This is a genomic window from Actinoplanes utahensis (genome assembly GCF_016862455.1).
Classification (GTDB): domain Bacteria; phylum Actinomycetota; class Actinomycetes; order Mycobacteriales; family Micromonosporaceae; genus Actinoplanes; species Actinoplanes utahensis.
The window spans coordinates 57672-115342 of record NZ_BOMZ01000027.1; the positions used below are offsets into that span (position 1 = coordinate 57672).

At 70.6% G+C, this 57671-nt stretch carries 45 protein-coding genes (2 of these 45 cut by a window edge); 14 read left to right on the forward strand and 31 right to left on the reverse strand.

The annotated features are described in order from the left end of the window. The 5 genes from Aut01nite_RS08925 to Aut01nite_RS08945 form a co-directional block, all read right to left on the reverse strand. Positions 1-317: the 5' portion of a hypothetical protein gene (locus Aut01nite_RS08925; RefSeq protein WP_152629162.1), read on the reverse strand. Its footprint begins 76 nt before the window's first position; 317 of the gene's 393 nt are visible here — the first part of the coding sequence; it begins with the start codon at positions 315-317; the stop codon falls past the left edge of the window. A 148-nt stretch (positions 318-465) separates the two neighbouring features. After that, positions 466-861, reverse strand: coding sequence for a peptidase inhibitor family I36 protein (locus Aut01nite_RS08930; protein WP_084000246.1), 396 nt, complete (start codon positions 859-861; stop codon positions 466-468). Between the two features lie 177 nt (positions 862-1038). Continuing rightward, complete coding sequence (locus Aut01nite_RS08935; RefSeq protein ID WP_043533852.1) at positions 1039-1926, reverse strand: aldo/keto reductase; 888 nt, start codon at positions 1924-1926, stop codon at positions 1039-1041. Positions 1927-2115: 189 nt separating this feature from the next. Continuing rightward, positions 2116-3018, reverse strand: coding sequence for an isocitrate lyase/PEP mutase family protein (locus tag Aut01nite_RS08940; RefSeq protein ID WP_043533853.1), 903 nt, complete (start codon positions 3016-3018; stop codon positions 2116-2118). A gap of 263 nt (positions 3019-3281) precedes the next feature. Continuing rightward, the gene (locus Aut01nite_RS08945; protein WP_204037479.1) at positions 3282-4244 is read right to left on the reverse strand and encodes a ParB/RepB/Spo0J family partition protein; all 963 of its coding nucleotides are present in this window, start codon (positions 4242-4244) and stop codon (positions 3282-3284) included. Between the two features lie 303 nt (positions 4245-4547). Here Aut01nite_RS08945 and Aut01nite_RS08950 point away from each other — a divergent pair, with 303 nt between their 5' ends. Then, positions 4548-5516 (forward strand): transglutaminase-like domain-containing protein, encoded by a 969-nt coding sequence (locus tag Aut01nite_RS08950; RefSeq protein WP_152629163.1) that lies wholly within the window; start codon positions 4548-4550, stop codon positions 5514-5516. Between the two features lie 79 nt (positions 5517-5595). Here the strand turns inward: Aut01nite_RS08950 and Aut01nite_RS08955 are convergent, their stop codons facing one another. From Aut01nite_RS08955 to Aut01nite_RS08970, 4 genes are all read right to left on the reverse strand, one after another. Continuing rightward, positions 5596-6399, reverse strand: a complete 804-nt coding sequence (locus tag Aut01nite_RS08955; protein WP_043533856.1) for an ABC transporter permease — start codon at positions 6397-6399, stop codon at positions 5596-5598. After that, a complete protein-coding gene (locus tag Aut01nite_RS08960; protein ID WP_236643235.1) occupies positions 6392-7180 on the reverse strand; it encodes an ABC transporter permease in 789 nt (262 codons plus the stop codon). The genes Aut01nite_RS08955 and Aut01nite_RS08960 overlap by 8 nt, the downstream gene beginning before the upstream one ends. A gap of 68 nt (positions 7181-7248) precedes the next feature. Beyond that, a complete protein-coding gene (locus Aut01nite_RS08965; protein WP_043533857.1) occupies positions 7249-8922 on the reverse strand; it encodes an ADP-ribosylglycohydrolase family protein in 1674 nt (557 codons plus the stop codon). Next, the gene (locus Aut01nite_RS08970; protein ID WP_043533858.1) at positions 8919-9197 is read right to left on the reverse strand and encodes a phosphopantetheine-binding protein; all 279 of its coding nucleotides are present in this window, start codon (positions 9195-9197) and stop codon (positions 8919-8921) included. The genes Aut01nite_RS08965 and Aut01nite_RS08970 overlap by 4 nt, the downstream gene beginning before the upstream one ends. 214 nt (positions 9198-9411) lie before the next feature. Here Aut01nite_RS08970 and Aut01nite_RS08975 point away from each other — a divergent pair, with 214 nt between their 5' ends. Further along, positions 9412-10056 (forward strand): histidine phosphatase family protein, encoded by a 645-nt coding sequence (locus Aut01nite_RS08975; protein WP_052164690.1) that lies wholly within the window; start codon positions 9412-9414, stop codon positions 10054-10056. A gap of 69 nt (positions 10057-10125) precedes the next feature. Then, positions 10126-11118 carry an ABC transporter ATP-binding protein gene (locus tag Aut01nite_RS08980; RefSeq protein WP_043533859.1) on the forward strand — a complete coding sequence of 331 codons (993 nt, stop codon included), beginning with the start codon at positions 10126-10128 and terminating at the stop codon, positions 11116-11118. 33 nt (positions 11119-11151) lie between these two features. Here the strand turns inward: Aut01nite_RS08980 and Aut01nite_RS08985 are convergent, their stop codons facing one another. From Aut01nite_RS08985 to Aut01nite_RS09030, 10 genes are all read right to left on the reverse strand, one after another. After that, on the reverse strand, positions 11152-12678 hold the full coding sequence (locus Aut01nite_RS08985) for a hypothetical protein (protein ID WP_043533860.1): 1527 nt from the start codon (positions 12676-12678) through the stop codon (positions 11152-11154). 194 nt (positions 12679-12872) lie between these two features. After that, positions 12873-13757 carry a hypothetical protein gene (locus tag Aut01nite_RS08990; RefSeq protein WP_152629164.1) on the reverse strand — a complete coding sequence of 295 codons (885 nt, stop codon included), beginning with the start codon at positions 13755-13757 and terminating at the stop codon, positions 12873-12875. Next, positions 13714-14397 (reverse strand): formyltransferase family protein, encoded by a 684-nt coding sequence (locus Aut01nite_RS08995; RefSeq protein WP_043533862.1) that lies wholly within the window; start codon positions 14395-14397, stop codon positions 13714-13716. The genes Aut01nite_RS08990 and Aut01nite_RS08995 overlap by 44 nt, the downstream gene beginning before the upstream one ends. Next, positions 14394-14951 carry a nucleoside/nucleotide kinase family protein gene (locus tag Aut01nite_RS09000; protein ID WP_043533863.1) on the reverse strand — a complete coding sequence of 186 codons (558 nt, stop codon included), beginning with the start codon at positions 14949-14951 and terminating at the stop codon, positions 14394-14396. Before Aut01nite_RS09000 ends, Aut01nite_RS08995 begins: the two co-directional genes overlap by 4 nt. After that, a complete protein-coding gene (locus tag Aut01nite_RS09005; protein WP_052164691.1) occupies positions 14948-16126 on the reverse strand; it encodes a hypothetical protein in 1179 nt (392 codons plus the stop codon). Before Aut01nite_RS09005 ends, Aut01nite_RS09000 begins: the two co-directional genes overlap by 4 nt. After that, the gene (locus Aut01nite_RS09010; RefSeq protein ID WP_043533865.1) at positions 16123-17199 is read right to left on the reverse strand and encodes an amidohydrolase family protein; all 1077 of its coding nucleotides are present in this window, start codon (positions 17197-17199) and stop codon (positions 16123-16125) included. Before Aut01nite_RS09010 ends, Aut01nite_RS09005 begins: the two co-directional genes overlap by 4 nt. Then, the gene (locus Aut01nite_RS09015) at positions 17196-18182 is read right to left on the reverse strand and encodes an NAD(P)-dependent oxidoreductase (protein ID WP_043533866.1); all 987 of its coding nucleotides are present in this window, start codon (positions 18180-18182) and stop codon (positions 17196-17198) included. Before Aut01nite_RS09015 ends, Aut01nite_RS09010 begins: the two co-directional genes overlap by 4 nt. Further along, positions 18175-18963 (reverse strand): hypothetical protein, encoded by a 789-nt coding sequence (locus tag Aut01nite_RS09020; protein ID WP_043533867.1) that lies wholly within the window; start codon positions 18961-18963, stop codon positions 18175-18177. The genes Aut01nite_RS09015 and Aut01nite_RS09020 overlap by 8 nt, the downstream gene beginning before the upstream one ends. Next, complete coding sequence (locus tag Aut01nite_RS09025; RefSeq protein WP_043533868.1) at positions 18954-19739, reverse strand: NAD(P)-binding domain-containing protein; 786 nt, start codon at positions 19737-19739, stop codon at positions 18954-18956. The genes Aut01nite_RS09020 and Aut01nite_RS09025 overlap by 10 nt, the downstream gene beginning before the upstream one ends. A 26-nt stretch (positions 19740-19765) precedes the next feature. Then, on the reverse strand, positions 19766-20965 hold the full coding sequence (locus tag Aut01nite_RS09030; RefSeq protein ID WP_084000252.1) for a nucleotidyltransferase family protein: 1200 nt from the start codon (positions 20963-20965) through the stop codon (positions 19766-19768). A gap of 178 nt (positions 20966-21143) precedes the next feature. Between Aut01nite_RS09030 and Aut01nite_RS09035 the strand changes: the two genes are divergently transcribed. Next, complete coding sequence (locus tag Aut01nite_RS09035; RefSeq protein ID WP_052164692.1) at positions 21144-21851, forward strand: HAD family hydrolase; 708 nt, start codon at positions 21144-21146, stop codon at positions 21849-21851. A gap of 50 nt (positions 21852-21901) precedes the next feature. Here Aut01nite_RS09035 and Aut01nite_RS09040 read toward each other — a convergent pair whose 3' ends face one another. Together Aut01nite_RS09040 and Aut01nite_RS09045 are read right to left on the reverse strand one after the other, a co-directional pair. Then, on the reverse strand, positions 21902-22936 hold the full coding sequence (locus Aut01nite_RS09040) for an NAD-dependent epimerase/dehydratase family protein (RefSeq protein ID WP_043533870.1): 1035 nt from the start codon (positions 22934-22936) through the stop codon (positions 21902-21904). A 31-nt stretch (positions 22937-22967) separates the two neighbouring features. Next, a complete protein-coding gene (locus Aut01nite_RS09045; RefSeq protein WP_043533871.1) occupies positions 22968-23768 on the reverse strand; it encodes a sugar phosphate nucleotidyltransferase in 801 nt (266 codons plus the stop codon). Between the two features lie 173 nt (positions 23769-23941). Between Aut01nite_RS09045 and rfbC the strand changes: the two genes are divergently transcribed. Together rfbC and Aut01nite_RS09055 are read left to right on the forward strand one after the other, a co-directional pair. Beyond that, positions 23942-24508, forward strand: coding sequence for a dTDP-4-dehydrorhamnose 3,5-epimerase (rfbC, locus tag Aut01nite_RS09050; protein WP_043533883.1), 567 nt, complete (start codon positions 23942-23944; stop codon positions 24506-24508). Then, positions 24498-25553 carry an NAD-dependent epimerase/dehydratase family protein gene (locus Aut01nite_RS09055; RefSeq protein WP_052164695.1) on the forward strand — a complete coding sequence of 352 codons (1056 nt, stop codon included), beginning with the start codon at positions 24498-24500 and terminating at the stop codon, positions 25551-25553. The genes rfbC and Aut01nite_RS09055 overlap by 11 nt, the downstream gene beginning before the upstream one ends. Before the next feature lie 147 nt (positions 25554-25700). On the opposite strand, the gene Aut01nite_RS09060 is transcribed toward Aut01nite_RS09055, so the two are convergent. Continuing rightward, positions 25701-26882, reverse strand: a complete 1182-nt coding sequence (locus tag Aut01nite_RS09060; protein ID WP_084000258.1) for a nucleotidyltransferase family protein — start codon at positions 26880-26882, stop codon at positions 25701-25703. Between the two features lie 214 nt (positions 26883-27096). On the opposite strand from Aut01nite_RS09060, the gene Aut01nite_RS09065 reads away from it, so the two are divergent. The 4 genes from Aut01nite_RS09065 to Aut01nite_RS09080 are packed head-to-tail and all read left to right on the forward strand — an operon-like array spanning position 27097 to position 32546. Then, complete coding sequence (locus tag Aut01nite_RS09065) at positions 27097-28215, forward strand: nucleotidyltransferase domain-containing protein (RefSeq protein ID WP_043533873.1); 1119 nt, start codon at positions 27097-27099, stop codon at positions 28213-28215. A 19-nt stretch (positions 28216-28234) separates the two neighbouring features. Next, a complete protein-coding gene (locus Aut01nite_RS09070) occupies positions 28235-29782 on the forward strand; it encodes a glycosyltransferase family protein (RefSeq protein ID WP_043533874.1) in 1548 nt (515 codons plus the stop codon). Continuing rightward, on the forward strand, positions 29782-31881 hold the full coding sequence (locus tag Aut01nite_RS09075) for a HelD family protein (protein ID WP_043533875.1): 2100 nt from the start codon (positions 29782-29784) through the stop codon (positions 31879-31881). The genes Aut01nite_RS09070 and Aut01nite_RS09075 overlap by 1 nt, the downstream gene beginning before the upstream one ends. Positions 31882-31886: 5 nt before the next feature. Next, positions 31887-32546 carry a hypothetical protein gene (locus tag Aut01nite_RS09080; RefSeq protein ID WP_152629166.1) on the forward strand — a complete coding sequence of 220 codons (660 nt, stop codon included), beginning with the start codon at positions 31887-31889 and terminating at the stop codon, positions 32544-32546. A gap of 7 nt (positions 32547-32553) precedes the next feature. Here the strand turns inward: Aut01nite_RS09080 and Aut01nite_RS09085 are convergent, their stop codons facing one another. Both Aut01nite_RS09085 and Aut01nite_RS09090 read right to left on the reverse strand, forming a co-directional pair. Continuing rightward, positions 32554-33726, reverse strand: coding sequence for an acyl-CoA dehydrogenase family protein (locus Aut01nite_RS09085; protein ID WP_043533886.1), 1173 nt, complete (start codon positions 33724-33726; stop codon positions 32554-32556). Next, positions 33723-35006: a type III PLP-dependent enzyme domain-containing protein gene (locus Aut01nite_RS09090; RefSeq protein ID WP_236643236.1), complete on the reverse strand. Its 1284-nt coding sequence runs from the start codon at positions 35004-35006 to the stop codon at positions 33723-33725. Before Aut01nite_RS09090 ends, Aut01nite_RS09085 begins: the two co-directional genes overlap by 4 nt. Before the next feature lie 136 nt (positions 35007-35142). Here Aut01nite_RS09090 and Aut01nite_RS09095 point away from each other — a divergent pair, with 136 nt between their 5' ends. Further along, entirely contained in the window at positions 35143-35979 is an 837-nt protein-coding gene (locus Aut01nite_RS09095) for a metallophosphoesterase family protein (RefSeq protein WP_043533876.1), read from the forward strand. Positions 35980-36005: 26 nt separating this feature from the next. On the opposite strand, the gene Aut01nite_RS09100 is transcribed toward Aut01nite_RS09095, so the two are convergent. Next, positions 36006-36566, reverse strand: coding sequence for a helix-turn-helix transcriptional regulator (locus tag Aut01nite_RS09100; protein ID WP_052164698.1), 561 nt, complete (start codon positions 36564-36566; stop codon positions 36006-36008). Positions 36567-36718: 152 nt separating this feature from the next. On the opposite strand from Aut01nite_RS09100, the gene Aut01nite_RS09105 reads away from it, so the two are divergent. Together Aut01nite_RS09105 and Aut01nite_RS09110 are read left to right on the forward strand one after the other, a co-directional pair. Further along, the gene (locus tag Aut01nite_RS09105; protein WP_204037481.1) at positions 36719-39781 is read left to right on the forward strand and encodes a BTAD domain-containing putative transcriptional regulator; all 3063 of its coding nucleotides are present in this window, start codon (positions 36719-36721) and stop codon (positions 39779-39781) included. Between the two features lie 125 nt (positions 39782-39906). Beyond that, positions 39907-40953: a MupA/Atu3671 family FMN-dependent luciferase-like monooxygenase gene (locus Aut01nite_RS09110; protein WP_043522912.1), complete on the forward strand. Its 1047-nt coding sequence runs from the start codon at positions 39907-39909 to the stop codon at positions 40951-40953. Position 40954: 1 nt separating this feature from the next. On the opposite strand, the gene Aut01nite_RS09115 is transcribed toward Aut01nite_RS09110, so the two are convergent. The 6 genes from Aut01nite_RS09115 to Aut01nite_RS09140 are packed head-to-tail and all read right to left on the reverse strand — an operon-like array spanning position 40955 to position 54434. Continuing rightward, complete coding sequence (locus tag Aut01nite_RS09115) at positions 40955-41755, reverse strand: thioesterase domain-containing protein (protein WP_052163252.1); 801 nt, start codon at positions 41753-41755, stop codon at positions 40955-40957. Then, entirely contained in the window at positions 41752-47121 is a 5370-nt protein-coding gene (locus Aut01nite_RS09120; RefSeq protein ID WP_043522913.1) for a type I polyketide synthase, read from the reverse strand. The genes Aut01nite_RS09115 and Aut01nite_RS09120 overlap by 4 nt, the downstream gene beginning before the upstream one ends. Then, on the reverse strand, positions 47121-47483 hold the full coding sequence (locus Aut01nite_RS09125) for an acyl carrier protein (protein ID WP_043522914.1): 363 nt from the start codon (positions 47481-47483) through the stop codon (positions 47121-47123). Before Aut01nite_RS09125 ends, Aut01nite_RS09120 begins: the two co-directional genes overlap by 1 nt. After that, positions 47480-50602, reverse strand: a complete 3123-nt coding sequence (locus Aut01nite_RS09130; RefSeq protein WP_083998519.1) for a non-ribosomal peptide synthetase — start codon at positions 50600-50602, stop codon at positions 47480-47482. Before Aut01nite_RS09130 ends, Aut01nite_RS09125 begins: the two co-directional genes overlap by 4 nt. Then, a complete protein-coding gene (locus tag Aut01nite_RS09135) occupies positions 50599-51363 on the reverse strand; it encodes a thioesterase II family protein (protein WP_052163253.1) in 765 nt (254 codons plus the stop codon). The genes Aut01nite_RS09130 and Aut01nite_RS09135 overlap by 4 nt, the downstream gene beginning before the upstream one ends. Further along, positions 51360-54434 (reverse strand): non-ribosomal peptide synthetase, encoded by a 3075-nt coding sequence (locus Aut01nite_RS09140; RefSeq protein ID WP_043522916.1) that lies wholly within the window; start codon positions 54432-54434, stop codon positions 51360-51362. The genes Aut01nite_RS09135 and Aut01nite_RS09140 overlap by 4 nt, the downstream gene beginning before the upstream one ends. A 210-nt stretch (positions 54435-54644) precedes the next feature. On the opposite strand from Aut01nite_RS09140, the gene Aut01nite_RS09145 reads away from it, so the two are divergent. After that, a protein-coding gene (locus Aut01nite_RS09145) for a type I polyketide synthase (protein ID WP_043522917.1) crosses the window boundary here: on the forward strand, positions 54645-57671 show its 5' portion. 2487 nt of this gene lie beyond the right edge of the window; only the first 3027 of its 5514 coding nucleotides appear in the window; the start codon lies at positions 54645-54647; the stop codon falls past the right edge of the window.

A 57671-nucleotide genomic window follows, 5' to 3' on the forward strand; every position in this document is an offset into this window, starting at 1 on the left:
AGACCGGTCAGCCGAGCAGGCCGTCGGTCACGACGGCGGCGACTGCGGGGGCGCCGTGGTCGGCCTCGGCGCACCACCTCCGGCACGCAGCGGACCAGCGTGGCGGTGCGGACCTCGTCGGAGCGCACGTCGTCGCCGATGCTCAGGTGCACCCGCGGCGAGGGCAGGCCGGCGACGATCCGCTCCAGCGTCTCGCGCAGATCGGGGGCTCGTTCGCGGGCGCCGGTGACGACGACGGCCGCCCGGGACCGGTCACCGAGGCCGGCAGCCGCCATGGCGACGGCCGTGTTGCCGGCGGCAAAGGTTTGCCTGGCCAAGCGGCGGTGGGTGGCCGAGCACACCCTGAGCCGGCTGATGCAGCACCGCCGCCTGGTCCGCGACTACCTCATCGAGGAGACCACCCCATCCTGGCGAGACACCTGAAACGGCATGACTCACCGATCACGGGAGACAGACGCCCCTGATTCAGGGAACCCAGATACTCCGCACAGAGGAGCTGTTGAGAGTCGGCGTGCCGCCCGGCTGGAGTTGGTTCGGTCCACCCAGGCAATCGTCGTTCATGAACAGCGCGGCGCTCGTCAGATTGGTGTTGTACGCGGAGTGGGCGCGGTTGGCCCAGCCGTGCTCCACCAGGCTGATACAAGCGCCGGAGCCGGCCGGCCACGAACTGAGGGTGAGCCGGGCGCCGGTGTAGTTGGCGCCCTCGAACAGGCAGACCGTTTTGGTGAAGGAACAGTCAGGAGCGGCGGCCCGGGCGGCATCGGCCGCGGCCGGAGTCACCGCGCCGAGCACGACTGTCGCCGTGAGCACGGTGCCGAGCAAGACGGACCGGCCCAGGGACATGGCTGTCTTGGCACGCATGTGTACCTCCTTGTTTCGCAGAGTTGGAATGGATTTCGCAGAGTGACGTGATCTCCGTAAGGAACGGCATGTGATTCGGTGACGTTCGCCGACAAGCCACCGAGTTTCACGGCCGGCATACTCGTTCCCGCCGTCGGGCCTCAGAAGGCACGGGCAACGGGCAACGGAGAGGGCGGATCAGTCCCTGGGGATCGGCCGGCCGAAATTCTCGAGGGTGATGGCGGCGGGTTCAGGCCCACCGCGCTTGCCGGTCTCCAGACCGTCGATCGCCGCCAGTTGCTCGGCGGTCAGTTCGAAGTCGAACACGTCGATGTTCGCCGCGATCCGGTCCGGCTTCGTACTCTTCGGGATCGCGGAGCGGCCCTGCTGCAGGTGCCAGCGGAGCATCACCTGCGCCGCGCTCTTGCCATGCGCCTTCGCGATCTCGCCGATAACCGGGTCCAGCAGGGTGTTGGCGTGCCCACTGTCGCGGTAGAAGGTGATGCCGCCGATCGGCGACCACGCTTGGGAGAGGATGCCGTGCCGCGCGTTGAAGGTCTGCACCTCGCGCTGGGCGAAGTACGGGTGGACCTCTATCTGGTTGACCGCGGGCACCACGGTCGCGGAGTTCAGCAGAGCGATCAGGTGGTCGACCATGAAGTTGCTGACGCCGATCGCCCGAACCCTGCCGTCGGCCAGCAGCGTCTCCAGAGCGCGGTAGGCCTCCAGGGTCTTGCCGAAATCCGACGGAAGCGCCTGGTGCAGGATCAACAGGTCGATCTGGTCGACGCCGAGCTTGCCGGCGCTCTTCTCGAAGCCGTGCAGCGTCTGGTCGTACCCATAGTCACTGATCCAGATCTTGGTCTCCAGGAACACCTCGGAGCGGTCGACGCCGGACTCGGCGACCGCCTCGCCGACCTGGCGTTCGTTGCCGTAGATGGCGGCGGTGTCGATGTGCCGGTAACCCGCCGACAGCGCCGCCTCGACCGCGGAGCGGGTCTCGGCCGGCGGCGTCTGGAAGACACCCACGCCAAGAACGGGCATGTGCACGCCGTTGTTGAGCTTCAGGTTCGGGATGGTGGACATCGGGACGTTTCCTCTCAGTTGGCGGGGAGCAGGCCGAGGGCGGCCTTTCGGAGCCGCCCACCGCCTATGGGATCCCCGCGCCTCGGGCCCTCACCGGACCTGCCGCAGTGGGCGTGGCACTCACGGTGGGGTCCACGCGACGGCTGCTACTCACCGCTCCCACCCACAGTCCGCAACGGCCGGGCGCTGCTACGACCGCGGCACCAGGATGTCCGTGCGCACGATGGAGTCGAGGTCGGCCAGACTCGCCACACCTTCCAGGGCGGCTGCCTGGTGGCCCATCTTCAGCACACTCTCGAGACCTCGCTCGATCGCGCTCATCGCCGCACGGACGGCCACATTGGCGGCCACGTAGACATCAAAACCGGCTGCCGACACGGTTTCGAACGTCACCGGCGGGGCGGCGGTCGGAATGATGACCAGTTTGACATCCGCCGTCGCGGCCTTGCGCGCCACCTCGAGCGCGTCCTCCACATCCCTGCGGAAGTGGACCACAACGTACTCGCATCCGGTGCTCGCATACCGATGAACTCGCTCCACCGTCTCATCGATGCTCAAACCTTCGATGAGCGCCTCGGTACGCGCCATCATGATCCCCCCGTGGCGCTGGGCGACCTCGACCAGCCGGTGCAGCCGCTGGGTCATGTCGTCGATGGTTGCCAGATCGCGCCGGGTGCCCGTCCACAGACTGTTGCGCTTGGCGCCGACCGAGTCCTCCATGCACAGAGCGCGGCTGCCGGCAACGAAGAACCGGTCGGCCAAGTCGGCGAGGTCGGAACCCTGCAGGCCGTAGCCGTTCTCGAAGTCGACGTGGATCGGCGTGTCGGTGACCCGCCCGATCTCCTCGATCGCCGTGATGACCGTCGCCGGCTGGAGAAAGCCCGCGTCGGGCAGGCCGAGCCGCCCGGTGGACAGGCCGAGGCTGCTCAGCCACAAGCCGTCGTACCCCAGGCGTTGCGCCTGAAGCGCGGTGAGTGAGTCGTAGATGCCTGCCCAGACCTCGATCGACGCCCGGCCAACGGCGGCGTCGATGGCGCGGGAAGCACATGCTCCGGTTTCGGGTTCGTGGTCCGCGTCCGATGGAATGCGCACAGGTCACCCTCGACAATCGAGAATCGTTGTTGTGAAGGACAACGGCGGTGTGCCATCCGTCCAGTGCCGTATCCACCGACGTCGGCCGGGGCGTTGCCGGCGTCCGTCTCTGGTGCAGCCACCTCGCCGACCCGGCAGATGTGGTGGACGAATGCGCTGGCCACTCGCTGTTGGCAGAAGACTACGGTTCCCGGAGAGCCGTGGACACGTCCCGGAAAGGCGCGACACCGGCATCTCGAGGGGCCGTGACGCCGTCCACCGGACTACGCCGAGGCACGCAGTCGATGCTGCAGCTGGTCCGCGAACTCCGCCCAGGAATCGGCGCAGCCCCGCGCCACCTCAGCCACGATGTACGCACTGTGCGGGGGGATCGCGTCGATGACCTGCTCCCACCCATCGGGCGCCCTGGCGTGGGTGAACAGCCACCGCAGCAGGGCGCGCCCGGAGTCGGCGAAGCGCAGCGACGGGTCACGGTTCAGGCTGTGCAGCATGCTCTCCCAGTCGTGCCCCCTGCCGGTGGCGGCACGGTCGCCGCCTGTCCCGGGCCGGACCTCGGTGACCGGTTCCCGCACCGCCCGCGCGTCCCGCCGCTCGACCGGCGCCAGAGATGCGGTCGCTCTGCTCCGGCCGTCGCGCAAGCGCTGGGGCAGCGGGTCCTCACCGCGCCGCAGCCGCTCGCGTACGTCCCTCGCCGTCGCCGGAGAGATGCCGGCCTCCCGGGCTATCTCGCGCAGCGACGCCTCCGGTCGCCGGGCGATCACTTCGGAGGCCAGGCGCCGGCCGTCGCCACCGTCGAGCGGACGGACGCGGCCGTCGCGGCCGACCCGCAGCGGCGCCAGCAGGCCAGCATCACCGGCGCGCCGGCGGATCACCCCGACAGTGCGCGCGGACAGCCCCGTGATGTCGGCGATGGCACGGTCGGAACACTGGGGCCGGCGGCTGATGAGCCGTGTCGCCGCGGCCTCGCGCTCGGCGAAGGTCAGCGGAAGCCCGTGCGCGCGGTTGGCCTTGACCGCTACGACGAAGGCCTCCTCGTCGCTACCGTCGAAGAAGCGGGCCTCGATCGTGTCGGCGCCCCGCAGCCGCGCGGCCCGGACCCGATGCATGCCGTCGATGACCCGCATACTGCCGCGGTGCACCAGGATCGGCGGCAGGGCGGTGCCCGACTCGGCCAGCAACCGTACGTGTGCGGGGTCCTGGCCGGAGAGCCTCGGTGACCCGCTCATCCTCAACGAGTTCAACGAGAGCCGCACCGAGCCGTCCATCAGTACCCCCGTATGTACAGATATCACCGGCAGCGATCCCGCCGGCGAGCAGATACGGCTTCAGGGTCCACTGGTCCCGGACGAGGTTGCACGTCGCCGGTTTCCGCGACGGTGCCGGTATTCCGGCCCGTGCTCGCCGCGCTGTCGCGGCCGGTGTCACCCGATCTCGGGACGTGCTCGGCCGGAGACTGATGGAACAGGCTGCGGAGACGCACGAGCGCCGGCCGACCGACGTTCCCGCGCCAGGAAGGGAAGGGAGAACGGGTGCCACCCGATTCACTGCCCGACGGGATAACCAGCGAGCAGGTTGCCATGCTCGTCGAGAAGCTGCGCCGGATCCCGGACGCGGCCCGGCAGTTCATCGTCACCCCGGACGAGACGTGGCAACTCTTCCGTCTGGCGCCGGCGTTGCTGGCGGAACTACGCCACCATGGCCTGCCGACCCGAGGCACCGGAGAGTCCCTCCGCTACGACCTGACCGACCTCCGCAACGTTGCGATGCGCATGGGCGGCTCCGCCCGGGCGGCACGCCGCTTCTGGGCCGCGGGAATGAACCGTCGCAGCGACGAAGGATCCGCGTCCTACGAGATCCAGTACAAGGTGGGCTGCCCGTCCCCGGGCCACAGCGGCGACTGCCGCTATGCGTTCCTGCTGCCCGACCAGCAGATCCTGCAGCGGGAGGTCTCCGCCGGCGATCCGGCCCCGGCGCCTGCCACACGGGTCGTCCTGCGACCGGACTGGCCGGCACTGCCGGACGACGCTCGGGAGTTGATGGACTCCCTGTCGGACATCGAGTTCATGCGCCTGCCTGCCTCGTTGCGTGAGGACACGGACTTCATCCGGCAGGTCCGACTGGGCGACTGCCTCGGCACCACGCGATACCTCGTCGCCGAAGGCCGCCGACGGGGTCTGCCCATCCGGTCACGCTACGGCGTCATGGTCGTCCTTCCCTACTCCAACCGCCACAACTGGGCCGAGATCTCGGTCGACGGCCGCTGGGTACCGATCGACCCCGTGATGCTCCGGTGGATGATCGAGTGGGGTGTGGTGGAATCACCGGCCTGGGACGCGTACCGGTCACCGGGAGCCATCCTCGTCGGCATCACCGAGACCAAGGTGCCCCTCGCGACCCACAACGGTGACGAGATCGTCCTGGGGCTGGCCACCCGTCGGATCCGTGAGTCCCCGGAGGCGAGCGGTACTACCGCCGCCACAGGACCGGATGGCCACTGAGGCCGGCCGAGGGAGCCGTCCACCGGGCTCTCCGCTCGCTGTCACGCGTCCGGTGACAACCCGGCCGGGTCAGGCACGGTCAGGAACCGGTGCCGGTGTAGTGGCGCAGCCCTGCCCGCCAGGCTCCCATCGCCACCACCCACACCAGCACTGCCATCACCGGCGTGCACCACCCGAGCCACTGCGGCAACCCGGCCGGCCCCGGCAAGTCCAGCAGGACGAGCACCGGCAGGTACGAGACGAACGCCGCCGGCAGGACGAACGAGAAGAACACCCTCACCATCGGGTGAAAGACGCTCGCCGGGTACTGCGCCGCATAGCTGCCGCCATAAGTGACGGCCGAGGCGAACTCTCCGCCTTCGACCAGCCAGAACTGCACCGCCGCACCGCACACCATGAGGCCGGCGAAGATGGCGGCGCCGGCCACCACGGTGATGACGATGAGCATCACCTTGGCCGGATCCCAGACGATGCCGCTGAGCGGCACGGCCACCGCCAGGATGACGAGCCCGGTCGCGGTGCGGCCGAGCCTCCGCAGGGTGACGTCGGCCGTGGCGAGTTGGCCGAACACCGACAGCGGGCGCAGCAGGAAGGCGTCGAGGGTGCCGGTGCGGATGTACGTCGGCAGGTTGCCGACATGCCCGACGACCAGATCGGCGATGGTGAACGAGACGTGGGAGAGGGCGAACAGCATGGCGGCGCCGGCGAAGTCGAGGCCGCCAAGCGTCGTGATGTTAGTGAAGATCACGTAGATCTCGGCGAATCCGATCGTGGTGCCGCCGACACTGACCGCGAGGTCGATGGCGAACGATCGCCGGTACGCCGTCTGCGAACGCACCCGCGACCCGATGATGACCCGGTAGGGCCGCAGCGCATCAGCCACCTTGCACCACCAATCGCCGCGCGCCGCGGCGGTAGACGACCTGCCCGAGCAGAAGAAGCGCCGCCGCCCACGCCGATTGGACGACGATGACCGACAGCGCCTGGGTCCCTTCGGCTCGGGCGGTGAACACGTCGATGGGGGTCTGGAGCATCGACGGGAACGGTGTCCAGGCAGCCAGCGTCTGCAGCCAGGCGGGAAACCACGAGACCGGCACGATGAGGCCGTTGAGGACGCTCACCGCGACCAGGTACGTCGCCATCGGACCGCGGAGATCCAGCAACCAGAACCCGGCCAGGTTCACCAGCCACCGGCAGGCGAACGAGATCACCACGGCCAGCACGAGACTGACCACCCCGAGCAGGTACGGCAGCGGGCTCGCGGGCAGCACCAGACCGGTCACCAGTGCTCCGACCAGGAGCGGCAGCGCGCCACGGGGGATGAGGTCGAACGCGGCCCGGCCCAGGTCAGCAGCGAGGTAGGCGATCTGCGGATCCACCGGCCGGCCCAGGTCGATGGCGATGTCCCCGCTGCGTATGCGCATCGCCAGATCGGTCCACTGGAAGATGTAGATGGAACCCAGCAAAGCCTGGCCCACCCACACGTATGTGGCCACTTCCCGAGCGTCGTATCCGGCCACCACGCCACCGGCGACGCCGACCACGGCGACCGTCACGTTGGCGCGGATGAGGCCGAACACCGTGTTGGCGAAGGCGCCGGCAAGAGCCGCCAGCCGGTAGGTGGACCACCGGCGGAAGCCCATGACGACGAGAGCGCCGAACACCGCGGTATGGGCGCGTAGCCGGCTCCGCGATGCGGCTTCGGCCGATGTCCCAGAAGCCGAGGCGTCGATCATGCTGGGTGGCGTCCTCGCAGTTCGGCCAGGGAGCGGGACATCTCCGCGAAGTCACGCCCGCAGTGCTGGGCGATCCTGGTCACCCACGCGCCGGGTATCTCCTGCGGCTGGAAGGCGCCGGCGAGCGCACCGTAGATCGCACCGGTGGAATCGAGATCCCAATGCGCCTGCCGCCGCATCAGGGCCGCCATCACGTCAGGGAACGGGAAGCCCGACAGCCCCAGGCATATTCCCGCGACGGCCGACGAACGCGCCGCCATCGCCATCCCCACGCTGTTCTCCAGCATGTCGACATAGTAGGCGGCGGACTCAGCCCGATCGGCCTGCGCCGCGCCGGACCGGACCAGCTCGGACACCACCTCGCCGCCTCCCGCGAGCCGGACGAGGGAGCTGTGCAGGGCAGGGAGCCGCTCACGCACCGACCGCGCCGACTCACCGTCGAGCGCGCGGGACAGGACCACGCCGAACAACAGCGACGCGGCCACCGCCTCCGCTCCGCCGTGCGTCAGCGTGACCACCTTCAGCATGTCGTAACAGAGGTCACCGAGAGCGCTCGCGGGGACGGTGTACGCGACGGCGGCACACCGCGGCACGCAGCCATTGGTGTTGCCGTCACCCGCCACGTGCAGGTCCGAGGAGTCGCCACGCAACTTGTAGATCTGGCGGCCGCTGCGCGGATTCAAGGAGCGCAGCACCCGCTCGTACGAGTCGCGGTGCACCCGGCCGTCGGCGAGGACGCGATCAGCGAGCGCGAGGAGCAGGACCGTGTCGTCGGTGACGCAGCCGGTGAACACGGTCGCCGGTGGCGGCTCGGTCCCACTGCGCAGGGAAGTGAGCAGCTCGGCGGTGTCCGTTTCCAGCTGGCTCGCGGTGCGCTTGTTGACCACCTTCCCCACCGCGTCACCCAAGGCCAGCCCGCCGAGACTGGCAGCGATCCGCCCGGCGACGACGGCTTCGTCCGGCCCCTGCCGCGGACCGGCCACCGTCAGGCCGGACAGTGCCCCCGGCAGGTCGACCCAAGGTGGCTCAGCGACTACCATGCCGTCCTCCGTCGTGAACAGGTGAGTAGAGACCCGGTGCGGCGAAACCACACAGCGCAGACCCACGGCGCGCGCCGCGCGGACGCCGGGCGGCGCGTCCTCGACCGCCACCAGCGCCGTGGCGGGCAAGCCGGTCTGCTCGGCGAGTCTCCGGTAGCCGTCGCCGACGGTGGTGCCGGCGAAGCTGAACCGCATGTCGAAACGGTCGCTCAGGCGTAACCGGACCAGCTCGGCGTCCAGTTGCGATGGTGGACGATCGGAGGCGACGACCAATCGCAAGCCGAGTTCCGCCGCGTCGTCCAACCAGCGGGAGACTCCGGGCCGCAGCGGCTGGGCCCCCTCCAGCCGCTGACGCCGGCGCCGTACCCGATCCACCACCGCAGCCGGGTCGGGCAGCGGCTCCGGCGAGCGCTCGCGCAACAACGCGACGACCCGGTCGTCGCACCGGTGCACCGGGTACGACGCCAGCAGGTCTCCCCAGTAGTCGATCGGCAGGTGCAGCCCGCGCCGGAAGAATTCGCTGTGCCAGGCGGCATAGCTGGCATGCGCGCTGTCCACGAGGACACCGTCGAGCCGGAACACGACGGCGCGGACCCCGGCTGGTGCCCGCTTCTCACGCCCGCGGGTCATCCGCGACCGGACCTGTCGCCCGACAGCGCGATCAGCCCGTCCAGAGTGGCCCACAGCGCAGCCGGCGTCGAGACGGTGCTCGCCTTGAGCATCTCGTCGGGGAAGGTGATGTCGAAGGTGTCCTCCAACTCGATCAGCAGGTTGACCGTGGCCAGTGAATCGAGTCCGGCCTGCTGGAGTTTCAGGTCGGGCGCCAGCGGTTCGTCCGCGGGAAGGAGCGGGATCAACGACCTCAGCACCGCCTCGAATCGCTCAGGCCAGCTGGCTTCCGTCATAGTCATCTTCCCCCGACCATCGCCGCATCGCCGCCGCGTCTGGTCGGCCAGCGTAGCCGCGCTCACGGGGCCGTGACGCCCACGCGTGCGTCACGTCTTCTCGGGACGCGCCGCCCTCCGGACGGCGACCCTAGAATCTCCGGGAGGCCGGTTCGTGACGAAGACGATCCCGCTTCGGCGAAGACGGACGGGTCGAGCAACGGAGAGGGCACACGTGGCGTCCGGTGACCGCAGGCCAGGGCCGGCGCCCGGCACCCGGTTGATCCTCATCCGGCACGGTGAGTCGCACGCCAATACGACACGGCGGCTCGTCGGTCACGACACCTGCCTCGGCCTCACCGATACCGGTCGTCAGCAGGCCGCTGCCCTCCGCGACCGCCTGCTGCACGCCGGCGGAATGCCGGCCGACGCCTTGTACACCTCCGAACTGCCCCGTGCGATCGAGACGGCCGCGATCATCTCGCCCGCGGTAGCGGACGGCCGATGCGAGCCGGTACGCCGGTGTGACCTGTGCGAGTTCCACTGGGGTGGCCTGGAAGGGCGCAGCATGGCCGATTTCGGCGGCGTCGACAGCATGTACGACGCGGTGGCGACCGCGGGTGGCGAGAGCTGGGTGCGCTTCATGCTGCGGTCACGGCGCGGCTTGCTCGCGGTGGCGCAACGACACGCCGGGCAGACGGCCGTCATCGTCACCCATGGTGGCGTCATCCGCGCATCGATGCAGCACTTCGCGGGCGTCGACGGGCCCGGCCGTCTCGAACTGGACGTCGACTACACCAGCATGACCGTATGGTCGGGAGGATCCACCGGTGGACGGTGGCGATTGGAGCGGTTCAATGACCACGGGCATCTCGACTGACCGGGCCCGCCCGGCGACACGGCGGACCGGCCGGCCCGCCGCGGCTCTCGCCGCCGGGCCGGTGGCCTCATGACCGACCCGATCATCGAAGTGCGCGATCTACGGCGGGAGTTCCTCGTCCGGGGCACGTCCGGGCGGTGGCTGCGCCGTGCCCGTACGGTCGTCAAAGCTGTCGACGGCCTCACCTTCAGCATCCCGGAAGGCGCCGCCGTCGGGTACCTCGGCGCCAACGGAGCCGGCAAATCGACCACGATCAAGATGTTGAGTGGCATCCTGGTGCCGACCTCCGGCGTGGCCCACACCTGCGGGCTGGAACCGGTACGCGACCGCAGCCGGCTGGCCCGGCAGATCGGCGTCGTCTTCGGCCAGCGCAGTCAACTGTGGTGGGACCTGCCCTTGAGCGAGTCGTTCCGGGTGCTCGGCGCGATCCACCGGCTCTCCCCCGCCGCCCAGGCGCGCCGCACCGACGAGCTGATCGAACGCCTCGATCTCGGCGGCTTCATCTCCACCTCGGTGCGGCAGCTGTCCCTGGGCCAGCGTATCCGCGGTGAGGTGGCGGCGGCCCTGCTGCATTCCCCGCGGCTCCTGATCCTCGACGAACCGACCATCGGACTCGACGTGCTGAGCAAGGAGCGGCTGCGGAACTTCCTCGTCGAGCAACGCCAGCTCCGTGGTACCAGCCTGCTGCTCGCCACTCATGACATGGGCGACGTCCAGCGCCTCACCGAACGGGTCATCGTGGTGGACCACGGAAGATCCGTCTATGACGGCACGCTGCCGGGAATCGCCGAGCTGGTCGGCGCCGAACGCATCATGGTCGTCCAGCTTGCCGCTCCCGTACCGCCGCTGGACCACATCCCCGACACCCGGCTCGTCGGTGTCGAGAGGGAAGGCACGCAGCAACGGTTGTCATTCGTGCCGGCGGAGACCACCGCGGCCAGGATCCTGGAGCTGGTCGGGCAGCACGCGCAGGTCCAGGACCTGACCCTCGAAGAGCCGGACATCGACGACGTCATCCGCAAGCTATACCTGCGCACCGCCGAGGAGTCGGTGCAGAGCTGACCGTCCCGGGCCCGGCAGCCCGCCGGCGGAGGGCTACTTCAGGCCGGCCAACCGTGTGTCGCCGAACACCTCCAGCCGGAGTTCCGCCAGCGTGGGGAACTCGGCCAGCGGACGGTCGTAGTCGACGTAGACCGGCGGGAAATGCGGGTAGTGCGAGCGGAACAGCACCGCCTCGTGACTGAGGATGCGCGATTCGTCGAGTAGCGCGTCGATCTGGTCGTCGATCAGCGCCCGCGCCTCGGCCGCGCAGACGGCCACCGTCTCCGGCTCCGCGGCGGCCTCGATGTCGCGCAGGGCCCTCTCCACGGCGGACAGCACGGTGTCGCTGTCTGCCCGCGGGAGGTCGAACAGCAGCTTCGCCTGGCCGGCGAGGGTGCGGCTGTGCACCATCCGTTCCCGGCACAGCCGATGCCGCGGATTCGTGGTGCGACGGGCCGCGTACACGACGCCGAGGAACTCGTCCTCCACGAAGTCGGCGACCCGGAACTCGTTGCCACTCGCATACCGGCCGACCAGATCGGACGTGGTCGGCAACTCCGGCAGCACGCCGGAGACCCAGTCGGCGTAGGCGACACCTGCCGGTGACGCCAAGGCGCCGACATTAGCGAGGTTCCACGTGTAGTCGCCGGCGAAGAAGCGGCGATATTTGTCGGCGAAGCGCTCCAACGGCGCATCCGGGACGCCGAGGGCGACGAAGCCGTCGAGTTCCCCGGTGAGCGCGAAACGCGCGTTGGCGAACACCAGATCGCGTTCGAGCTCGTACGTCAGCGGGCGGTTCAGGGAGGCGAAGACCGGATAGATGGCCCGCTTCCCGACGTCGTAACCGGCTGCCGTCAGATCCGCCGCGTACACCGCCGCGATGTCGGCGAGGACCAGGGTGATCGATTCCGAGAGCATCCGCGCCGCCACGTACGCCATGCGGTGCGCGGCCGTCGTCCCCGTGACGATGGGGTCGACGAAGAGGAAATGGTGCAGGTCGTGCACCATGAACGTGCCCTCGTGTATCGGGTCCCGCTTGCGGATCAGCGGCAGGCCGCCGTTGAGGGTCGAGTTCCAGTAATTGCGTTCGGCGACCAGCCTCCACGGTTTGAGCACCACCGGCCGATGGTCCAGGACGTAGTGGATCAGCGCCGCATGGTGGGTACCGGCGAGACGGGTGACGAACGGGCTGGCGAAAACCCAGTCATGCGGCTCGTGCGCCAGGTTCAGCGCGCCGCCGGGACTGCGGGCGTCCAGCAGGCGTTCGCAGTCCGGCCGTGAGCTCCACTGCGCCGGGCTCTCGGTGCAGTCGACGTGGAGCAGCAAACGCGAGGCAGCCTCGGCCACCGAACCGGGAGGGTGACCGGGCACCTCGATCTGCACCGGCCGTTGGTCCGCGCGGTGGTACCGCAACCGCACCCCGGCCGGCCCCGCCGCGATGTCGACCACAGGGAGATCCGCGGATCCGGCCGCCGTGCCGGATTCGTTGCCGGCCGGGAGGGTCTGCAAGCCGTTCACGGCAAAGAAGCGCTCAGCGACGAGGGCGATCTCCGGGTCGGCCCTCAGATAGACCTTACGCATTCGTGACCCCCGCTTGATCGCCACCCACCGGCCGAATGGCGCCACAAGGCATCACCGGTGACGGCATCGTGGATTGTTGACAGCGTTGCGCTCGCCTGCCTGCGGCCCGGCTGCCCACGGACATGTTCCGGGGCTCGTGCGGAACCACCGGTCCCGATGCTATCGATCGATCGTTCCCCGTGGTTGTAGCGGCTTTAGGGGGCAGTCGGCGGCCCGCTCACCTCGTCCGGGAGGCGGCACAGGGCGGTGATGTGGGCCGACAGCCGGCTGGCGAGTCCACCGAGCTCGGCTTCCTTGGCCACCCCCGAGGCGGCCACCTTCATCAGGTTGCGCATCGTGCCGGACAGCAGGACCACCGACGCCTTGGCGGCGGGGAACAGAGCGTTGCGGCACTCCAGCTCATCGAGGGAGGCGCCCCCGGCTGCCGGGAGCCGCTGCCGGATCATCCGCATGATCTCGTCAGCCGCAGGGAGGAGTTCCGCATCGGCAATCCGCAACGGCGGGTCGCTCTGCGCCATGGTGCGGTTGACGGTCAGCCGGGACAGATGCACCAGATCACGCTGGGTGGCCAGTTCGTGCTCGACCGCGCTGGTGTGCCCGGCGATCAGCACGGTGGCAGCCGCGGCGTGCAGCACCGACCGATGGCCGAGCCGCAGGGCGGTGTCACCCAGCTCGGCCAGGGAACGGTCACGCGGATTGAGGTAGGTGAAGAACGCGCTGGCGCCGCCGGCGTTGCGCACCGCGCGCCGCAGCGACTCGACCGGCAACGGGCCGGTGAGTTCATGCAGCCGCACCGTGTCGGCGGGGTCGTCCGGCTCCCAGTCGAACAGCAGACCGCCGATGCCGGCCAGCGCCACCACGGGTGCCGCTACGAACCGGTCGTACGGCGATGCGTGGAACCGTACTCCGCATGCCCGTAGCAGCCCGTTCAGACGCTCGCCCGGGGGCAGGCCGGCAACGGCGGCGGCCGCCGCCGGCAACGACACGAAGGACAACCCGTCCACCTTGCGTACCGCGTACTCCATCGTCTTCCCTTTACTCGACGTCACGTAGAGGCAGGTCACCGAGGTGTAGATCACCGGCGGCCAGCATTTCGGCCAGCCGCGGGTACAGACGGTGTTCGCGGCGCAGCCGCAGACGGTCATGGACGGCGGCCGGGTCGTCGCCGGCAACGACCTCGACCGGCCGGGACAAGGCCAGCACCAGGCCCTCGTCGACCGGGTTGCGGACCAGGTGGGCGGAAGCGCGCACCTGCCGGTGGCCCAGGGCGAGACTGTCCGGCACGGCGTTCATCCCGGTAAGTCTCGGGCGCCCGGAGTCGTCGCGGACGGTGAGGTCCGCCGGGTGGACGTTGACCCCCGGCCACTGGTGGCAGATGTCGTCGGGAAGGATCCTCAGGAACCCGCCACAGAAGACCACGTCGGTGCCGGTCCAGGTCAGCCATCGGCGCAGCTGTGGCCACAGCTTTCCGGCCGGCATCCGGTCCGGCGGTTCGAACCAGGGCAGTCCATAACGGCCGGCGAGCGTAGACGCCGCCGAGCCCGGACGGTCCGCGAACAGCGACACGAATCGCAGATTCGGGTACCGGTACCGCGATGAGAGCAGCACCTCGGCGTTCGAACCGCGGCCCGACAGCAGGACGGTGACACGGGCGCCGGCGAGGCACCGCTCCCGCAACGCGCCGAACAGCTCCCGGTCGAGCGCCGTCGCGCCGCTCATCCCGTCCCGCCTGCGGACGCGGGAGTGGCCTGCACGGCCAGCTGATCGGTGACGAACGGGAGGAGTCGCCGGTCCGGCCGGTCGTCGATCACCAGTACCGGCATTCCCGCCACAGCGAATACATCGTGGTACGCCCGGCGCAGTTCACGACGGAACCGCGCATTCCAGAACAGCACTGCGGTGACGTACGCACGTGTCACCACCCGGACCGGATCCAGCATGACGTAGGCGGTCGGCACTTGAGGAGGCGCACCGTAGAGTCGCTCGATCACCTCCTCAGGTCCGGCCGCCCGGCCGGACCAGCGCTCTTCCGCGAGCACGTACGCCGCCGTCGACGGCCAGGCACGGTCGAGGAGCGCCCGGCCGGCGAGCTGCGCCAGCCGGGCCTTCTCCAGGTCGTTGCGGACGAAGAACGCCTCGTCGCCGGGGCTCTCGGGAGGAAGCACCAGCTCGGGCAGGACGCGCACGTCCGGCAGCGCCCGTGCCAGCCGAGTGAGCAGTGTGGTCTTGCCGGCGCCCGGAAGGCCCTCGAGCGCGACCGCCCGCACCGTCATCGCGGTACGCCCACGGGTTCCTGTTCGGCGAGCGGGCCCCCGCACAGGGCGTCGCGCACCGCGACGACCGCCTCCGCCGCCGCATCGCGTCCGGCGTTCCACGTCAACCGGTACAGCGGCAGACCCGCCACCATGTCCCGGAACTCGGCGAAATCGCGGGTGTGCGGCGGTTGCCGGTCCGGCGGCGCGAGCCAGAACGAGACGAGCGCCTCGTCCGGTTCCCGGAACTCCGCGCGTACCAGCGGTTCCACCTCGTCGAGAGTGACCGGCTGGATCCGCATCGGCACGCCGTCCGCAGCGGGCTGCAGGACCACGATCGCATCGACGGGCGCGATGTCCATGGAGCCCGCCTCCAGCAACGCGTCGAGTTCCAGCATCGTGAGTTCCAGCTTGTCCGGCGACCGGAACTGCAGCGCCCGATCGGTGAACGCGCCGTCGGCCAGGGACGGCTGCGGGCGCAGCAACGGTGCGTCCCGGATCGTCATGTCGGCTCCGAGGCCGGTGAGGGTGCCGACTCCCACGCGCGAGATCCACGGGAAACCGATACCCATGACGCCGCCGCCGGGTCGCGCGAGCACCTCGGACTGGTCGCCGCTGACGAGATAGCCGCCGGCACGGGCGAACGCGAGCGCCAGCGTGGTCTTGCCCCCGCCGGTGGGGCCCAGGAACATCACCCCACCGCAGATCGGGTCCGCAGCGATCGACGCGTGCACCGTGAAGGCGCCGTGCCGGGCCAGTTCGGTACGCAGCAGCTCCCGGGCGAACCGGACCGCCGCCTTACCCACCGTGAGCGGGTCGGCGCCGGCGATGAGCCACCCGCCGTCGTTCTGGGCGACGATCACGTGCCGGTCGTGACCCACGTCGGGGGGCACGCCGTGGCACCACGTCTCACCACGCGGCCCGGCCCCCACAGTCCAGAACTCGCCGACATGCCCCTCGATCGTCCGGCACGGCCCGGCGGTCGCCGCCGCCATCAGCTGATCGGTGAGTCTCTCGTCGACGACCGCGGTGAGGTCGACCGGCCGGCTCGGCGTGACCCCGGCTGTGGTCGTCGCCAGCGTGTAGAGGTGGTGGTGGAACCAGGTGAGGACACTGCGCTCGGCGGAGTGGAACCGAAACTCCAGCGGCCACCAGTTGACGGTGCTGTGGGCGGTGATCGGCCGCTCCCCGATCACGACGTCCCCCGAGAGCCGAAGAAGAACTCGTGGGCGTTGGCATAGAGGATCCGGTGCGTCAGCTCGGGGCCGAGCCGGGCGGCCAGCGAATCGATGTCCTCGGGCCGGGCGGCGTCCCAGTGCGGGAAGTCCGAGCCGAACGCGAGCAGGCCGGGACCGAACCGCTCGATGACCGCGTCGACACCCTCGTCACCCGGCTCGACGCTCAGGAGCACCTGCTGCTTCAGCAGCTCCACCACATCGCGATCGACGCTCGGCAGGCCGCCGGTGTGATCGTAGTGCTCCTGCAACCGGCCGGCGAACCACGGGAGCCAGCCGCAGCCCGCCTCGACGACCGCCAGTCGCAGGCCGGCGTCCAGCGCGCCCGAGTGGACGAGGTCCGCGAGCGCGAGCATCTGCTCGAACGGATGCGAGAACACGTGCGTCAGCCGGTAGTCGTCGAACTGATCAGCCATCGGGCTGGCCTGGTGATATCCGGTTGCGCCGTGCAACATGAGCACTGTGCCGCTCTCGACGAGATGGGCCAGCAGTGGGCTCTCGGCCCCTTGACGGTACGGCCGCGGCTCATGCGTGGTCGGCCGGCTGACGACCCCGCGTACCGTCGCCCGGTCCTGCCATCGGCGCAGCTCGGCCAGGGACCATTGCGGATCGTCGGGCAGCACGACCGGCGTGAACTCGATCTCGGGAACCTGGATCGACAGGTGGTGGACCAGCTCGTTGTGTGCCGCGGCGAGCACCGTGCGGGCCCGCGGATTCGGGTGGTCCAGCGCCGCCAGGCCGACGAACCCCGGCAGGAGGAACGAATGCCGGACGCCCATCTTCTGCAGGAACGCGACCCTGTCCTCCACGGTGGCGACGTGGTCGGCGGCACCTACCCCCAGCGGGCTTCCCACCCCCGGGCCGGAAGGCTTGGGCAGCAACATGGAACCGACATCGAGCCGGGTTATCCCGTCGACGCGGACGAGGCGGGGCACGAGGTCGCTGTGGGCCTTCGCGATGAACGGCTGCCAGAGACCCGGGTCGGCGTCGGTGAGGTGAGTGTCGACATCGACTATGGGCTGGTCCTGTATCACGGTACCTCCTGAGACTCGGCGCGTTGAGCGCCGTCGGGGACGAGCCGGTGCCAGTGCGCGGTGAGCGCCTCGATCGCTGCCGCCGCGACCCGGCGGTGGGTTTCCACCGTTGTCGCTCCGAGGTGCGGCAGCAGTTGCACGTTGAGCGGTCCCGGAAGCCCAGGACGTCGGGCGGTGAACCCGGCCGCGGCCTCGACGTGCTCACGGTCGACCGGGTCGACCGCCACCCCGGACAGCTCGCCGGCGGCGAGCGCGGCGATCACGGCGGGCATGTCGAACAGGTCCCAGCGCGAGACGTTGACCAGGTGCGGTCGGGCCGCACGGAACGCGCCGAGCATCGCCGGGCCGACGAACCGCTGGGTATCGGGCCGCAACGGCAGCGCGAACACGTGAACTCGCGCGGTCGCGGCCAGCCGGTCCGGCGTCATGGTGCGCGCCTCCGGCGGCGTACCGCGATGGGTGGCGAAGAACGTCCGCGCCCCCATCCGGGTGAGCAGTTGTTCGGTGGCACGGCCGACCGGTCCGGCGCCCCAGATCCCGACAACCGTGTCGGCGATCTCCTCACCCAGACACTGATCCTTCGCCCACCGCCCGGCGGCCAGCTCCGCAACCGCGACCGGTACCCGGCGCAACAGCGCTACCGCGGAGTGGGCGGCCAGTTCGGCCACCGCCGGCGCCGACGGTCCACCGCCGACGACGGCCAGGGACACCTCGTGCCTGCGCAATTCCTCGACCGGAAGGTTGTCGGTGCCGGATCCGGCCCGGACCACCAGGCGCAACCGCGGCAGCCGGACGATCTGATCGGCCGCCATCCGGACGTTGCTCCGGACCACCAGCACATGCGCGGCCGCGATCGCCGGGTCGTCCGGGTCGATGCTCGCCCGGCCCGGTTCATGATGGACGACGGCGCGCTCCGACAGCCAGTCGAGCAGTAGCGCGTCCACCGGGGACAGGACGGCGACCACCGGCAGCCCCTCAGCCATACGTCAGAGCCCCCTCCCGGTCCCGGTCGAGCGCCCCGGAGTAGCCCCGGTGTGCCCCCGTCCTGGGCCGATCGGCGCAGCGGCGGGCCGGACGGCACAGGACGATCGGGATGCCACGGTCGTGCCCACGGACGAACTCGGCCGCGCAGGCGCACCGCATGCACTCGTACAGGTTCAGGCCCCCGGTGGCGCCGACCGGCGTCGCGCCCAGAGTCAACGTCCCGATGAGCGGAGTCCGCACGTCGATGCCCGTGTCGGTGTCCGAGATGACGACATCGGCCGGCACGTCCGTCCCGGCTCGGATCGCCGCGGCGAGGTCGTACGCGGCCCCGTTGTGGTCGGCACAGCCGAGCGTCGCCATGGCTCCGTGCTCGGGGTGGGTGAACTCGTCGGCGAGCAGCAGATGCAACGGCGTGACCGGGAACCCGCAGTGCCGGCTCCACTTCTCCGCCAGTGCCTCCCGGGTGGCCGCGTCGACCGTCTTGGGATCCGGTGAGGTCAGGATCTCGGCCGGCCCGAGCCGGCCCTGCGCGGCCGCCACCAGCTTCTCCGCGACGACCACGGTGTCACCCGGTTGGACCCGGCCCCGTACCGCATCGGTGATCTGCTGAAGCAGGTCGGTGTAGCCGCGCTCGGTGTCGAGCCGGACGGTGACGGCAATGGCCTCACGGCACACGTGCCCGCTCTGCCCCATGGCGCCGAGCATGCCCTTCAGGGCGGCGTTGACCGCGACGGCGATGTCCCAGCCGGTCGGTTCCTTGGGGTCCCCGTTCACACCCACGGACCGGTGCCCCGATGAGCGAGCCGGCGCGCGAGCCCGTCGGCCTGAACGAAGTCGAACATGGCCCGCTCCTCGTCACTCAGCGTGCCCTGGAAGTAGCACCAGTCCTTGGCGGCGTACTCACCGATGTAGCTCGACGGGTAACCACCCTTGAGGTGCCGGATCGCGGTCAGGTCTCCGAAACGCCGACCGGCCGGCCCGTCGTCGATGGTCTTCTCCAGGTGTTCGCGGGCGATCCCCCGCCGCTGACACAACGCGGCCAGCTGTCGCGCGAGTTCGTTCTCCACCACCAGGAAGGCGTTGTGGCACAGCTTGAGCATTACGGCGTACTCGGCGGAGGCGTACTCGGTCACGTGGCCGATCGCCTGCAGCGCCTGCCACACCGGCTCCTCACAGCGGGGGCCGAGGAGCAGGAAGCTGTCTCCCGCGCGGACCGCGCGTTCGCCGCCGTTGGAACCGCCCGCATGGTACGACCGGCCACCCATGCCGGCCCACAGCTCGGCGTTGGCGGTCGCCGACTCCGGTGACTGGGTCGTCAGGTCCACGACGCACGGTGTCTCCATCGGGTCGATGGCGCGCAGGGCGACCGGCACGTCGGTACCGCGCGGAAGAGCGAGGATCGCGGCCACGGCGGGACCGGTCAGTGGTCCATCGACGCACCGGACCTCATCGCCGGACCGGTCGTGGACGGCGACGGTATAGCCCTGCTGACGCAGACGGTCCGTGTAGGCGCTTCCGGACCTGCCGTTGCCGTAGACGCGGATCAGTGTGGACATGCAACTCCTGTCGAAGTGGGGCGTGGTCACACGACGTGCGGCGGCAACGTGCCGGCCGGACGCGGGCCGAGCCGGTCACGGGCCCGGCGGGTCAGCTCCGCTACGTTCTCGGCGCCGGCGAGGAGCCCTCTGCGCCAGTCGAACCAGTGCCCGCGGTGACGTGCCTGCGGCGGCATCATCGCGAGCGCGCGCACGGCCCGGTCGCTACGCAGGGCGCGGTCCCGGAGGGGGATCGCCCACCGCAGCAGACGCCCGTCGGGGAGTGCCACCATGTCGGCCACGTCGGCCCCCGCGTCGGCGTGACCACCCAGCGAACTGAGCGCCGGCGGCAATTCGCCTCGCACAGCCCGATGTACGGCGAGGCCGACGGCGAGGTGACCGTCGAGGCCGGATCGCGCCGCCATCCCGGCCAGGAGTTCGGTGTCGATCTCACCGGCCCCGCAGAGCAGTTCGGCGTCGAGCGCGCGGATCAGGCGGACGTCGCTGTCGAGGCAGACCTGAATCCAGCTCAGCGCGTGTTTCCCGGTATCCGCAAGCAGTTCCAGCAACGCGTACTCCAGGGACAGCCGACGGCACGCCACCTCACCCAGCGCGGCCGGCACGGCGGCGCCCAGCCACCGGTCGCCGTGGCCCGGCTCCGTGGTGTCGTCGTCCGCCGGCGTGTCGAGGTGGACGTCGAAGGCGACGTACTCCGCGCCGATCTGCGGGTGCTCCGGGCTGCTGACGAACATCGGCCCGTGCTGGCCGGGCTTCTCCCAGAAGTCGAGCGACTCGAACACCTTCCGGACGTCGGCGACCCGGGCGGCCGGGACGATGAGGTCGAAGTCGCGGATCATCCGGTGAGCCGGTGAGCCGTACCGGCTTGCCAGGTCCGCCCCCTTGAAGAAGACCATCTCGGCGACCAGGTCCGGTGCCCGGCGCGCGACGTCGACAAGCGCGGCGTAGCAGGCGCGGTACCGCGTCTCGGCGAGATCGGCACGCCGGCGCAGGGCGGCCAGCACAGAGACGGGCACCTGGTCGGCGCAGCCCGCCAGCTCCAGCGACTCATGCAGCAGGCCCTCCACCCGGTGTTGTGTCGCCAGCAGGCTGACCTCGGCCCAATCGACATCGAGGAATCCCGCCGGCAGATCGCCCCAGGCCCGGACGGTGTCCTCGGCGGTGGTGCAAATGCCGGCGATCACACGCTGCTCGGCCGGCAAACCGGGAACAGTGACCGGCGAATTCATCACGCAATGACTCCCAGGTTACGGAATCCGATAACGGAGACAGGTCGCCAGCATAGGCGCAGGCCTCAATACGGTCGAGAGCCATCAGAACGCGAAATGCACAAACGGTGGCGACGGAATTGTCGAGTCACCGAAATCAAGGACACCGCCGGACCGGGCCGCCGGAACAGAATCAACGGTGCCCCATCATCGTCACGGCCCTGTCTTCTTTGATTTCTTCGGCACACTCGCCGACTATCCCGCCGACGGACGTGAAGACCTCCGCCGAACCCGGGCTCTGCTCGCCGGATGGGGGTCCGCGCTGGACAGCGATGCCTTCCATGCCCGATGGGCCGCCTGCTTCGCGCGTCTCGAGCAGCGGGCCCGAACCAGCCATCGCGAGTACCACCTGCGCGACGTCGTCACCAGCTTCCTCGGTGACGCGCTAGCGCGGGCCCCCCGTGCCGACGAGATCGAGGCGTACATCGACTGCTACATCGGCGAGTGGCGCTCCGCCGTGCATGTGCCCGCCGCTGTCGTCGAACTGGTCCGCGACCTCGGCGCCGACCGTGCTCTGGCGGTGGTGAGCAACACCCACCTGGAAACTCTCGTACCCGACCTCCTCATGGCGGCGGGCATCCTGGACGCCTTCGCCGCCGTCGTCACGTCGGTCGAGGTGGGCTGGCGCAAGCCGCACCCGGCGATCTTCCGGACGGCATGCCGCTCGCTGGGCGTCCCGCCGGATACCGTGGTGTTCGCCGGAGACACCTACGACGCCGACTACGTCGGTCCCACTCGGGCGGGAATGAGAGCCTTCCTCATCGACCCGGCCGGCCGAGCGGCGGTGCCGACGAACCGGCGGCTCGGATCAGTGCTGGACCTGCGGGACCGCCTCCCCGTCCGGTGAGGTGTGCGACTGCGCCGCCTGCACGGTTGAACAGCGCCGGCCCGCACCGTCTACGGACGCCGGCTCCACCGCATGGCTTCGTCGATGAGGCCGGCCCGGCGCAGCTCGTGGATCCTCGCCAGCCGCTGGAACCGGCCGGTGGCCAGGTCGTCTGACGTCAGGCCGAACCGGCGGAACGACTCCGCCAGCTGACTGATCCCCGCACGCAGGGTCCACTGCGGCACGAAGGCCGGCACCTCAGCCTGAATCAGATCGCACGACACCTGGTAATCGCGCCGGTCGTGACCGGCGCCGGCGGCGATGCTCAGCCGGCTCCCGGGCAGCACTTCCGCGACCAGTTCCGCGACATCACGGATGAGGTAGTTCTCCTCGCTGCGCCCGACGTTGTACGCCTTGGCGTGTACGACCTCACGGGGCGCCTCCAGGACCGCGAGGAACGCGGCCGCGATGTCCTCGACGTGGACGAGCGGCCGCCACACGATGCCGTCGGATCGCAGCGGCACCTCACCGGCGATCACCGCATGCGCCGTGAGGTCGTTGACCACCAAGTCCCCACGCAACCGCGGGGAGAAGCCGTAGGCCGTCGCGTTACGCAGACAGGTCGGCGAGAAGTCGTCGTCAGCCAGAGCCCACAGACCCCGCTCGGAGAGCACCTTCGACTCCCCGTACGGCGTGACCGGCTCGAACGCCGCCGTCTCGGTGAGCTTCACACCCGCCGCGCCGGCACCGTAGAGCGAGCATGACGACGCGAACACGAACCGGGTGACACCCGCCGATTTCGCCGCGGCCGCCAACCGCAGCGTCGCACGGTGGTTCACCTCGTCGGTGAGGGCGGGGTCGAGATCGCCGAGGGGATCGTTGCACAGCGCTGCCAGATGGACCACCGCGTCGACACCGGCGCACTGCTCGGGGGTCACGTCGCGCACGTCCCCGCGCAGCGTGTCCACCGGCGGCGGGGCCGGTCCCAGCACCCGGTCGGCGAACAGGCCCGTGTCGAGTCCAACCACCGTGTGCCCGGCCGCCAGCAGGCGGGGGGTGACGACACCGCCCAGGTACCCTTCGTGCCCGGTCACCAGTACGCGCACGTCGGCACCTCTCCGTGTGCGCCGGCCGTGGTCACGAACGCCACGCCTTCCACGGCGGGCTGTCGGACTCCCACTGCCCGCGTAACGCGGCCAGATCCTTGGGTGTGTCCACCGGCTGCCAGTATCCATCGTGGCGGTACGCCATCAGTTCGCCGTCGAGGGCCAGGCGCCGCAACGGGTCCTCCTCGAACATCACGTCACGGTCGACCGGCAGATAGCCGTCGACCACCGCACGTTCGATCACGAAGTAGCCGGCGCTGACCCAGCCCTCGGCGGCGGCGGGCTTCTCAGCGAAGCTGACCACCTGGTTCGCGGCACTGAGTTCGAGATGCCCGAAACGCGACGGTGGGGCAACCGCGGTGACCGTCGCCAGTCGCCCGTGCCGGCGGTGATAGCGCATCAGGTCTCCGAGGTCGACGTCAGCGAGCACGTCGCCGTAGGCCACCACCAGCGGCCAGCGGGGCACGTGCCGGGCGAGCCGGCGCAGCCGGGTGCCGGTGCGGGCGCCCTCGCCCGTGTCCACGCAGGTGACCTGCCAGCGGTCGATGGCCGGTTCGTCGAGGTAACGCACCACCGGCTGAGGGCCGAGTTCGATGGTGAAGTCAGCGAGCGCCGGGTACCGCAGGAAGAAGTCCTTGATGACAGCCCCCCGATGACCGAGAGCCAGCAGGAAGTCACGGCTGCCGTGACGCGCCGCCGCGTGCATGATGTGCCACAGCAACGGCCGCCCGCCCACCTCCAGCATCGACTTCGGGAGGCCGCCGGTGATGTCACCCATTCGTTCACCTGAACCGCCGCACAACAATGCCACGGGTGGCGTGTCGGTCACCATACGACTCCTGTTAATGGCGCGAATAGACCCCAGGGCAGATACGGGGATGACGGCGCCGACGCTAACAGCTGGCTCCGACCAGGTAAAGACGCGCACTGGTGGACTGTTCCTTCTCTCCGACGTATCGTCGCGCCGACGACCGGAGCATTGGAGGGCCGATGCAGCGTTTCAGCATGGAACGGACTGCAATTCCAGGAATGCTGCTACTACGCCCGAAACCCATCGCCGACGACCGCGGCTGGTTCATGCGCAGCTTCGCCGCGGACGAGTTCCGTGACTACGGAATCCCCTGCGACGATCTGGTCGAGGAGAACCACTCCCGCTCCCACCGGCACGTCGTGCGCGGCCTCCACTTCCGGACCGACCTGCGTGAGGGCAAGCTGGTCCGGGTGGCACGCGGCGCGATCTACGACGTGGTCGTCGACCTGCGTCCCTCGTCACCGGCCTTCCTCACCTGGGCCGGCGTCGTCCTCGACGACCGCGATCATCACCAGGTCTGGGTGCCACCCGGCTGCGCCCACGGCTTCCAGGCGCTGGCCGAGTCCGACGTGTGCTACCGCGTCAGCGCCCCCTACTCGCCGGACCTCGACGGCTCGGTCGCGTGGGACGACCGCGACCTCGGCATCGACTGGCCCGACCGGGCTCTCGCGCGGGTGTCGGCCCGCGACGCGTCCTCTCCCGCCCTGGCTGAGGTGCGTGGGCGTCTCGACGGCTGGTTCGGGGCGCCGAATGCCGTCTGACCTCTTCGCCGGCGGCTACACGGGCCGGCGAGTCCTCGTCACCGGGCACACCGGCGCGGTGGGCGGTTGGATGACACGGTGGCTCGTGGCTCTGGGCGCCGAGGTGGTCGGCCTGAGCCGGGGCAGACACGCGCCGGTGATGCCACCGCCGGCGGACGTGCACAGTGTCGCCGGCACCGTCACCGATGCCGAACTCATGCGCCACCTGTTCCGGGAGCACCGGGTAGAGACGGTGTTCCACCTCGCCGGCCAGGCTGTCGTCGCCGATGGATTCACCGAACCGCGCCGCACGTTCACCGACAACGTCCTCGGCACCGTCGCGGTGCTCGACGCGGCGCTGACCGAACCCGCGACGCGCGCCGTGGTCGTGATCGGTACCCCGGCCGGCGGGATACCGGCTGGGGACACCCCACTCGCCCCCTATGCCGGGTCGAAGGCCGCGGCCGAAGCCGTGGTGGCCGGATACGCGCACGAACAGACCCAACGGGCCGCCGGCCGCGCCACACCCCTGGCGGTCGCGGTGGCACGTCCTGGCGTCATGGTGGGCGGCGACTGGACTCCGGGCCGCCTGTTGACCGACGTCGTCGCCGCGATCCGGGCCGGCTCGCCGGTCGTGCTCCGCGGTGGTGACGCAGTACGGCCCTGGCAGCACATGCTCGACGGGGTCAGTGGCCTCCTGACCCTCGGGGCGCGGTTGATGTGCGGGCCGGCACCCCGCCGCAGCTACGCCTTCGGCCGTCCACCGGACGAGGATGACAGGACGAGCGCCGAGGTCGTTCGGGCGTTCCTGCGGGCGTACGGTCATCCGGACTGGGCCCTGCGAGCGGGCGGCGGCACCGGCTTGGACCGCCTGACGCTCGACTGCGCCGTGGCCACCCGGGAACTGGGCTGGAAGCCCGTCTGGAACCTGGATCGCACAGTTGCCGCCGCCTCGCGCTGGTACCACGCGCACGGCCGACCGGCAGCGCTCAGCGAGGCCACCGACGCCATCCTCGACGAGTACATCGATGAGGGCCGACGCGCCGGAGCGGTCTGGACGGCGTGAACCCGTCGCTGGACCCGGTGGGCCGATCCTCACCGCGCACGGTCACCGGGTCACCGGTCTCGTACCGCTGACCGGCGGCCTCGGCGGCGTCAGCCTCCCGGCCGACGTTGCGGCGCCTGGTCGAGCGCTACTGGGGTCCGCACCCTTTCACACCGCCAGCACCGACCGGACTCGTTCCTCGGCTCGGTGGGCGATGGCCGCCACGTCCTCGCTGCCCTCGAGCAGACCTTGACGCCAATGGAACCATTGATCACGGTGTCGCCTGCCGTCCGGCATCATGGCCAGCGCCAGCGCACCTCGATCGGTTCGGAAGGCACGCTCGGCCAGCGGCACCGGCCACGTCTCCAGCCGGCCGTCCGGCAGCGCCACCACGTCGACCAGGTCACGCACCGGCTCGACCAACGGCCGCAGCGGTTCCAGCACCGGCGGCAAGCCGCCCCGGAGAGCCTCGTGCACGGCCAGGCCGAGCGCGAACTCGCCGGTGAGCCCGAGTTCCTGGGCGAGCTTGCCGACACGGCCGGCGTCGACCTGCTCCTGCTCGCAGAGCAGCTCGACGTCGAGGTGGCGGATCATCCGCACGTCGTCGTCGACGCAGACGTGGATCCAGCTCAAGGCATGCTCGGACGAGTGGGAGATCAGTTCGACGATCTCCATCTCCACCGGCAGCCGGCGGCAGGCGATCCCACCGAGCACGGACGGCTCCGTCGACGACAGCCACAACGGGCCCCGGGTGACCTCCGTCCGGTTGTACTTGGGCGGAGCGTCGACGTGGACGTCGAAACACGCCGGCTCCACCCCGGCCTCCGGCAGGTCGGAGGTGTTGCGGAAGTACGTGGGGCCGTTGCGGCCCGGCTTCTCCCAGAAGCCCAGCTCCAGCAGGTGGCGTCGCAGTTCGTCGGCACGGTCCTCGGCCACGATCAGATCGAAGTCGCCCAGCATGCGGTGCGCCCGCGACTCGTATCGGGTGGCGATTCCCGCACCCTTGAAGAAGACCAGCTCGCTGACCAGGTTCGGTGCGCGCCCGGCCAACTCCGCCAACGCGTCGTGACAGGTGCGGTAGCGCGCCTCGGCCCGGGCGGCCTGCCGGCGCAGCATCGACAGCACCGACGCCGGCACCTGATCGGCGCAGCCCGCCTCCGTCAGCGCCGCGCAGAGCAGCCCCTCGACCCTGTGCTGCAGCGCGAGCACACCGATCTCCGGCCAGTTGAGTTCCAGGCATCGCTCCGGAAGGTCGGTCCACTGCCGCGCGCTCCGCCCCGGTGTCGCGGCCAGCTGCGCCACGACGTTCTGCTCGCTGGTGCGCCTCCGCGGTTCTGTCCTTGCGTCCACGTCTCCCCCGTCTGCGCTCCGGCTGCCACGGCTCTACCGGCACCCATCCCGGCGCCGGTAGGGGACGAGATTATCGCCGCCCGCACCCCCGTGACTGTGGCGTATTTGCAGGACACGTACGCGCTGGTGTGACCGGTGGCCCCGGCCGCACCATGTACCGGGGCACGCACCACCGCCCCTGCGCCCGGCATGACGCGTACCCGGAGATGACGAAATGATTGATGAGGTCGACCAACTCATCGTGGACGCCGGACGGCTGTGGCTGGCAGCTGCCGACCAGCGCCGTCTCGTCGAACGGTTCTCGGAGGTGTGCCACAGTCTGCCGTGGCCGGCCTTCCTGGACACCGTGGCCAGGATGAGGATCGCCGGCACAGTGTGGTGGAACTTGCGCGGTGCGGCGTACGAGATGGATCCGCACGCCCGCCAGTACCTGGAGTCGCTGTTCCTCTATCACCGTCAGCGCAACGCCGTGCTGCGCGACGAGATCAGCGCCATAGCGGCGGCGTTCGCCGACGACAACGTGCCGGTGGCGTTCCGCAAGGGCGCCTTCCTCGCCTTCCACCGGTATCCGGACACCGGCATGCGGGTGATGAACGACATCGACGTCCTGGTCGACCCGGACCACGCCAAGCGCGCGGCCGAAACGCTCCGGCGACTCGGGTATGGCACCGGCCGGCTCGACGCCGCCGACCGGGTCCTGACTCCCGAGTCGAGGGCCCGCACCGCGTTCTTCCATCTGCACACCAACAATCTTCCGCCGATGAAACGGCCGACCGGCAGCCCCTACGCGACCCACATCCGTGTCGACCCGGTGATCAACCTCTTCCTGCCCGGATCCGGTTACTCGGTGAACGTGGCCGACCTGCTCGCACGGGCGGTGACGGTGCCGCTGGGCGGCGTACCGGCACCCGTGCTGGCGCCTGAGGACTTCCTGCTGGATCTGTGCGCGCACACGTTCAAGGACTGCACCACGATCCGCAGCCTGCACCGGGGCGGCCACCGCCGGATCGCACAGCACTGCGACATCCAGGCACTGGTGGGTTATCCGGGCACGAGCTTCGACTGGGCGGTGTTCGTGGCCACGTCGATCCGGTACGACGTCGCCGCCCCTTGCTACTTCACGCTGGCTCACACCGCCGCCCTCTTCCCCGGCGTGGTCCCGGACCCGGTGATCACCGAACTGGCCGAGGCCGCCGGCCGCGGCCCGGACTTCCTCGACGAGTACGGCCACGTCGATCTGCCGGAACCCCGCCGATGGGAGCAGGACATCCGTACCCGGCTCTTCTCCGGCAGGCTGCCGGGCGACCTGCCGTCCTCGCGGTCGCTGGTGTGAGCCGGACGGGAGCGATGAAATGAACGCCGGCCCCGGTCTCGTCCTCGGCTTCGGCACACTGGTCGCGGGCTTTCTGCTCTATCGAGCGGCCGAACTCGCGATCGGCGGTGCCCGCACCGTGGCGGCGATGCGCCATGCGGCAGCCCGTCCGCGTCCTCCCGTCCCGGCCGGCGAGCAGCCGTCCGTGATCCTGCTACTGCCGATGCTGCGCGAGGACCGGCGGGTCGCCGCCGCCTGCCGGCACATGCTGCCGGTCGTGCGGGCCGGGCGACGGGTCAGCGTGGTGGTGGTGACCGGCGACCGTGAGCGCCACGAGCGGGAGGGGGCACGGCGAGCGCTGCTCGACATGGACTCCGCCGCGCGCCCGGCCGACCGGCTCGCCGGGGCGGCCCGGGCGGTCACCGCGGAGGCGCTGCCCGCCCTGCGGACCGCTGTGCTCGCCGATGACCGGCAGACCGTGAAGCAACTGCTCACGGAGCACTGCCGCCCGACCACCGGTGAACTCGCGGCCCCACTGGTGGAAGCTCTCAACAGAGAGGCCGGCTGGGCGGGATTCCATCATGTCGGCCTCACCGACGAGGGCAGCACCAAGGTCGCCAAACTGAACCGCGCACTCCAGCAGTGGCTGGAGACCTCCGGTGCCGGCCGCCCACCCGACTACGTCGGCGTGTACGACGCCGACTCGCTGCCTGATCTGTCGGTGTTCGACCAGCTCGACACGGTGGTGGCCGAACACCGACAGCGAGGCGCCGCACCACCCGACGTCGTCCAGCAGGTGGCCTGCTACTGCGCCAACCTGCGGTCGCTCACCGGCCGCGGCAGCCTGCTCAGCCTCGCGGACGCGATGACACAGACCAGTTGGGCGCTCGGCTTCGAGTACCCCCTCTACCGCCGTTACGCGGCCGCGGTCGACCGGCGAAGGACTCGGCCCCTGGTGTACTGCGTCGGCCACGGCTGCTTCGTCTCCCACGACTTTCTCCAGCACATCGGCGGATTCCCCGAGGTCAGCCCCACCGACGACCTCGCCCTGGGCTTCATCGCGTCGGTTGTCGGCGCACGGGTGGTACCGGTTCCCGCCCTGGACTACTGCGACATCGCGCCCCATCCGGTTCAGTCCATGCGCCAGGCAGCCTTCTGGTTCTCCGGAGCGGCCGGCTTTCGGCACGTCCTGCGGTACGCGCGAGATCGTTTCGGGCCGGCGACGACCCGGCGGCAGTGGGTTTCGCTGCACCTGGCCGGCATGGTGCGCACCACGGCCTGGGCAGGGCAAGCCGTGGCATGGATGGCGGCACTGGCCCTGGCCGTCGTGAGCGGGCAGTGGGTACTCGCCGCTGTATTGCTGCTCGCCCACGTCGCCTACGTTCAGGTCGCCTACATACAGACGGTGTGGGCGCTGTACCGGCTCCCCGGTGCGCGGGCGGCCACCGGGATCGGCACGGTGCCACGCTGGCGGCTGGTGGCCGGCTCGGTGGCCGCATCCGGCACGTTCCTGATCCGTAGCCTCGGCCCGTTGGCCAGCGTTCTCACGGGCGGACGCACGCTGCCCACCTGGAAGCAGGAGCGGTAGTGCGCGAGGCGGACACCGCTCCGGCAACGGAGATCGACACGGAGGCCCGGTATCTCGCGCAAGCGCGTGCCGCCCTGCGGGCGATGCGGGCGGACGTGCTCGCGACCGAAACCCCCGAATCCGTCGCCGCCGACTCCGACGATGTCTGGCAGAACACGATGTACCGGATGGCGCGGGCCAAGCGCGGCCGTGACCTCGTGGATCTGCCGGACGTGCCGCTCTTCTTCGGCCGGCTCGACTACGAGCCCGGCCTGGTCTACGAGGATGCTGCGGACGACCAGCCCGACCGCGTCTATGTCGGGCGTCGGCACGTGCGTGACGACGAGGGCCGCCCGTTGGTCGTCGACTGGCGGGCGCCGATCTCGGTGCCCTTCTACCAGGCCACCCGGCAAGATCGGCGGGGTGTGCGACTACGTCGCCGCTTCGGCTTCTCCGACATCGCGGAGCTGACGGCCTACGAGGACGAACCCCTGGCCGGCCCCGCCGCCGCCCAGGGCGGCGGCGCCCTCCTGGCGGCCGAGATCGATCGGCCGCGCGCCGGGCCGATGCGCGACATCGTCGCCACCATCCAGCCCGAACAGGATGATCTGGTACGGGCCCCGCTGCAGCCGAGCCTTTGTGTGCAGGGTGCGCCGGGCACCGGCAAGACCGCTGTCGGACTGCACCGGCTGGCGTACCTTCTTTACACGGAGGCCGACCGCCTGACGAATGGCGTGGTGGTCGTCGGGCCGAACCGGTCGTTCCTCGCCTACATCCGGCACGTCCTGCCGGCGCTCGGCGAGGTCGCGGTGCGCCAGCGGACCGTGGAGGAACTCGTCGGTCGCACCGTGACCAGCACCGACACAGCCGAAGTCGCCCGGCTCAAGGGCGATCCGCGGATGGCCGAGATGCTGCGCCGGGCATTGTGGCGCCACGTCGGCGAACCGTCCGACGACCTCGTCTACGCCCAGGGGGCCACCCGGTACCGGGTGGCGCAAGCGCGATTGGCCGAACTGGTCTTCCAGCAGAAGGGCAGCGCTCGCTACGGCACGGGCCGGGCCGGTCTCGCGCAACGCGTGGCCAACCTGGTGCTCATGCAGATGGAACGGCGTGGGGCGACACCCGACGACCGCGATCTCGCCGTGGTGAGCCGCTCGAAACCAGTGCGGGCGCTGCTCGACGCGATCTGGCCGAAACTGACTCCCGAGCAGGTGCTGTTCCGGCTTCTCGCCGACGCGGACGTGCTCGCAGAGGCGGCCGAGGACCTGTTCACCGCCGAGGAGCAGGCGGCGCTGCGGTGGTCCAGACCATACCGGTCGGCGCGCTCGGCCAAGTGGTCGGCTCCCGATGCGGTTCTGCTGGACGAACTGAGCGACCTCATCGACCGTGTGCCGTCGCTGAGCCACCTCATGATCGACGAGGCGCAGGACCTGAGCCCGATGCAATGCCGGGCCCTCGGCAGGCGGTGCCTCACCGGGTCGGTGACGGTGCTCGGTGACATCGCCCAGGGAACCGGGGCGTGGCCTGTCGACGACTGGCCGACGCTCCTCGGTCACCTCGGCAAACCGGAGGCACGACTGGCGTTTCTCGACCGTGGCTTCCGGGTGCCGGAGCAGATCATCCGGTACGCGGCCCGCCTGCTGCCGCACATCTCCCCCGGCCTGCCCGCGCCGACCTCTGTGCGCAGCAGCACGGGCGCTCTGCGGATCACCGCCACGAGCGCCGTCGACCTGCCGGACGCGGTGGTACGAGCCTGCCGGGAATTCCTCGGCCAACCCGGTTCGACCGGGTTGATCTGCGCCGACCAAGACATCGACGTGGTCTCCTGCCGGCTTCGGGCCGACGGGCTCGAAGCGTCCCTGCTCGGTGAGGACGAGGACGCGCTCGAGAGCAACCGGCTCATCTGCGTCCCGGCGAGTCAGAGCAAGGGCCTGGAGTTCGACGCGGTGATCGTCATGGAGCCGGCACACATCGTCGCCGCCGAGCCTCGTGGGCTGCGCCGGCTGTACGTCGTCCTCACCCGGGCGGTGAGCGCCCTGCACATCGTCCATGCCGAGCCCTTGCCCGAGGCCCTGACGGCCCGGCTGGAGCCACGGCCACCGAACGGCACCGGGAGCTGAAGAAGATGGATCGTGTCCTGAACGGATTGTCCCGCCTGGACTGGGAGTCGATGGAACACGCGGAGAAGAGGTGCAGGGGCGCGGTGGAGGAGCTGAGCCGCCCGGGCGCCCTGCGCGAGCTGCTGGCGGGGGTGCTCTCCGACCGGCGGCTGCTGGGCCTCTCGGAACGGCACGCCTGGGGTGACCGGCTCGTGCTCTTCGACGATCCGGTGAATCACTGGCGGGTACGGTTGCACCGCTTCGAGGACCAGGTGGACGACCCGCACAGTCACCAATGGCCGTTCCATACCCGCATCCTGCACGGCTCGTACCGCCATCTGTTGTACGGCACCGAACGCTCGGTCCGGCTGGCGATGGAGAGCAACGGCGGCGTGTTGCCGCCGCCGTCGCTGGTGCGCACCGAGGCAGTCGGCAGTTCGTACGCCATCGACGACCAGATGGTGCACGTCGTGGATACGGAACTGGACACCGTCTCCATCGTCATCCAGGGGCCGCGGCTGAAGAACCGGGCGTTCCGGATCCGCAACGGCGGCATCGTCTCGCAGGAGGGCGGCACGAGACCGTCCCTCGCCTCGATCCGTGCGGTCCGGACCAGCTCCGATCGGGTCGGCGAGGTCGCGGAGCTGGCCCACCGGCTGGGTCTCATCGACTCCCTCCGGATCTGAGCCGGAGCTACTGGCCGGCGAGCCGGACACCACGATCGAGCAAGGACAGCGCGCCCGTCGCGACCAGCAGTCTGTCGTCGGCGTTGTTCAGGCTCGCCGACCGTAGGTCGCGGAAGACCCGTTCCAGCGGGAGGCTCGACGTCCGCATGTAGCCCGTCGACATGCCCACCAACTGCACCAGCCGGTTGACGGCGCCGAACGTCAGTTCCGCAGCGGCCACCTTGACCACGTTGAGGTGGATCTGTGTCGTCGGCTCGTCCAGCGACGTGCCGGCCGCGCGGTGCTCCATCACCTCGGCGGCCGCTCGCTCGACGTACGCGCTCACCAACTCCAGGTCCAGACGCACCCGGGCCAGCCGCTCCCTCACCAGATCCGAGGCCGGGTCGAGGCTGCCCGGCCGCCGCCGGGAACCGATCAACCGGACCACGTCACGCAGGGCTCCCTGCGCGGCACCCAGCCAGCACGCCGCCCAGCCCAGGTGGCCCACCGGGATCATGCTGTCCACGGCCACGTCGCGAAACTCTCCCGGCACTCCCACGACATGGTGCCGCGGCACCGATGCCGTGAGTGTCATCGCGACGCTCTGCGTGCCGCGCATACCGAGCGGATCCCAAGTGCCGGCGGTCTCGTAATCGAGCTGATCACGGTCGACGTAGACCAGGCTCACGCTCTGCCGGCTCGCCTCCTCGCCGGCCCGCATCGTCACCAGGTAGCCGTCCGCGTGCAGCCCACCGGTCACGATGGGCGCTTCCCGCCGCAGATCCAGCAGCTCCCCCGTCTCGTGCAAGGCGGCCGCCGCCGTCAGCAGACGCCCTCCCGTGGCCGCTTCCGTAGTCACCGACGCCAGGTACACCTCGCCGGACGCGATTCGCGGCAGCAGTTCGGTGTGCAGTCGTGGAGTGGCGTGACGCACGAGCGCGTCGACCTGCTGGCAGTGCATCGCCCAGATCATCGCGGTGGAGGAACATGCCGAGGCGAGGGTGCGCCCGACGGTGAGCAGGTCGGACAAGCCGCCGCCCATCCCGCCGTGCTCGGCCGGGACCAGCAGCCCCAGCAGGCCGCTGGCGCGGAGGGCCTGCATCCCCTCCTCCGGGAACCGGGCGGCCGCGTCCACCGCAGCGGCGTGCTCCGTCAGCACCGGCAGCACGGACTCGGCGGCCCGCGACGGTGTCACGGTCATCCGTCGGCCATCCTCGCTCCGGGAGTGACCCGGGCCGTGTGGCGGGTGGGCTCGCGGTGGTGTGCGAGCCTGGAGGCCGACACCACGCCGCCGCCACGCAGCACCACCTCTACCGGGGCTGGGCGGCTGAGGAATCCGGTGAGGCTGGCGGTCATCCCGTACGCCCCGACATTCGGGAAGGTCAACAAGTCACCGGGGACCGGCCGGGACATTCTGACGGCGCGAGCGAGCACATCAGCCGGAGTGCAGAGCGGGCCGGTGATGGTCACCTCGGCGGGGTCGTCACCGGAACTCGCCCGGACGGCCACGGGGACGGGGACCGCGGAGGGCAGCATCCGGCCGATTCCGGACAGCCCGCCCAGGTGGTTGATCCCACTGTCGAGCACGACGAAGGTGCGATCCGCGCGGCGCTTCACGTCCACGACCGAGCAGACCAGCCGGCCGGAGGCGCCGACGATGCGGCGACCCGACTCGAAGGCGACGACCGGGTCGCCGGCGCGCCAGCCGGGCAGGTGGTCGTCCAGCGCCCGCTCGACCGTGCTGCGCACTCCAGGGTAGGCGGGCGCGGCCCCGGGCTGGGCGTAGGGCGCGGCGAACCCGCCCCCGAGATCCACGTAGGACATCCTCAGCCCCGCCTCGTCGCGGAGGCGCGCCGCGAGGCTTATGCTGGCGATGAACTCCGCCGTCAGCCCCTGCTCGTCGCGAGCGTTGCTGATCGGAAAGAAGTGCCCGCCGATCACCCGGGCACCGTCGAGGTCACGAAAACGTGACGGCTCGGCGAAGACCTCCGCCGCCTCCACACCGAACTGGGTCGCGCCGCCGGTCATCCGGAGAGCGGACGCCGCGCTGGCGGACCCCGCTATCCGGATCAGACAGTCGACGGTACGCCCGGCCGCGGCCGCGAGCGCCGCAGTGCGGCGCAGGTCCGCGGCCGACTCGACGGAGAACAGCGACACGCCGGCCGCGAGTGCGGCGTCGACTTCCACCGGCGACTTGGCCGGACCGGTGTAAAGGCACTCGTGACCAGGGAAGCCCGCACCGAGCGCGGCCGCCAGCTCACCCTCCGAACTCACCTCCGCACGGCAGCCACTCTCGCGGGCCTGCCGGGCGAGGTCCGGGTGCGGATTGGCCTTGAGGGAGTAGTAGACGGTGGCGGGGGCGGGGAGGGTCGCCCGCAACTCCCGTACGGCATCGGAGACCTGCTCGAGTTCATAGACATAGAGCGGGCTGCCGAACCGCTCGACGAGCGCGGCGTCCCCGGTCATGGCTCGCATTCTCATGTCCTCCATCCCCTGCGCCCATGCCGACGATGTCGGCACCACGGTCGCGGGGACAGTCCCCCATTGCGGTTACCCGCCGATCAAGAGCCATAGCCCGGGCTGTCGGGTTTCCGCGGCGGCTGGCAGGATCGACACGATGTCACCCTCACTGTTCGCGGTCAGCGACCTGCATGTGAGATACATCGAGAATCGTCACGTGGCCGACCGGATCGAGCCCGAGACCGACGAGGACTGGCTCATCGTCGCGGGCGACGTGGGCGAGATCTTCAGTGAGATCGAACGAACGCTGCGCCGACTCCGCGGCCGGTTCCGTGAGGTGATCTGGGCACCCGGCAATCATGAACTCTGGACGCCCGCCGGCGATCCGGTCCGGCTGCGGGGAGAACAGCGGTATCAGGAACTCGTACGGATGTGCCGGGACAACGGCGTGCTGACCCCGGAGGACGAGTACGCCGTGTGGCGGGGGGCGGGCGGCCCGGTGACGGTGGCCCCTCTCTTCCTGCTCTACGACTACTCGTTCCGGCCGGTGGGGGCCGACACCCGGGAGGAGGCTCTGCGCCAGGCCTACCGGAGCGGGGTGGTCTGCACCGACGAGATGCTGCTGCACTCGGACCCGTACCCGGATCGGGGGTCATGGTGCCATGCCCGGGTCACCGCCACCGAGAAGCGGCTCAGCGCGGCTGATCCGAGGATGCCGACCGTCCTGATCAACCATTGGCCGCTGGTACGGCAGCCGACCGAGGTGCTGTGGTACCCGGAGTTCGCGCAGTGGTGCGGGACGGAGCGAACCGCGGATTGGCACCTGCGATTCGGCGCGGTCGCGGTGGTCTACGGGCACTTGCACATCCCGCGGACCACGTACTACGACGGCGTACGGTTCGAGGAGGTCTCCCTCGGCTACCCCAGGGAGTGGCAACGGCGTGGCCCGGTGGCGCCGAACCCGCTACGCCGGATCCTTCCGGCGCCGTCGTGATCCATGCGACCGGGCCGGCGCCGTCCTCATTCGGTGGCTTGGCCCAGCAACGCGGCGCGGGTCAGTTCGGCCTTGTTCCCCACACCGAGCTTCGTCCTGATCCGCTTGACGTACGTGTCCACCGTGTGCGGGCTGATCCCCAGCCGGGTGGCGACCTGGCCGTGCGTCAGTCCGTGTGCGATCTGCCGTAACACCTGCTTCTCCCGCGGGGACAGCCCGACATCTGGCGGGGACGACTCGGCCTCGACCCGGCCGATGACCGGCTCCGGGGGGTCCGTCTCGGTGCTCGTCGCGACCGAGCCGGCGGCGACCGCTTGAACCACCCTGACCAGCCGGCCCGGAGAGTGGCTCCGCCCGATCACCGCCGACGCGCCGAGCCTCAGATAGGTGTCGTCCTCCGACATGGGCTTGTCGGACAAGATCAGGATCGCGGTGGACTGTGCCGCTGAGGCGATGAAGGCGGGCCGGCTCTCGGACGGCACGGCACCGGGGTCGAGGAGCAGCGCGTCGGCGAGCCAGCAGGGTTCCTGCCCGGGCGCCGGAGCTGCCCTGAGAACCTTGATCCCGGCGTCGGACAGCACCTGCATGAGCCCGACGGTGAATATCGGCGAGCGATGGACGATTTCTACACGAATCATATTATCTCCCCGTAGCACTCCGGGTCCGAATATGGCACACGGGAGGCAATATCCACTCACGACTTTGAATCCCGTACTTCTCCCGTACTACGGTTGCGCGAATGGATCACGGGGGATCTTCACGTAGTACGCCAAGTTCATTCGGGGACCGCTTACGGGTCCAGCGCCGCGCAGCCGGGCTGAGCCAGCGCGACCTCGCCAACCGGGCCGGCCTGAGCGTCGCCACGATCCGCGACATCGAGCAGGGCCGCACCACCCGGCCGCACGGACGTTCGATCCGCATGCTGGCGGACGCCGTCGGCATGCGGATCGACAGCGAGGCCCCCGCACCGGCCCGGGTGCCGCCGGCCCAACCGACGGGCGGCCGCGGACCCCTGCGGGTCTCACTGCTCGGCCCGCTGACCGTCTACCGGGGCGACCTCGAGGCCCGGATCGGATACGGGAAGAGCCGCACCATACTCGGCCGGATGGCCTTGGAAGCCGGTCGGCCGGTTGCGGTCTCGGAGCTGGTGAGCTTGCTATGGGACGTGCCACCGCCCTCGGCGGCCGGCGTGGTCCAGGCATGCGTGTCCCGGTTGCGCAGCGCGCTCGGGGGCCACCACAGGGAGCGGGACAGCGTCCTGCGGCGCACCCTGGCGGGCTATCGGCTGGACCTGAGCGACGATCAGCTCGATGTCGCGGTGTTCCGGCAGCGCGTGGCCGACGCTCGGCACGCCGCGGCTCCACAGCAGGCCATGGAGCTGCTGGAGAAGGCACTCGGACAGTGGCGGGGACGGCCGTTGGCCGACATCCCCCAACTGGAGGTGCATCCGGCGGTGACCGCCCTGGCCGAGGAACGGATCGCCGCCACCATGCTGCACGCCGAACTCGCTGAGTTCACCGGCAGCCCGCAACGGGCGTTGGTGTGGTTGCGGCCGCTGACCAGCCAGCATCCGCTCTACGAGCCGCTGCATGCGCGGTTGATGACGACGCTGGTGGCCAGCGGACTGCAGGCCGACGCGCTGGAGCACTTCAACCGGATCCGCGCACGCCTCGCCGACGAACTGGGCATCGACCCCGGCTCGGAGCTGATCGACCTGTACCGGCGGATCCTCCGGCAGGAACTCCCCGTGGGCGCCCCGCCATCGTCAGCACGCTCCGACACCGTGCCGGCTCCTTCCGTGTCGGCACAACTGCCGGCCGACATCCCGTCCTTCACCGGCCGCCGCGCAAAGCTCCGTGAGCTGGACCGCCTGCTCGAAGCGGGCGATCGCAGCAGCGCGCCGGTCGTCGTCACGATCTCCGGCACGGCGGGTGTCGGAAAGACGGCCCTGGCACTGCACTGGGCCCACCGGGTGCGGGAACGCTTCCCCGACGGTCAGCTCTACCTCGACCTGCGTGGATCGATGGAGGAGCCGGACGGGATGTCGCCCGGGCAGGCGATCGAGCTGATCCTGCGCTCGTTGCACGTACCCCGGGAGCGGATCCCGCACACCCTGGCCGCGCAGACCATGTTGTTGCGCAGCCAGATGGCCGACCGTCGCATGCTGATCATGCTGGACAACGCCGTCAGCGCCGACCAGGTCCGGCCGCTGCTGCCCGGCTCGCCGGCCTGTCTGGTGCTCATCACCAGTTCGCAGTTGCTCACCAGCCTCGTCGCCGAAGGGGCCCACGCCGTACAACTCCGCCTGTTGAGCACGGCCGAATCACGGGATCTGTTGATACACCGGCTCGGCGAACAGCGCATCGCCGCCGAACGCGAGTCGGTGGACGACCTGATCACCTATTGCGCACACCTGCCGCTCGCGCTCTCGGTGGCCGCGGCACGCGCAGCCACCCAACCCGACCTGCCGCTGGCGGCCGTGACCACACAGTTACTAGCCGCGGAGGAGCGGCTGGACGCCCTGGCCACCGGTGATGCCCGAACCGATGTCCGTACCGTGTTCTCGTGGTCCTACCGGGCGCTCGCCCCCGAGGGCGCGCGGTTGTTCCGGTACTTGGCGACGCATCCCGGCCCGGACGCCTCCATCAACGCTCTCGCCAGCCTGGCAGGCTGGCCGGCGGGGTACCTCCGCTCGATCGTCAACGATCTCGTCCGCGCCAACCTTCTGACCGAGCAGGTCCCGGGCCGCTACTCCTGCCACGCACTGCTGCTGTTGTACGCCCAGGAACAGGCTCATGCGGTGGACGACCACACCACGCGGTCGGCGGCACTTCTGCGGGTGTTCGGACACTATCTGCACACCGCTCAGGCGGCGGCCCTACTGATCAACCCGACACGGCAGCAGATCAGCCTGCCGGTTCCCGTGGCGGGCACGGTCGTCACGGACATGGCGGACGGGAATGCGGCATTCGCCTGGATGACCGCGGAGCACTCGGTCCTGCTGAACACCGTGCGGCGCGCTGCGGAGACCGGCCATGACGAGTACGTGTGGCGATTGGCGTGGATGCTCGCCGACTACCTGGACAGGCGCGGGCACTGGCGCGACTGGATGGCGGTCCAGACGGCAGCGGTGGCCGCTGCGCGACGGCTCGGCGATCCGGACGCCGAGGGCCGGTCGGGACAAATGCTGGCCCGTGCCCGGACGAGACTCGGCGACTTCGCCGGCGCGCGACAGGATCTGGCCGGCGTGCTGGCTCTGTACCAGGCGCGGGGGGACACGATCGGCCTGGCGTACACCCACATCGAGCTCGGCGGGACCTGGTCGCGGGCGAACCGGCACCGGCAAGCCCTGGGGCATGCACTGCGGGCCCTCGGCCTCTTCCAGGCCGACGGGCACGCCATGGGCGAGGCGGACGCACTCAATGCCGCCGGATGGTGTCATGCGCAACTCGGCGAGCACGCGGACGCCGTCGTGATGTGCGAACAGGCCCTGGACATCTACCAGCGGCTGGGCCATCCGAACGGCATCGCCGGCGCCTGGGACAGCCTGGGCTGTGCCCAGAGCCGCCTCGGCCTGCACGATGTCGCTGTGGCCTCGCTGCGGCGGGCCCTCGAACTGTGGCAGGAAGCCGGGAACCGGTTCGAGATCGCCGCCACGCTGGCGAACCTCGGTGACGCCCATCATGCGGCCGGCCACGTGGAGGCAGCCCGCGCGACGTGGACCACCGCACTGGCGAAACTGCGCGACCTCGGCCATCCCGATGTCGAGCGGGTCGCCAGATCCCTGCGGATGCTGGGCTGAGCCGATTCCCTCGGCCGTTCGGCCGGGGTCCCGGATTCGCGGGACAAGAACCGGTCTCGCATCGAGCGCTCGCGTTGTTAGGGTGCGCGAGAGACAGGCACCACCTGATCGGGGAGGGCGACACGATGTCGGGTACGTCACCGCAGTTGAGCGTCTTCTTCTTCTCCAGCGTGGACACCGGGCCCTCGGCCGATCGGTACGACTTCGTGCTGCGCACCACCGTTCTGGCGGAACAACTCGGCTTCAGCGCGGTATGGCTGCCGGAACGGCACTTCCACACGTTCGGAGGCCTCTACCCGAACCCGGCGGTGCTGGCGTCCGCCCTGGCCGTCCGCACCGAGCGGATCGCCCTGCGAGCCGGCAGCGTCGTGGCGCCGTTGCACCACCCCGCGCGCATCGCCGAGGACTGGGCGATGGTCGACGCGCTCTCCAACGGACGTGCCGGCCTGTCTCTGGCGACGGGATGGAACCCCGGCGACTTCGTGCTGGGGCGGGGTTCCTTCGACGACCGCCGCGAATCGACGTTCGCCACCGTCGACACACTCCGCGCACTGTGGAGTCGCGCCGAGGTCACATTCCCGGTCAGCGGGAAGCCGGTGCCGGTCCGGACCTATCCGGCGCCCGTCTCCAGCGACCTGCCCCTGTGGCTGACCGCCACCTCGGGACCGGCGACCTATCAGGAAGCGGCTCGGCGCGGCTGCCGGGTGCTGACCGGTTACCTGCAACAGGAGCCGGCCGCGGTGGCGGCCAACATCCGGGAGTATCGGGACACGTACCAGCCGTACCGGCCCGGTGATCAGCCGTGGGTGACGTTGATGATGCATACCTGCGTTGCCGCGGACCGAGCCACCGCCATGGCGACGGTGGCCGGGCCGATGCTGGCCTATCAGCGTCAGTTCCTCGGGCTCGGGGACCGGGCCTTGCGTACCGCCGGGGAGGAGGAACTGACCGAAGACGAGAAGCAGGCCCTCGCCCGGTACGCGGCCTACCGGTACGCCGCCGAGTGCGGCCTGATCGGCGGTCGTGCCGAGGTCACCGCCCGGCTGGCCGAGCTGGCCGCCACCGGCGTCGACGAGGTGGCATGCCTCGTCGACTACGGGCTTCCGGACGACGTCGTCCGGGACACCCTGCACCGGCTCGCGGAGATCAGCGGTCGAGTGACCGCGGTCTGACTCACAGCAGAGGTCTCACCACATCGGCGACATGCGGCACGCCGACGGCACCCATGATGTCGTGGTGGCCGACCGCCACGACCGACACCACGGCCCGCTCCGCGAACGCGTGCCAGGGGTCGGCGTCGGGCACCGCCCCCGCCGATCGGATCAGGTGGACCGTACCGGGATAGGGCATCGGGACGTGCCGCGCCGCCGCCGCCTCGTTGGCTTCGCAGACCTTCAGCATCACCGCGAGCCGTTCCAGGCTCATCCGAACCGGGATCCGGCCCTGCCGTGCACCGGCGGCCCGGACCCGCTCTAGTGCCTGCTCCGCCGGAAGGACGGCGAGACCGTCCACGGGCAGCTCGATGCCGAGGGCCTGTCGCGCGAGGATTTGCCACGGGCCGCCCTCCTCACGGGGCCGGTAGAGCGGATCGCAGTCGATCAGCACCACCCGCGGGGGTACGGGGAGCCGGCCGGCCAGCAGTCCCGCCGTCTCCACCGCCAGCACACCCCCGAGGGAGTAGCCGAGGAAGACCGGGACGCCCGACGCCTGTGACTCGATCACCTCCGCGTATCGCCGGGCCATCACGGTCACCGTGGTGTCCGGTTCCCAGCCGTCGAGGAGGCCGACGGACTGCAACCCGAACGCACGCTGGTCCCGGCCGATCCGGGCGACCAGGGGTCCATAGACGGCGACGCTGCCGCTGAGCGGATGGAAGCAGTAGAGCGTCGCCTCACCGGTCCCGGGCTGGACCCTCACCAGGGGACCAGGGCCGCTCACCGCCGGGCCGCCCGGCGCGGCGGCGAAGCCGGTCACGGCTGCTCCCGCAGGCTTCGGGCGAGCACCTCGTGCAGTTGGGCGAAGGTTCGGGCCTCCAGCAGCACGCCGATCCGCAGCTCGATACCGAGCACCCCGCGGATCCGGGCCGCCAGCTCCACCGCGGTCAGGGAGTTCCCCCCGGCCTCGAAGAAATCCTGGTCCTCCACGAATTCAGTGACGCCCAGCGACTCCAGCCAGATGTCCCGCAGCCGGGCACGCAGGGATCCGCCCGAGACCGGCCCCGTGACCGGCGCCGTCTCCGGTACCGGCGAGGACTGCGTGACCGAGCGCGGTTCGCCGGTCTTTCCCGCCGCAGGCCGGGACCCGGCGGTCACGGCGGCCTTACTCGGCCGGGGCAGTCCTGTTGCCGCCGGAGCGACGTGCACCGGACCGGTCAGGCCGGCGTCCAGCATGCCCAACAGGACGGCGACAGCGGCGGACGGATCCAGGCCGCGGTCCTCGGCTGCGGCCTCAGTGGCCGCGGCCGTGTCCACCGGAACGACCCGGCTGTCCGGCTCCGCCGCCGAGGACCGCAACTGGTCCTCGCTGACCATCAGCATGGTGAACCGCTGGATCCGGACCAACAGAGCTCCGTCGTCCCCGATGACGTCGATGTCTCCGGTGATTGCGGTGGGCTCCGCGCCGGGGGCCCGGCGCACATGGGCGTGGAACGTGGCGGGCAGCGGAGCGTGCACCACGATCAGCTCGTAGTGGAACGGCACCGACGACGCCTGGCCTGGGCCACGCACGGCCGCGGCGACGGTGTCCAGCAACGCCGGGTGCAGGACGTGCTCGGCGAGATCACTCCGGAACGCCTCCGGCAGCTCCACGCGTATCAGCTTCTCGTCGCCGCTGGCGGACACCGCCGTGACGTTGCGCCAGCGCGGGCCGAGGGTGAACAGTCTTCCCCGGCCGGAAGGTGACTCCAGGTCTCCTGCGGCGCCGAAGCGCAGACGCAGCGCCTGCAGGTCGACGGCCGGCGGCCGGTCCGCGTCGATCAACCGGATGTGGGCACTGACGTGTCCGGTCCACAGCCCGGCAGACTCGACTCGGCGCGACTCGATCGACACGTCGTGCCCCTCACCGGCCGGCCGGAACCTGATCCGCAGGACCCGGTCGGCGTTGTCGAGGAACGGAGCCCGGAAGACCACATCCCTCAGGCGGACGGGACGGTCCTGCTCGGCGGTCACCCTCTCCCGGTACGCCGACACCATCATGTCGAGATATGCGGTTCCGGGCAGCAACGGAACCCGGCCCACCCGGTGTTCGTCCAGCGCCCACACCTCGGCGGCTCCGAGCACCCGCTCCCACACCACCTCGTCCGGCACCGACAGCTCCACATCCGGCCGCGTGGCGGGGGCGCCGCCGAGTTCCGATACCCGGTGGTGAAGAGCCGCGAGGTCGACTCCGGTGTCGGCCATGCCGGCCCCGCGCCACACCGGCCAGGCAACGCTCAGCACCCGGCCCTTGGCGAGAGGGGAGCCGAGCGAGGCCGCGTCGAGGTAGGCGTTGGCGGCGGCGTAGTCGCCGCCGCCCACCAGGCCCTCGACTGCGGCCCGGCTGGAGAAGAACACAGCGAAGTCCAGTGCGGGCTGCCGGGCGAAGATCTCCTCCAGCGCTGCCGTCCCGATGGTCTTCGGAGCCAGCACGGCCGCGGCGTCACTTCGTTCGCGGAACGCGAGCATCCGGTCGCCTGCCACACCGGCCAGGTGAAACACCGCACTGACCGGCCCGAACGCGGCAGTGACCTGGTCGACCACCTGGCTGAGCTGCGCTGGATCGGTCACGTCGCAGGCCCACCCGCGTATCCGGGCACCCTGCCCTTCGATCGCGGCCAGTGCGGCGGGGACGGTGGCTTCCGGGTCGCGGCGCCCGAGCAGGGCGATCCGAGGGCGCAGGCCGGTGGCCGCCAGGCCCTGCGCCAACGACAGGCCGAGCGCGCCCGCCCCGCCGGTGATCAGGTAGACGCCTTCCTCCCGCAAACTGCTTCCGGTAGCCGGTGGAACCGGCACCGGCCGGTCCGTCGCGGCCCAGACACGACGCCCGCGCAGCGCCAGCACGGGCACCGAGCGGCCCAGCGCGATGGCCCGGGCTAGGTCGCCTACCGGTACGCGGTCGTCAGCATCCAGCCCGGTACAGCGAAGCCGTGGCGACTCGGCGATCAAGGTCCGGAACAGGCCGTGCAGAGCGGCCCGGGCCGGATCCACCAGTTCACCGCCGGTCACGTCCACCGAATTGCCGGCGAGCAGGACGATCCGCGGCGGCCCGGCCCACCGCGTCGAGCCCAGAACGGTACGGGCCAGCGCGAGCAGGCTCAAGACTCCGGTCTCCAGCCGCTCCTGGAGAGAGGCGGACAGCGATGCCCGGCCGTACCCGGTCGCATGGATCACCACGTCGGGCGTCATGCCCCGGTCGGCCAGGGCCGCCACGACCCGGTGCAGATCCGCGGGCTCGGCCGGCCGGACCTTGAACTCGTGAGCGGTGTCGGCATACCGGTCTCCGAATGTGACCCGGATCGGTTGCAGCGCAGCCCGCCGGACCGCTGCCACGACCCGCAACGCGTCGTCCGTGTCCGTCGGCAACAGGATCAGGGCGCGTGTACCGGGCGCGGGCTCCGCCTGTTGTTCCCCGTCCACCTCGTGCCACGCTGTGACGGACACCGGCCCGGTGTCCGCTGCCGCAGGTTCCGGCCGGATCGTCGGCTCCGGCTCCGGCTCCGGTAGGCGAGCTGTCCCGGTCTCCGCGGGCGCTGCAGGCGCGTCCACCCAGTACCGGGTGCGCTCGTACGGATACGCGGGAAGTTCGGCCCGGACCTTCGGCGGGAACTGCCCGGCCGCGTTCCAGTCCAGCGGGACACCGAGCACCCACAGCCGGCCGGCGGCCTCGAGTACATCGGTGTGGTCGGTGCGGTGATCGCCGAGACTGCGGATCAGGGCGGCCCCGTTTCGGGAGGGATGGACCCGGGCCAGCCCGGTCAGCACTCCACCGGGCCCGGCCTCCAGAAGCGCGGCCGGACCGACCTCGGTGAGCAGTGCGCCCAGCGCGTCATGGAAACGGACCGGTGCAGTGAGCTGGCCGGTCCAGAATCCGGCCGAACCGGTGGGGGCGTCGATGCGGGCGCCGGCCGCCGCCGAATACCACGCGGCGGCGGGTGCTCCCGGTTGCACCCCGGCGAACGCCTCGGCCCAGGCCCGCGCGGCCGGCTGCCACGCAGGATGGTGAAAGGACGCCGGAACGCCGGTGCGCCGGTACGCGATGTCACGGGCGGACAGGCGCGCGATCGTCTCGGCCAGCACGGCGTCGCTACCGGAGACCACGACTTGCCGGTCGCCGTTGACCGCCGCCACCGCGGCACCCTCGGGAAGGCACCGCGAAACCTCGTCGAGGGACGCCGCGACGGCGAACATGCCGCCCGCCACCGGATGCGCGGCCATGGCCGTCGCCCGCGCAGCCACCAGGCGCACCGCCTCGGGCAACGTCCAGACCCCGGCCACGGTGGCCGCGGTCAACTCCCCCAGACTGTGACCGAGAACCGCGGCGGGTGGGCCGGTCCACGCACGCCACATCGCGCCGAGGGAACATCCGACACTGAACACCAGCGGCTGCTGCGCCAACGGATCATCGAGGTCGCCGGCCCCCTCGGTCCACTGTTTGTAGAGCGGAATGCCGGCTTCCTCGAACAGCTGCAGGCATTCGTCCATCACCACGGTGAATTCCGGAACGGTGCCGTACAGGCCGGTGGCCATCCGGGCGTACGCCACTCCCTGTCCGGGGAAGAGATAGGCGACCCGGGCCTCGTCGCGTGCGGCGCCACTGACGAGGCGCCCCGCCCTCAGTGATTCGGCGGCCGCGGCCGCCGAATCGCAGACGGCCGCGCCGCGGACCGGGTGAGCGGTCCGACCGTGCTGAAGGGTGGCCACCGCGTCAGCGAACGAGGACGCCGGTCGGCTGGAGAAGTGGTCGGCGAGATCCGCGCGCAGCCGCTGCTCGCCTTCGCTGGTCCGCGCCGACCACACGACCAGCCGGGGTCGGCGGTCCTCGGCGGCGTGATCCGGCAGAGGGCCTTCGGCCAGCACCGCATGGGCATTGGTACCCCCGATACCCAACGAGGTGACCGCCGCGATCCGGCGCCGAGCGGGATCTCGTGGCCACGTCCGCAGGCGGTACGCCAGTTCGAAGCGGGTGTCGTCGAGCTCCAACAGCGGGTTCACGTCCCGCAGATGCACTGTGCCGGGGATCGCCTCGGCCTCCATCGACAGAATGGTCTTGATGAAGCCGGCGATTCCCGCAACAGCCCCGAGGTGGCCGATGTTGGACTTGACGGCACCGAGCACCGTGCGCCGGTTCGGCGGCTCCGGATCGAGCAGGCGGTAGGCCTGGGTGAGGGCGGCGATCTCCACCGGGTCACCCAATGCTGTGCCGGTCGCGTGCGCCTCGACGAGGTCGACCTCGCAGGGACTCACTCCGGCGAGGGTCATGGCCTCGCAGATCGCTTCGATCTGCCCGCCGACGCTGGGTGCGCTGAAACTCACCTTGTCGGCGCCGTCGTTGTTGACGGCGCTGCCGAGCAGTACGGCACGGATCCGGTCGCCGTCAGCGACCGCATCGTCCAGGCGTTTGAGGATGACGGCTGCGGCACCGCTGCCCCACAGCGTGCCCGAGGCTGCCACGTCGAACGGCCGGCAGTGCCCGTCGTCGGTGAGGATGCCGCCCGGGGTCCACCGGTGACCGGCGACGAGCGGCACCCGGACCGCTGCCCCTCCGGCGACGGCGGTATCGCACTCGCCGGCCCGCAGGGACTGCGCGGCGAGGTGGATCCCGACCAGTGTCGACGAGCACGCCGTCAGCACAGTCAGCGCCGGACCGCGGAGCCCCAGCTTGTAGGAGACCAGAGTGGAGGCGTAGTCGGACTGGTTCAGGGTGCTGGCCAGCACCCCGGACGGGCCGATGACGTCCGGGCGCGGACGCAACTGGTGCTGGTGATAACCGTTGGGACCCACCGAAGCGAACACGCCGACGCTGTCCGGGGTGGCGAACGGGTCGTACCCGGCGTTCTCCAGGGCGGCGTGGCAGGTTTCCAGGAAGACCCGGAACTGGGGGTCGCAGAGCCGCGCTTCGTGGGCGGTCATGCCGAACAGCCCGGCGTCGAACCGGTCCGCATCCGGCATCGTCGGTGCTGCCGGCACATAATCGGGATGGGTGCGCTCGCTCTCCGGGATGCCGGCCGCGCGCAGTTCGTCATCGCTGAAGAAGGTGACCGACTCAGTGCCGGTGACCAGGTTGTGCCAGAACTGCCCGGCATCGGCGGCACCGGGAAAGCGGCAGGCCAGACCGACGACAGCGATCGGTTCGAGACGATCCATCAGGGTTGCCCACCCTCCGTGGCGCGGATCTGGGAACGTGCGCGGATCTGCGAGCGCAGATCACGGCGGCGGCTCGGCGACGACCCGGTGGGCGCCCGCGTGGCCGGTGGTACCGGCGGCGCGGTCTGCCCGGCGAGCCGCAGCGCCAAGGAGCGCCGGTTCGGGTATCGGAACAGGTCCGTGACCGGCACCGCGGCCCCCAGCCGTTGGACCAGGCGGGCGTGTACCCGCAGCAGCGCCGCCGAGTCCATCCCCGACTCGAAGAAGTTCGCTTCAAGGGGCAGCCGCAGGCCCGTCTCCGCGGCGATGACCTCGTCGAGAAGCGCTCGAGCGGCGGCCTCGTCGCCGGGCACACCGATCATGAGGCCTCCTCGATGCCATCCGGAGCGGCCGCCGTGAGCAGGGCAGCGAGCGCGGCCGGCGTAGGCGCCCGGAACACGGACCCCATCGTCACCGGCACCGCGAGCGCGTCCGTAGCGGCCGCCGCCAGCCGCACGGCTAGCAGCGAGGTGCCCCCGGCGAGGAAAAAGTTGGTGTGCCGGTCGACGCCAGGCAGGTTCAGCACCTCCCGCCACGCCCGGACCAGCGCCTCCTCCACCGGGCCGGTGGGGGCGGCCGTACCGGCCGGACGGACGGGTTCGGCACGTGATTGCTCGGTGGCATGCGTCAGGGCTACGACGTCGACCTTCCCGTTCGGGGTCTGCGGCAGTTCGGATACGACGACCACGCGGCCCGGAACGCAATAGGCGGGGAGCCGGTTGCGCGCCGACTCCCACACGGACTCCGCGACGTCGGTCCGGCCGGCCGCGGCGGCCGGCACCACGAACGCCACCAGGTGGCCGTCGGCCCCGCTGGGGTCGCCGCCGACCACGACGCTCACCGCGGCGACCTGGTCGTTCTCGGCGAGCGCGTGCTCCACCTCGCCGAGCTCGATGCGGTGCCCGCGCAGCTTCACTTGGCGGTCCCGGCGGCCGAGCAGTTCGATCCGCCCGTCGGGCAGCTGCCGGGCCACGTCGCCGGTCCGGTAGTAGCGCCCGATCGAACGGCTGGTACGGAACCGGTCCGCGGTCAGCTCGGGTCGCTCATGGTATCCGGAGGCGACGCCCGCCCCGGACAGGCAGAGCTCACCGACCACCATGGGTGGCACCGGCCGCTGCCGGGCGTCGAGCACGTGGACGCCGGTGTTCGCGATCGGATATCCCACCGTGATCCGCTCCGGCGGCTCCGCGCCGAGCGGAAGGACCGTGGACCAGATGGTGGTCTCGGTCGGCCCGTAGACGTTGAACGCCCGGCCGGTGGCCGCGCCGAGCTGCCGGGCCAGTGCCGGGGACATCGGCTCACCGCCGCACAGCGCGACCCGGCCGGCCAGGCGGTCACCGGCTTCCGGCAGCAGCATCCGCCACGTCGTCGGAGTCGCCTGGATCAGACTCACTCCGGAACGTTCCACCAGGTCGAGCAGGTGCTCCGGCGATGCCCGGATCTCGTCGGGCGCCACCACGACGGTTCCCCCGCACGTCAGCGGCAGGCACAGCTCCAACGCCGAGATGTCGAAGGCGAACGTGGTCAACCACAGCATCACCGTGGAGGCGTCGGCGTCGAGCAGCCCGGCGAAATGGCGTACCACGTTGGCGAGGTTGCGGTGCGTGAGCCGGACGCCCTTCGGCTCTCCGGTAGAACCCGAGGTGTAGATGACGTAGGCGATGGCGTCCTGTGCGGGCGGCGCGAAATCGGTCGGCAGGCGGCCGGAGCCGGCCGTGTCGCCGACCGCGAGCAGCGTCCGGCCGGTGTGACAGTCCGCGGGCAGCAGGTGCCCGTCCAGGATGATCCGGCAGTCGGCGTCGTCGAGCTGCCCCACGAGCCGCGCCGCCGGATGACCGGGGTCGAGGGGCAGGTAGGCCGCTCCCGCGAGCCAGGTGCCGAGCACCGCCGCAGCCAGGGCCGGGCCCCGGACGCCGCCCAGGGCGATCACCTCACCGGGCCGTACGCCCACCCGATGCAGCGCGGCGGCGACACCTGCGGCCGCCTCGCCGAGCTCCGCGTAGCTCATGGTCCGTCCGTCCGATCGCACGGCCGGGGCGTCGGGGCCGGCGTTCACGGCGGCCAGGATCAGCTCGGGCACCGACTGCGGGCCGGGCCACCGCACTGCCGTACGGTTGACCCGGGCGGCGACCTCACGTTCCGCCGCTGTCCGCAGGTCCAGGTCGCCGACCGGCCGGGCGACGTCCGGTCCGGCCTGTAGCAGCACGGCCTCGATCCGCTCCAGCAGCGCCGTCGCGAACGTCTCGTCGTGCACCTCCGTGCTATACGCGAGCTGGGCGAAGAGGCCGCCGAAAGCGTTCTCGAAGGTGAGTTCCACCTGGAACCGGCTCAGACCGGTGTGCACGTCCCGGCCCGCTGCGGCGTGGGCCGCCGCGGAGGCCGGAACCGGCGGCCGATAGTTGAACGTCTGCCGTACCACACCGGAGCGCCACCACATCGGGTCCTCGCCGGATCGGGCGACCTCGAGGGCGAGCTGTTCGAAGGAGACGTCGGCGTGCTCGACGCCGTCCAGCAAGGCAGCGCCGGTGACGCGTACCAGGTCAGCGAAACCGGCGTCCGGAACGATACCGGCCCGCACCGGCACTGTGGAGACGTAGTAGCCCACCGCGGCTGTTCCGGAGGGCCGGTTGCTGACCATGACGCCGACAACGGCGTCGTCCGCCGCGCCCTGCGATCGCAATGCCAGCAGATACGCCGCCAGGAGCACACTCGCCTCCGTGCCCCCGCAGCGCCGGCACAACGACGACACGGTGTCCACGACCGTGTCGGGCAGGCGGCGCACGATCTGGGCGGCGGCGAAGGTGAGCGGGCTCCCGGTGGCAGGCGCCAACTGCATCGCATCGGCGTGGTAGCCGGTGAGCCGCTCCCGCCAGTAGCGCAGGGACACAGGGCGGCAGTCCGCCGGCGGTACCGTCCGCGGCGACGGCAGATCGGGCGGTTCTCCGGTGGCGCTGATCGCGGCGTAAGCGGTCCGTAGCTCCGTCAGCAGCAGTCTCACGCTGGCCGCGTCGACGGCCAGGTGGGCCGCGACGAGGCAGATACGGGTTTCGGCGCCGTCCACGGTCTGCACGCCGAGGCGGGCGAGGGGGGCGGTCCGCACGTCGAACGGGCGTGCCGCGTACTCCGTCAGGTCCCTCTCGCGATCTGCGGCTGTGGCGTGCATGACGTCCACGTCTACGTCGACGTCACCGGGGGCGGCGATCACCTTGAAGGGCTCGCCGTCACGTTCCAGGTAGGAGGTGCGCAGGGCGGAGTGACGGTCGAGGAGGAACTGAAACGCCTCCCGCAGCGGCCACCAGCGCACCGGGCCCGTGGACTCCACCACGTACACGGCTACGTTGGTCACTCCTTGATCGGGCACCAGCTGGTGCAGCATCCACAGACCCTGCTCCCCGGGACTCAGCCGGGCCGGCCCGGTGGGGGCGGGCGTGGGCGCTGTCATGCGGGTCCTTCCGGCACGGCGCTGCCGGTGTCGCCGAAAGCCTCCCGCAGCACTTGGGAGAGCGGCACGGCAGCCGAGTCCAGGAGCCAATGGCCGCCCGGCAGTCCTCGCACGCGTGCCGGAAACTCGCTCTGACGCCGCCACCCGAGCATGGCGCCACGCGGCACCGGATCCGCCAGACCGTGGCAGGCGTAGACCGCCATCGGCAGCGGCGGCGCGGGCTGATGCCGATAGTCCGCCAGCACGGCGAAGTCAGCCCGGACGGCAGGCTCCGCGATCCGGCGCATCCGCTCGTCGGCGGCGAGTTCCGGTGCCATCCCACCGGCCTCCACCAGGCTGTCCCACAGGCGAGAGCCCGGCAGGGTCGCGACGCCGTGCGGACGCGGAGCGATGTCCGGGGCCGGATAGGAGGCGACGACCAGTGCCAGCGGCTGGCGGGCGCCACCCGCGTGCAGGGCCCGGGCCACGAGAAAGGCCAGCAGCGCGCCGCCGCAGTAGCCGAAGAGGACGTAGGGTCGGTCCGTGTGCGGGACCAGATGGCTGGTCAGGCTGTCGACCAGGAGTGTCAGGTCGGTCAGCGGTGGCTCCGAGAGCCGGGCCTGACGCCCCGGAAGATTGGCCGACCACAGCGCGTACTCCGGCGCGAGCAACCTCGCTAGGCCGGCGAATTGAGCGCATCCGGCTCCCGCGTGCGGGAACGCGATGACCCGCGCCGAGGTGTCGGCGGCGAGCGGGACATACCAGTCACCGGTGCCGGTCACCGGCTCACCTCCCGGTCGGACAGCCAGAGCTGGAACAGGCGCGGTGACGGTGCGTCGAACACCGTGTCGAAACCGATGCCCTCACCGAACTCCGCGGTGAGCCGGTCGGCGAGGGTGACGGCGAGCAGTGAGTGCCCGCCGCTGAGGAAGAAGTTGGCGTCGGGACCGAGCCGGTTGTCGCCGAGAACCTCCCGCCACAACATGACGAGCTTGCGCAGAGCCGGGTCCACGGGCAACACGACCGGGGCGCCGTCCGGTGCGAGCAATCGCCCGAGGGCTCGGTGGTCCACCTTGTCGTTGCCGGTCATCGGGAACCGGTCGAGGACGACGATACGGCTCGGGACGGCCGCGGCGGGCAGATGGCGTGCCGCGTGCTCCCGCAGCCGGCTGTCGTCCACCGGCCCTCCGCCGGTCGGGCTGATCGCCGCCACCAGCCGCAGGTGGCCCGCACTGTCCGGTTCGGTGACAACCGCCGCGGCGCGTACCGCCGGGTGGTGTTCCAGGACGCTTTCGATCTCGGCGAGTTCCAGCCGGTGCCCGCGAATCTTGACCTGCCGGTCGGTGCGGCCCAGGAAGACCAAGCCCTCGTCGCTCTGACGCACCTCGTCGCCAGTGCGGTAGAACCGCCCACGGCCGGGAACGTCACAGAATCGCTCGGCTGTGGCGTCCGGGCGATCGTGATATCCCAAGGCCACTCCGGCGCCGCCGATCCACAGCTCGCCGGGCACGCCGGGCGGGACCGGCCGTCCCTCCGGTGTGCACACCATGACCGTGGTGTTGGCGATCGGTACACCGATCGGCACCGGGTCGGGCACCGGGTGTCGCAGCTCCGCGACGGTGGACCAGATAGTGGTCTCGGTCGGACCGTACACGTTGAAGAGCCGGCAGCCGTCGGCCAGCAGCCGTCCGGCCAGCACGGCGCTGAGGGGCTCGCCGCCGCACAGCACACGCCTCCCGGCGAGCTGCCCGGCGAGTTCCCCGGCGATGTGCCGCCAGGTGGTGGGGGTGGCCTGGACGACGCCGACATTCTCGTCACTGACCAGGCGGAACAGCCGTGACGCGTCAACACGGTCGTGGTCGTCGGCGATCACCACCGTGCCGCCGGCGACCAGGGGCAGGAACACCTCCAAGGCTGAGATGTCGAACGAGAACGTGGTGAGCCAGAGCATCTTGTCCGTGACGGCGAACTCGAGGCGGTCCGCGAAGTCGTGCAGAAGATTGGCGAGGCTGGCGTGACTGACCACGACTCCTTTGGGCCGGCCGCTGGACCCGGAGGTGTAGATGAGATAGGCCGTGCCCTCCGGATCGGTGGCGCCCGCCCCGATGCCGGCCACCTCGGTGCCGACGGCCGCGGCGAGGGGGAGCACCCGCCGTCCGCCGGTCATCTCGGCCGGTGCGCCGGCCTCGGCCAGGATGAACCGGACGCTCGCGTCGGCCACCTGATCGGCGAGCCGGACGGCCGGATGCTCCGGGTCGAGGGGAAGATAGGCGCCCCCCGCCGTCCACACACCCAAGGCCGCGGCCAGTAGGTCCGGGCCGCGGCCGGCGAACAACGCCACCGGTTCGCCGGGCCGCAGACCGTTCTCGCGCAGCATGCCGGCCACCGCAGCGGCCTTGCTCATCAGCTCGCCGTACGTCACGGTGCGTCCGCGGTGGCGCACCGCGGGAGCATCCGGATGCTCGGCCGTGTGCGCGGCCACGGCGGCCAGGACCGTAGGGGAGGACATCGGGCGCCCGGTCGTGCCGAGTAGCCGGTCGGCCGTCCGGTCCAGGTCGCTCCAGCCGGTGACCGTACCGACAGGGGCGGCCAGTCCTTCCGCCATCTCCAGCAGAATGGCCTCGTACCGTTGGAACAGCGATCGGACGAACTTCTCCTCGTGCACCTCGGTGCTGTAGACCGTGGCGATCTCGATCGCGGTATCCGACCCGTAGAAGATCCACTCCATATCCAGTCGGCTCATGCCGTTGTGCACCTCGCCCAACTGGATCGGAGCCCCCGCCATGTAGCGGTCCTCCTCCTTGAGCGGCCGGTAGTTGAACGAGTGCCGGAACAGCGGCACCCGCCAGTCCGCCGACCGGCTCGCCAGCACGGTCTGGATGTCCTCGAACGACGCGTCATCATGTTCCAGGCCTTCCAGGAATGCCCCACACGTGCGCTGCACCAGTTCCTCGACGCGGAGGTCGTCGGTCACGTCCACCCGCACGGGCAATGTCTTGGTGTGGAAACCCACGACGTCGCCCCGCAGCTTCCGCCGGCCGGTCACCGGAATCCCGACCACGACCGCCGGTCCGGCCCCGTGCCTGGCGAGGAGGAGGTAGAACGCAGCGAGCAGGATGAGGTTCTGGGTGACCTTGGTGCGAGCTCGCAGGCGGGCGACCGCCTCGACAGCCGCCGCCGACATCTCATGCCCGACCCGGGCCCCCGCGAACGTGGGCCGGCCCGTGATCGCTCGTGCTCCCGGCAGCGCCATACCTCCGGGATCGACCCCGTCCAGGTGCTTGATCCAATAGTCGATGACGTTCTGATCGGCCGGTGGCTCCAGGTGGATCGCCGCGATGCCGTCCAGTTCCGGGGGCGCCTGCCCGTCGGCGGCGAAGGACTCGTACAAGCGGGGTAGCTCGGTCATCAGAATGACCGTCGAGATGTAGTCGATGACCAGATGGTGACTGACGAAGAGCACCACGCTGGCACCGGGAAGCAACACCAGATGAGCGCGGATCAGCAAGCCGCCGTCCCCGAGTTCGAAAGGTTCGATCACTCGCTCGGACAGCAGACCCGGCAGGCTCTGCTCGGTCGCGCCGTCGACGGAGAGGGGGAACTCCACATCCGCGGCAAGGAAACGCTTGTGCGGCACCGGCCCGTCGAAGGAGAGAACCGCCCGTAACGCTGGATGCCGCCGCCCCAGATGGTTCAGCGCCTGCTGAAGCGGCCACCACCGGAGCACCCGCTCCACACGTACGGCTATCCCGACGTTGCAGACGCCGCGCCCAGGCTGCAGCTGATGCAGCAACCACTGCGCCTGCTCCTTCGCCGAGATCGCGACTTCCTCCGGCAGCAGGGACTCATCCATCTCGCCGCCGTTTCCCGACTGACCGCCGACCTCTGGAATGCCTGAAAGACCCCGGCAAGCTAATCAGCGTCAGGACCTCGCCGACCTGTCGCGGGTTTGCGGGACGTGAGACCACCACCTACCGGCCAGAAGAATTTCCCCACGTTCGGCGGTGATCCGCGGCCTCAGCCGGGCCCCCGAGCTCGGGTACTGCGAGGGCGGAGGAATCACATGGCCACGACGGAACCCATCGCCATCATCGGGATGGCGGCTCGCTTGCCGCAGTCGGACGACATCGTCCAGTACTGGCGGAACCTGGTCGCCGGCCGGGACTGTCTGACTGAACTCTCCGACGACGAACTGCTGCGCAACCAGGAGGATCCGGCGCTCTTCAACCGGCCGGACTATGTGCGCCGCCGGCCCGTGATCGATGGCGCCGACGCCCTGGACATCGGCCTCTTCGGGATGACTCCGCGGGAAGCCGAGCTGCGGGACCCCCAGTACCGGCTGATGCTGGAGACCGTCCACGCGGCGTTGGAACACGGCGGCTACGACCCGGCACGGTTCCCGGGGATGATCGGGTTGTTCGCGGCGACCAACGCCAACCGCTACCGGTACGACTACGTGGAGACCCAGACCGACGTGGTACGGCAGGTCGGATGGGCGGCGATCGACATCGCGAACCACCCGGACTACATGTCCACGTTCGTGTCGTACAAGCTCGGCCTGCGCGGGCCGAGCGCCACGGTCCTCACCGCCTGCTCCAGCTCGCTGACAACAGTGCATCTGGCGTGCACAGCGCTGCGCGCCGGCGACTGCGAGATGGTCGTCGCGGGCGGCGTCGACATCGAGTTCCCCTATCACAAGGGTTACGTCCCCATCCCCGGCGGCATCAGCGCGGTCGACGGCGTGGTCCGCGCGTTCGACGGCCTGGGCACCGGAACGAACTTCGGGAACGGCGTCGGCGCGGTCCTGCTGAAACCCCTGGCCGCGGCGCGACGCGACAACGACACGATCTACGCGGTCGTCCTCGGCTCGGCGCTGAACAACGACGGTGCGCGCAAGGTCGGATACACCGCACCAAGCATCGCCGGGCAGAGCGAGTGCGCGCAGCGGGCGCTGCGCGTCAGCGGAGTGAAACCGCACGACATCGGCTATGTCGAGGCACACGGCACCGGCACTCGTGTCGGCGACCCGATCGAACTGGCCGGGCTCATCGACGCCTACCGTGCCGCCGCCGACGGCCCGCTGCCCAGCCAATACTGCGGGATCGGCTCGGTGAAGTCCAACATCGGCCACCTGGGCCAGGCCGCGGGAGTGGCCTCGCTGATCAAGGCCGCGCTGATCCTCACCCATGACGTGATCCCGCCGAGCATCAACGTGACCGTCCCCCACCCGGACATCGAGTGGGAGAACTCCCCGTTCTACCTCAACACCGAGCTGCGGCCCTGGCCCCGGGACCCGGACCGGCCGCGCCACATCGGGATCAGCTCGTTCGGTGTCGGCGGTACCAACGCCCACGTGATTCTCGGCGACCCTCCGGCCTCGGCCGCCCCGGCAGGCCGACGCGAACACGAGGCGCTGCTCTGGTCCGCGATGGACCGCGCCACCGAAGTCGCCCTGCGCGCCCGGCTCGCCGACCACTTCGACGAACTGCCCGATCACGAGTTCGGCGACGCGGCCTTCACGACCCGGGCCGGACGATCGCCGAAACCCGTCCGGGCCGCCCTGGTGGCCGCCGACGCCGCCGACGCCACCGCCGGGCTGCGTGCCGCCGACCGGATCCTGCTCGGCGACGGTGTCACCCGCCGGCCCGTCTTCGCCTTTCCCGGCCAGGGTGCTCAGATCCCCGGGATGTTCCACCGGCTGTACGACGCCGAACCTCTCTTCCGCGACGGCTGCGATGCCGCCTTCGAGGTGCTGCAACCGCTGCTGGGGTACGACCTGGCCAAACTGTGGCGCACCACGACGGACCCGGCCGATCTGGCGCGCACCGACGTGGCGCAGCCGCTGCTGTACGTGCTGGAGTACACCCTGGCCCACTGCCTCATGGCGTGGGGCGTGACCCCCGCACTGATGGTGGGGCACAGCCTCGGCGAACTCGTGGCTGCGGCCGTGGCCGGAGTCTTCGACTTCGAGTCCGGTCTGCGTGCGGTGGCCGAGCGTGCCCGGTGGATGGCCCGGATGCCCACCGGTGTGATGCTGGCCGTGACGGCCACGGCCGACGAGGTCGCCGCCGTGCTCACCCCCACGGTCGTACTGGCCTCGGTCAACGGTCCCCGGCAGGTCGTGCTGGCCGGACCCGCCGACGACATCACCGAGGCCGCGGCGGTGCTCACCGCACAAGGACTCCAAACCCGCACCCTGCAGACGTCACACGCCTACCACTCCCCGTCGATGACACAGGCAGCCGAGGGTTTCGAGGCCGTGCTGGCCGGGATGACCCTCGCCCCCCCGAGCATTCCGATCGTGTCGGCCGCTACCGGGCGGCCGATGAGCGACAGCGAGGCGACGTCCGCCTCCTTCTGGGCGGGCCAGCTGATCGCCCCGGTCCGGTTCGACGACGCAGCCGCGGCAGTGCTCGCGGACGGCGCGGCAACCGTGATCGAGATCGGTCCCGGCCGTACCCTGTCGACGCTGCTACGCGGCCGCCCCGACTTCACCGCCGGCGGCAACCGGGTGATGGCCATGGCCACCCACGAGAACGAGACCACTGCCCTCACCCGAACCCTGGCCCAATTCTGGGTCGACGGTGCCGCCGTCACCTACTGGGACGACGACGCTCAGCGCGGATACCGGCGAGTCGCTCTGCCGGGATATCCGTACCAGCGGAGCAGGTTCTGGCTGGAGGCGTTGCGACGGGACGGGGCGGCCGAGCCGTCACCCGCCGAGGCCCCGGAAGCCGCCACGGTGACGGCCTCCGCCGCGGACGAGACAGCGAATGGGCCGATCCCCGACGGCCCGGGAGCGCAGCGGTGGCGGATCGCGGAGGTCACCTGGGTACGCGACAGCGCTCGCCCCGCCGTCCCCGAGTCCGGCGGCAGCGGGGTCGTCCTGCTTCCGGACGACCCGGACCAGGCCATGACCGTACAGACTCTGCTCCAGCGCGCCGGGCTGCGCGGACAGCGAGTGATCGACAGCCGACCTTCGCCGGATGCCGGCCGTCCCGCAATCGACCCCACCGACCCCGCCGCCTGGTCGGCCCGCCTCGACCAGGCGGTGGACACCGGAGCCGGCCCCGTGGCCCTGGTCCATGCC

What these genes read in the sequence shown, in the direction of transcription:
- Aut01nite_RS08930 (WP_084000246.1), bottom strand. Translation starts at nt 861, where the DNA reads ATGCGTGCCAAGACAGCCATGTCCCTGGGCCGGTCCGTCTTGCTCGGC.
- Aut01nite_RS08935 (WP_043533852.1), bottom strand. Translation starts at nt 1,926, where the DNA reads ATGTCCACCATCCCGAACCTGAAGCTCAACAACGGCGTGCACATGCCC.
- Aut01nite_RS08945 (WP_204037479.1), bottom strand. Translation starts at nt 4,244, where the DNA reads ATGAGCGGGTCACCGAGGCTCTCCGGCCAGGACCCCGCACACGTACGG.
- Aut01nite_RS08965 (WP_043533857.1), bottom strand. Translation starts at nt 8,922, where the DNA reads ATGACCCGCGGGCGTGAGAAGCGGGCACCAGCCGGGGTCCGCGCCGTC.
- Aut01nite_RS08970 (WP_043533858.1), bottom strand. Translation starts at nt 9,197, where the DNA reads ATGACGGAAGCCAGCTGGCCTGAGCGATTCGAGGCGGTGCTGAGGTCG.
- Aut01nite_RS08980 (WP_043533859.1), top strand. Translation starts at nt 10,126, where the DNA reads ATGACCGACCCGATCATCGAAGTGCGCGATCTACGGCGGGAGTTCCTC.
- Aut01nite_RS08985 (WP_043533860.1), bottom strand. Translation starts at nt 12,678, where the DNA reads ATGCGTAAGGTCTATCTGAGGGCCGACCCGGAGATCGCCCTCGTCGCT.
- Aut01nite_RS08995 (WP_043533862.1), bottom strand. Translation starts at nt 14,397, where the DNA reads ATGAGCGGCGCGACGGCGCTCGACCGGGAGCTGTTCGGCGCGTTGCGG.
- Aut01nite_RS09000 (WP_043533863.1), bottom strand. Translation starts at nt 14,951, where the DNA reads ATGACGGTGCGGGCGGTCGCGCTCGAGGGCCTTCCGGGCGCCGGCAAG.
- Aut01nite_RS09015 (WP_043533866.1), bottom strand. Translation starts at nt 18,182, where the DNA reads ATGGCTGAGGGGCTGCCGGTGGTCGCCGTCCTGTCCCCGGTGGACGCG.
- Aut01nite_RS09025 (WP_043533868.1), bottom strand. Translation starts at nt 19,739, where the DNA reads ATGTCCACACTGATCCGCGTCTACGGCAACGGCAGGTCCGGAAGCGCC.
- Aut01nite_RS09030 (WP_084000252.1), bottom strand. Translation starts at nt 20,965, where the DNA reads ATGAATTCGCCGGTCACTGTTCCCGGTTTGCCGGCCGAGCAGCGTGTG.
- Aut01nite_RS09045 (WP_043533871.1), bottom strand. Translation starts at nt 23,768, where the DNA reads ATGGTGACCGACACGCCACCCGTGGCATTGTTGTGCGGCGGTTCAGGT.
- rfbC (WP_043533883.1), top strand. Translation starts at nt 23,942, where the DNA reads ATGGAACGGACTGCAATTCCAGGAATGCTGCTACTACGCCCGAAACCC.
- Aut01nite_RS09055 (WP_052164695.1), top strand. Translation starts at nt 24,498, where the DNA reads ATGCCGTCTGACCTCTTCGCCGGCGGCTACACGGGCCGGCGAGTCCTC.
- Aut01nite_RS09065 (WP_043533873.1), top strand. Translation starts at nt 27,097, where the DNA reads ATGATTGATGAGGTCGACCAACTCATCGTGGACGCCGGACGGCTGTGG.
- Aut01nite_RS09070 (WP_043533874.1), top strand. Translation starts at nt 28,235, where the DNA reads ATGAACGCCGGCCCCGGTCTCGTCCTCGGCTTCGGCACACTGGTCGCG.
- Aut01nite_RS09080 (WP_152629166.1), top strand. Translation starts at nt 31,887, where the DNA reads ATGGATCGTGTCCTGAACGGATTGTCCCGCCTGGACTGGGAGTCGATG.
- Aut01nite_RS09085 (WP_043533886.1), bottom strand. Translation starts at nt 33,726, where the DNA reads ATGACCGTGACACCGTCGCGGGCCGCCGAGTCCGTGCTGCCGGTGCTG.
- Aut01nite_RS09090 (WP_236643236.1), bottom strand. Translation starts at nt 35,006, where the DNA reads ATGAGAATGCGAGCCATGACCGGGGACGCCGCGCTCGTCGAGCGGTTC.
- Aut01nite_RS09095 (WP_043533876.1), top strand. Translation starts at nt 35,143, where the DNA reads ATGTCACCCTCACTGTTCGCGGTCAGCGACCTGCATGTGAGATACATC.
- Aut01nite_RS09100 (WP_052164698.1), bottom strand. Translation starts at nt 36,566, where the DNA reads ATGCAGGTGCTGTCCGACGCCGGGATCAAGGTTCTCAGGGCAGCTCCG.
- Aut01nite_RS09105 (WP_204037481.1), top strand. Translation starts at nt 36,719, where the DNA reads ATGGATCACGGGGGATCTTCACGTAGTACGCCAAGTTCATTCGGGGAC.
- Aut01nite_RS09110 (WP_043522912.1), top strand. Translation starts at nt 39,907, where the DNA reads ATGTCGGGTACGTCACCGCAGTTGAGCGTCTTCTTCTTCTCCAGCGTG.
- Aut01nite_RS09120 (WP_043522913.1), bottom strand. Translation starts at nt 47,121, where the DNA reads ATGGATCGTCTCGAACCGATCGCTGTCGTCGGTCTGGCCTGCCGCTTT.
- Aut01nite_RS09125 (WP_043522914.1), bottom strand. Translation starts at nt 47,483, where the DNA reads ATGATCGGTGTGCCCGGCGACGAGGCCGCCGCTCGAGCGCTTCTCGAC.
- Aut01nite_RS09130 (WP_083998519.1), bottom strand. Translation starts at nt 50,602, where the DNA reads ATGACAGCGCCCACGCCCGCCCCCACCGGGCCGGCCCGGCTGAGTCCC.
- Aut01nite_RS09140 (WP_043522916.1), bottom strand. Translation starts at nt 54,434, where the DNA reads ATGGATGAGTCCCTGCTGCCGGAGGAAGTCGCGATCTCGGCGAAGGAG.